This is a genomic window from Ensifer aridi, from assembly GCF_002078505.1.
Lineage (GTDB): Bacteria > Pseudomonadota > Alphaproteobacteria > Rhizobiales > Rhizobiaceae > Sinorhizobium > Sinorhizobium aridi.
Genome location: NZ_LUAV01000022.1, coordinates 161,051 through 217,544 on the forward strand (window position 1 = coordinate 161,051; position 56,494 = coordinate 217,544).

General features: G+C 60.1%; 52 protein-coding genes and 4 pseudogenes (1 of these 56 only partly in view). 14 read left to right on the plus strand and 42 right to left on the minus strand.

From position 1 onward, the window contains the following. From AYK65_RS19785 to AYK65_RS32500, 6 genes and pseudogenes are all read right to left on the minus strand, one after another. The coding region (locus tag AYK65_RS19785) for an aquaporin (RefSeq protein ID WP_172402032.1) at positions 1-184 on the minus strand (184 nt) is incomplete at its 3' end. Between the two features lie 894 nt (positions 185-1,078). Then, positions 1,079-1,199, minus strand: a pseudogene (locus tag AYK65_RS33905) (LabA-like NYN domain-containing protein); the annotation flags it as partial. Positions 1,200-1,597: 398 nt separating this feature from the next. Continuing rightward, entirely contained in the window at positions 1,598-1,984 is a 387-nt protein-coding gene (locus tag AYK65_RS19795) for a hypothetical protein (protein WP_081159851.1), read from the minus strand. 323 nt (positions 1,985-2,307) lie between these two features. Continuing rightward, the gene (locus AYK65_RS19800; protein ID WP_081159854.1) at positions 2,308-2,745 is read right to left on the minus strand and encodes a type II toxin-antitoxin system VapC family toxin; all 438 of its coding nucleotides are present in this window, start codon (positions 2,743-2,745) and stop codon (positions 2,308-2,310) included. After that, positions 2,745-2,990 carry a type II toxin-antitoxin system VapB family antitoxin gene (locus AYK65_RS19805; protein ID WP_081159856.1) on the minus strand — a complete coding sequence of 82 codons (246 nt, stop codon included), beginning with the start codon at positions 2,988-2,990 and terminating at the stop codon, positions 2,745-2,747. The genes AYK65_RS19800 and AYK65_RS19805 overlap by 1 nt, the downstream gene beginning before the upstream one ends. A gap of 474 nt (positions 2,991-3,464) precedes the next feature. Beyond that, positions 3,465-3,602 carry a hypothetical protein gene (locus AYK65_RS32500; RefSeq protein WP_172402033.1) on the minus strand — a complete coding sequence of 46 codons (138 nt, stop codon included), beginning with the start codon at positions 3,600-3,602 and terminating at the stop codon, positions 3,465-3,467. A gap of 584 nt (positions 3,603-4,186) precedes the next feature. Between AYK65_RS32500 and AYK65_RS19810 the strand changes: the two genes are divergently transcribed. The 5 genes from AYK65_RS19810 (at position 4,187) to AYK65_RS19830 (ending at position 12,440) form a co-directional block, all read left to right on the plus strand. After that, the gene (locus AYK65_RS19810; protein ID WP_210190415.1) at positions 4,187-7,279 is read left to right on the plus strand and encodes an AAA domain-containing protein; all 3,093 of its coding nucleotides are present in this window, start codon (positions 4,187-4,189) and stop codon (positions 7,277-7,279) included. Between the two features lie 656 nt (positions 7,280-7,935). Continuing rightward, positions 7,936-9,888, plus strand: a complete 1,953-nt coding sequence (locus tag AYK65_RS19815; RefSeq protein ID WP_139793257.1) for a multicopper oxidase family protein — start codon at positions 7,936-7,938, stop codon at positions 9,886-9,888. Positions 9,889-9,916: 28 nt separating this feature from the next. Beyond that, positions 9,917-10,309 carry a hypothetical protein gene (locus AYK65_RS19820; RefSeq protein ID WP_081159862.1) on the plus strand — a complete coding sequence of 131 codons (393 nt, stop codon included), beginning with the start codon at positions 9,917-9,919 and terminating at the stop codon, positions 10,307-10,309. A 63-nt stretch (positions 10,310-10,372) separates the two neighbouring features. Continuing rightward, positions 10,373-11,983: a tyrosinase family protein gene (locus tag AYK65_RS19825; RefSeq protein WP_081159864.1), complete on the plus strand. Its 1,611-nt coding sequence runs from the start codon at positions 10,373-10,375 to the stop codon at positions 11,981-11,983. Between the two features lie 124 nt (positions 11,984-12,107). Beyond that, a complete protein-coding gene (locus AYK65_RS19830) occupies positions 12,108-12,440 on the plus strand; it encodes a hypothetical protein (protein ID WP_028002626.1) in 333 nt (110 codons plus the stop codon). Between the two features lie 336 nt (positions 12,441-12,776). Here the strand turns inward: AYK65_RS19830 and AYK65_RS19835 are convergent, their stop codons facing one another. From AYK65_RS19835 to AYK65_RS32505, 5 genes are all read right to left on the minus strand, one after another. Next, positions 12,777-13,019, minus strand: coding sequence for a helix-turn-helix domain-containing protein (locus AYK65_RS19835; RefSeq protein ID WP_081159867.1), 243 nt, complete (start codon positions 13,017-13,019; stop codon positions 12,777-12,779). Between the two features lie 1,366 nt (positions 13,020-14,385). Then, positions 14,386-17,601 carry a hypothetical protein gene (locus AYK65_RS19840; RefSeq protein WP_081159869.1) on the minus strand — a complete coding sequence of 1,072 codons (3,216 nt, stop codon included), beginning with the start codon at positions 17,599-17,601 and terminating at the stop codon, positions 14,386-14,388. Positions 17,602-17,624: 23 nt separating this feature from the next. Then, complete coding sequence (locus tag AYK65_RS19845; RefSeq protein WP_081159872.1) at positions 17,625-19,520, minus strand: flagellar biosynthesis protein FlhA; 1,896 nt, start codon at positions 19,518-19,520, stop codon at positions 17,625-17,627. After that, entirely contained in the window at positions 19,517-20,518 is a 1,002-nt protein-coding gene (locus AYK65_RS19850; RefSeq protein WP_139793258.1) for a hypothetical protein, read from the minus strand. Before AYK65_RS19850 ends, AYK65_RS19845 begins: the two co-directional genes overlap by 4 nt. Before the next feature lie 117 nt (positions 20,519-20,635). Next, positions 20,636-20,803 (minus strand): hypothetical protein, encoded by a 168-nt coding sequence (locus tag AYK65_RS32505; protein WP_172402034.1) that lies wholly within the window; start codon positions 20,801-20,803, stop codon positions 20,636-20,638. Between the two features lie 311 nt (positions 20,804-21,114). Here AYK65_RS32505 and AYK65_RS19855 point away from each other — a divergent pair, with 311 nt between their 5' ends. Then, complete coding sequence (locus AYK65_RS19855) at positions 21,115-21,657, plus strand: hypothetical protein (RefSeq protein WP_139793259.1); 543 nt, start codon at positions 21,115-21,117, stop codon at positions 21,655-21,657. Then, positions 21,657-22,076: a hypothetical protein gene (locus AYK65_RS19860; protein WP_081159877.1), complete on the plus strand. Its 420-nt coding sequence runs from the start codon at positions 21,657-21,659 to the stop codon at positions 22,074-22,076. Before AYK65_RS19855 ends, AYK65_RS19860 begins: the two co-directional genes overlap by 1 nt. Positions 22,077-22,186: 110 nt before the next feature. On the opposite strand, the gene AYK65_RS19865 is transcribed toward AYK65_RS19860, so the two are convergent. The 14 genes from AYK65_RS19865 to AYK65_RS32510 form a co-directional block, all read right to left on the minus strand. Beyond that, on the minus strand, positions 22,187-22,972 hold the full coding sequence (locus tag AYK65_RS19865; RefSeq protein WP_081159879.1) for an EscU/YscU/HrcU family type III secretion system export apparatus switch protein: 786 nt from the start codon (positions 22,970-22,972) through the stop codon (positions 22,187-22,189). Then, on the minus strand, positions 22,959-23,768 hold the full coding sequence (locus tag AYK65_RS19870; protein WP_081159882.1) for an EscT/YscT/HrcT family type III secretion system export apparatus protein: 810 nt from the start codon (positions 23,766-23,768) through the stop codon (positions 22,959-22,961). The genes AYK65_RS19865 and AYK65_RS19870 overlap by 14 nt, the downstream gene beginning before the upstream one ends. Positions 23,769-23,773: 5 nt before the next feature. After that, positions 23,774-24,043, minus strand: a complete 270-nt coding sequence (locus tag AYK65_RS19875) for a flagellar biosynthetic protein FliQ (protein ID WP_081160205.1) — start codon at positions 24,041-24,043, stop codon at positions 23,774-23,776. Between the two features lie 2 nt (positions 24,044-24,045). Next, positions 24,046-24,699, minus strand: a complete 654-nt coding sequence (sctR, locus tag AYK65_RS19880; protein ID WP_081159884.1) for a type III secretion system export apparatus subunit SctR — start codon at positions 24,697-24,699, stop codon at positions 24,046-24,048. Then, the gene (gene sctQ / locus AYK65_RS19885; RefSeq protein ID WP_139793260.1) at positions 24,699-25,715 is read right to left on the minus strand and encodes a type III secretion system cytoplasmic ring protein SctQ; all 1,017 of its coding nucleotides are present in this window, start codon (positions 25,713-25,715) and stop codon (positions 24,699-24,701) included. Before sctQ ends, sctR begins: the two co-directional genes overlap by 1 nt. Further along, positions 25,712-27,028, minus strand: a complete 1,317-nt coding sequence (locus AYK65_RS19890; RefSeq protein WP_081159887.1) for a FliI/YscN family ATPase — start codon at positions 27,026-27,028, stop codon at positions 25,712-25,714. The genes sctQ and AYK65_RS19890 overlap by 4 nt, the downstream gene beginning before the upstream one ends. Continuing rightward, positions 27,021-27,581 (minus strand): type III secretion system stator protein SctL, encoded by a 561-nt coding sequence (sctL, locus tag AYK65_RS19895; RefSeq protein ID WP_081159890.1) that lies wholly within the window; start codon positions 27,579-27,581, stop codon positions 27,021-27,023. Before sctL ends, AYK65_RS19890 begins: the two co-directional genes overlap by 8 nt. Then, the gene (locus tag AYK65_RS19900) at positions 27,568-28,206 is read right to left on the minus strand and encodes a hypothetical protein (RefSeq protein WP_081159893.1); all 639 of its coding nucleotides are present in this window, start codon (positions 28,204-28,206) and stop codon (positions 27,568-27,570) included. Before AYK65_RS19900 ends, sctL begins: the two co-directional genes overlap by 14 nt. After that, positions 28,203-29,000: a type III secretion system inner membrane ring lipoprotein SctJ gene (gene sctJ / locus AYK65_RS19905; RefSeq protein WP_081159895.1), complete on the minus strand. Its 798-nt coding sequence runs from the start codon at positions 28,998-29,000 to the stop codon at positions 28,203-28,205. The genes AYK65_RS19900 and sctJ overlap by 4 nt, the downstream gene beginning before the upstream one ends. A gap of 11 nt (positions 29,001-29,011) precedes the next feature. Then, positions 29,012-29,491 carry a hypothetical protein gene (locus tag AYK65_RS19910; RefSeq protein WP_081159896.1) on the minus strand — a complete coding sequence of 160 codons (480 nt, stop codon included), beginning with the start codon at positions 29,489-29,491 and terminating at the stop codon, positions 29,012-29,014. 53 nt (positions 29,492-29,544) lie between these two features. Further along, positions 29,545-29,793, minus strand: a complete 249-nt coding sequence (locus tag AYK65_RS19915) for a hypothetical protein (RefSeq protein WP_081159899.1) — start codon at positions 29,791-29,793, stop codon at positions 29,545-29,547. A gap of 150 nt (positions 29,794-29,943) precedes the next feature. Next, a complete protein-coding gene (locus AYK65_RS19920; protein WP_081159901.1) occupies positions 29,944-30,741 on the minus strand; it encodes a GH12 family glycosyl hydrolase domain-containing protein in 798 nt (265 codons plus the stop codon). Between the two features lie 551 nt (positions 30,742-31,292). Next, on the minus strand, positions 31,293-32,669 hold the full coding sequence (locus tag AYK65_RS19925; protein WP_081159903.1) for a radical SAM/SPASM domain-containing protein: 1,377 nt from the start codon (positions 32,667-32,669) through the stop codon (positions 31,293-31,295). A gap of 1,009 nt (positions 32,670-33,678) precedes the next feature. Continuing rightward, complete coding sequence (locus AYK65_RS32510) at positions 33,679-33,834, minus strand: hypothetical protein (RefSeq protein WP_172402035.1); 156 nt, start codon at positions 33,832-33,834, stop codon at positions 33,679-33,681. Between the two features lie 417 nt (positions 33,835-34,251). Here AYK65_RS32510 and AYK65_RS19930 point away from each other — a divergent pair. Together AYK65_RS19930 and AYK65_RS31930 are read left to right on the plus strand one after the other, a co-directional pair. Continuing rightward, positions 34,252-34,448, plus strand: a pseudogene (locus tag AYK65_RS19930) (transposase); the annotation flags it as partial. Positions 34,449-35,670: 1,222 nt separating this feature from the next. Beyond that, positions 35,671-35,862: a hypothetical protein gene (locus AYK65_RS31930; protein ID WP_139793261.1), complete on the plus strand. Its 192-nt coding sequence runs from the start codon at positions 35,671-35,673 to the stop codon at positions 35,860-35,862. Between the two features lie 116 nt (positions 35,863-35,978). Here AYK65_RS31930 and AYK65_RS19945 read toward each other — a convergent pair whose 3' ends face one another. The 4 genes from AYK65_RS19945 to AYK65_RS19960 all read right to left on the minus strand — a co-directional run bounded on the left by AYK65_RS19945 (position 35,979) and on the right by AYK65_RS19960 (position 41,451). Then, complete coding sequence (locus tag AYK65_RS19945; protein WP_081159908.1) at positions 35,979-37,226, minus strand: aminotransferase class III-fold pyridoxal phosphate-dependent enzyme; 1,248 nt, start codon at positions 37,224-37,226, stop codon at positions 35,979-35,981. Positions 37,227-37,239: 13 nt separating this feature from the next. Beyond that, complete coding sequence (locus tag AYK65_RS19950) at positions 37,240-38,724, minus strand: GMC oxidoreductase (protein WP_081159911.1); 1,485 nt, start codon at positions 38,722-38,724, stop codon at positions 37,240-37,242. After that, complete coding sequence (locus AYK65_RS19955) at positions 38,721-40,160, minus strand: condensation domain-containing protein (protein WP_210190416.1); 1,440 nt, start codon at positions 40,158-40,160, stop codon at positions 38,721-38,723. Before AYK65_RS19955 ends, AYK65_RS19950 begins: the two co-directional genes overlap by 4 nt. Positions 40,161-40,287: 127 nt before the next feature. Beyond that, positions 40,288-41,451 (minus strand): sulfotransferase family protein, encoded by a 1,164-nt coding sequence (locus AYK65_RS19960; protein WP_244560033.1) that lies wholly within the window; start codon positions 41,449-41,451, stop codon positions 40,288-40,290. Between the two features lie 737 nt (positions 41,452-42,188). On the opposite strand from AYK65_RS19960, the gene AYK65_RS33910 reads away from it, so the two are divergent. Then, positions 42,189-43,064: an aldose epimerase family protein gene (locus AYK65_RS33910; RefSeq protein WP_081159918.1), complete on the plus strand. Its 876-nt coding sequence runs from the start codon at positions 42,189-42,191 to the stop codon at positions 43,062-43,064. A gap of 112 nt (positions 43,065-43,176) precedes the next feature. Here AYK65_RS33910 and AYK65_RS33120 read toward each other — a convergent pair. Together AYK65_RS33120 and AYK65_RS19980 are read right to left on the minus strand one after the other, a co-directional pair. Then, positions 43,177-43,269: pseudogene (locus AYK65_RS33120) on the minus strand (U32 family peptidase); the annotation flags it as partial. A 49-nt stretch (positions 43,270-43,318) separates the two neighbouring features. Further along, entirely contained in the window at positions 43,319-43,849 is a 531-nt protein-coding gene (locus AYK65_RS19980) for a hypothetical protein (protein WP_139793262.1), read from the minus strand. 158 nt (positions 43,850-44,007) lie between these two features. Here AYK65_RS19980 and AYK65_RS19985 point away from each other — a divergent pair, with 158 nt between their 5' ends. The 3 genes from AYK65_RS19985 to AYK65_RS19995 all read left to right on the plus strand — a co-directional run bounded on the left by AYK65_RS19985 (position 44,008) and on the right by AYK65_RS19995 (position 45,651). Beyond that, entirely contained in the window at positions 44,008-44,601 is a 594-nt protein-coding gene (locus AYK65_RS19985; protein ID WP_081159925.1) for a hypothetical protein, read from the plus strand. 67 nt (positions 44,602-44,668) lie between these two features. After that, positions 44,669-44,959 (plus strand): hypothetical protein, encoded by a 291-nt coding sequence (locus tag AYK65_RS19990; protein WP_081159927.1) that lies wholly within the window; start codon positions 44,669-44,671, stop codon positions 44,957-44,959. Positions 44,960-45,228: 269 nt separating this feature from the next. After that, a complete protein-coding gene (locus AYK65_RS19995) occupies positions 45,229-45,651 on the plus strand; it encodes a DUF3102 domain-containing protein (RefSeq protein WP_081159930.1) in 423 nt (140 codons plus the stop codon). A gap of 3 nt (positions 45,652-45,654) precedes the next feature. Here the strand turns inward: AYK65_RS19995 and AYK65_RS20000 are convergent, their stop codons facing one another. Next, the gene (locus AYK65_RS20000) at positions 45,655-46,083 is read right to left on the minus strand and encodes a hypothetical protein (RefSeq protein ID WP_081159932.1); all 429 of its coding nucleotides are present in this window, start codon (positions 46,081-46,083) and stop codon (positions 45,655-45,657) included. A gap of 159 nt (positions 46,084-46,242) precedes the next feature. Here AYK65_RS20000 and AYK65_RS20005 point away from each other — a divergent pair, with 159 nt between their 5' ends. Beyond that, positions 46,243-46,998: a hypothetical protein gene (locus AYK65_RS20005; RefSeq protein ID WP_081159935.1), complete on the plus strand. Its 756-nt coding sequence runs from the start codon at positions 46,243-46,245 to the stop codon at positions 46,996-46,998. A gap of 323 nt (positions 46,999-47,321) precedes the next feature. Here the strand turns inward: AYK65_RS20005 and AYK65_RS31940 are convergent, their stop codons facing one another. The 10 genes and pseudogenes from AYK65_RS31940 to hybE form a co-directional block, all read right to left on the minus strand. Then, positions 47,322-47,672 (minus strand): hypothetical protein, encoded by a 351-nt coding sequence (locus tag AYK65_RS31940; RefSeq protein WP_139793263.1) that lies wholly within the window; start codon positions 47,670-47,672, stop codon positions 47,322-47,324. Next, positions 47,665-49,353, minus strand: a complete 1,689-nt coding sequence (locus tag AYK65_RS20010; protein ID WP_081159937.1) for an enoyl-CoA hydratase-related protein — start codon at positions 49,351-49,353, stop codon at positions 47,665-47,667. Before AYK65_RS20010 ends, AYK65_RS31940 begins: the two co-directional genes overlap by 8 nt. Before the next feature lie 9 nt (positions 49,354-49,362). Then, on the minus strand, positions 49,363-50,418 hold the full coding sequence (hypE, locus tag AYK65_RS20015) for a hydrogenase expression/formation protein HypE (RefSeq protein ID WP_081159940.1): 1,056 nt from the start codon (positions 50,416-50,418) through the stop codon (positions 49,363-49,365). Continuing rightward, a complete protein-coding gene (hypD, locus tag AYK65_RS20020) occupies positions 50,415-51,572 on the minus strand; it encodes a hydrogenase formation protein HypD (RefSeq protein ID WP_081159942.1) in 1,158 nt (385 codons plus the stop codon). The genes hypE and hypD overlap by 4 nt, the downstream gene beginning before the upstream one ends. Beyond that, positions 51,569-51,796: a HypC/HybG/HupF family hydrogenase formation chaperone gene (locus tag AYK65_RS20025; RefSeq protein ID WP_081159945.1), complete on the minus strand. Its 228-nt coding sequence runs from the start codon at positions 51,794-51,796 to the stop codon at positions 51,569-51,571. The genes hypD and AYK65_RS20025 overlap by 4 nt, the downstream gene beginning before the upstream one ends. Further along, complete coding sequence (gene hypF / locus AYK65_RS20030) at positions 51,787-54,060, minus strand: carbamoyltransferase HypF (RefSeq protein ID WP_081159947.1); 2,274 nt, start codon at positions 54,058-54,060, stop codon at positions 51,787-51,789. The genes AYK65_RS20025 and hypF overlap by 10 nt, the downstream gene beginning before the upstream one ends. A 3-nt stretch (positions 54,061-54,063) precedes the next feature. Then, positions 54,064-54,980, minus strand: a pseudogene (hypB, locus tag AYK65_RS20035) (hydrogenase nickel incorporation protein HypB). Further along, positions 54,980-55,321, minus strand: a complete 342-nt coding sequence (hypA, locus tag AYK65_RS20045; RefSeq protein WP_081159955.1) for a hydrogenase maturation nickel metallochaperone HypA — start codon at positions 55,319-55,321, stop codon at positions 54,980-54,982. Before hypA ends, hypB begins: the two are co-directional and overlap by 1 nt. Continuing rightward, a complete protein-coding gene (locus AYK65_RS20050; RefSeq protein WP_081159957.1) occupies positions 55,314-56,426 on the minus strand; it encodes a nickel-dependent hydrogenase large subunit in 1,113 nt (370 codons plus the stop codon). The genes hypA and AYK65_RS20050 overlap by 8 nt, the downstream gene beginning before the upstream one ends. A 4-nt stretch (positions 56,427-56,430) precedes the next feature. Continuing rightward, positions 56,431-56,494, minus strand: the 3' portion of a protein-coding gene (gene hybE / locus AYK65_RS20055) for a [NiFe]-hydrogenase assembly chaperone HybE (RefSeq protein WP_172402036.1). Its footprint extends 443 nt past the window's final position; only the last 64 of its 507 coding nucleotides appear in the window; the start codon falls outside the window, past its right edge — the gene reads right to left on this strand; it ends in the stop codon at positions 56,431-56,433.

Consider the following 56,494-nt stretch of genomic DNA (forward strand, 5'->3'; position numbering starts at 1 on the left):
TGACGGCCGGGTTGAGATGCGCCCCGGAGATTGGGCCGACCGTATAGGCCATCGCCACAACCGACAAGCCGAAGGCGAGAGCGATGCCTAGGGGGCCCACCTCCGAATGCATAAAGACAATCGTGCCGCAGCCGAGGAAAACGAGTGCGAAGGTTCCGACGAATTCGCAAGCGTATTTGCTCATGTTCCGCTCCGTTGACTGAATTTGCCTGACGGATTTCCTGTTGTAATCCGCAGCATTGGAGACTCCGCTGGTCGGCCGAACTTCGGCGTCACGACGCGGTGCCCCAGCTTCGTAGAAAGCACGCGCCCTCTAAAGGAGCTCGCGAAAGACATTCGCCCTCTATCTTTCAGTTGAAGACAACTTTCTCTATCGCCGTTCGGAAGATTGCCAAAACGGTTTGTTTGAATGGCAACGATCCGCGATGTGGATGGGATGTGTTTCAAGTCGGGCATGGTTGAATGACGCAGCGAAACGGCGCCTGACAGAGGACGCGGCTGGGCGGAAGATCTCGGAATGGCCCTGGAAAGGTACTGGCGGTGCCTCAGCCAACTGAGCCTCGGTCTTTTTGTTTGGGGACTTGGTCTGTAATGGCGAACACCGGTGCGGCTTCTACCATCTAAAGCGGGTCGCGATTTTTAGGATTTCAGATTCCCGAATCGGGTTTTTCGTGGTGTCCCTCGCTTTGACGCGAGGGACACCACCGGCAAGTCACATCCGCTAGTCGTGTCATTGTATTGTCGAGAAAGGTCACAGCCACCGGGCTGCGGCCCGGCACTTCCGAGTGTCGCCGCGTTCCTTCAACGTGTTGACGACCTCCGCCGAGAGACCATCGAACCCATGGCGCATCACGACCGGCCGGCAAGCCGGGTACACTTTCGTCCCCGCGGCAATCTGGATCACGACGCGTCGGTAGCATAGTCCATAATTGAGCCTTATGCCGCCATCCATAAATCATGAGGTCTCGGTTCGCATCCCTTCAAGGCGGACTGGCGGCGGTCGCATCGATCGTTGATCGATCGTCTCGGGGGGTGAAAGCGGTCACTCGACCTTTACGCAAGACATGGCCTACCCTCCATAGGCGCGTTTCTGGAAGGCCGGCACCAACCAATAATCGATGTCGAAACCAAGCCGTTGGGGTCGCATAGAAATTCGCTCCATCGATGAAGAGTCCGATCTTTTCGCGCGGGTCGAACATAGTCTCCCTTCGTGCCAAACCCGCGCTTATGCGGAGGCGTGGGATCCTGCTTCAGAACACTTGCGACCGCCGTGGCACTGGCCTTTCTGCGATTGCAGGAGCAGCCACACCTCAAACCAATGGGCGTCCGGAAAGCTGCTCTTCAACCGCGGCCGGGTCCTTGCATGCCAGCCGGAGAACGTCGAGGACGTAGAGCAGCAACTCCCGTTACGGGTGTCAATTCATGCGTATCAATCGATCATTCGAAATCTCGCAACTGCCGGTAGAAATTAACCTTGCATCGAAGGCGGCAAATAGACCGGGTGTGTACGGCTCCTTTCGATTCTTCATCCAGCAGCGCGCAACCACGCGCCCGCCCGGCCTGAGCGTGTAGGCCGATCTTATGCACGGATAACGGCTCACTTCCGGGCAGCCCATAGCCGCGTCATTTCATCGTAGGCCTGTCTCCCACCCGAAACAGCCCTAGTCTCGTTGTACACGTTGCAATGGGGCCACCCGCGGTCTGCCTCCCGCACGCGTCGCTGTCCGGCCAGTACAGCTTCGATCCGTTGCTGCATTGGCAGTTGGTCGATGCGTCGTCCGTCCACTGCAACGCGTATGGGTTTTCCGTCGCAAATATCTGCGTCGAACCCAGAATTTTGCGTGAGACGAGGGCCAAGATGATCGATTTCAAAGATCGTCGCGACGCCGATGGGTAGACCGAAGTCTGTCGTTTGGTGGTAGCTCACCATCGGCCAGCACTTTTTGCGCTCGATAAAGCTCGCCATACGCATCCCGCCGGTCATCTTGGCATCCTGTCGACCACTTTTCTTCGGCCCACGCGGACGATCGAACCGGGGCTTGTCGTGGTGCGGCCGCTTGGCACCCCGCTGATATCGTGAGTGTCAGAAGGGCGACAGTTCTCTTTGACATAATCACCCCGACTCGTTCATTGCCGCAGGCCACAGAACGTGCGGAAGGTATCGCAGGTTTCATGCGTTATCCGCTCTCACCACTTTCGGTAGTGAGCCGGGATGTCAATTCGGCAGCATGAGGGTTTTCGTTAGGGGCAGGAGGAAGGGCTTGGGAAAGGGGAGTCGTCCCCCGTCCCAACCAACGTGGGCACGACCTAAGCTGCTTCTATATCAGTCTGTGAGAAGTCATTACCATTGAAGAGTAGGGGGAGGCGGTACTCCTTGGCGCAGGCATAGGAGAAGCAATCACCAAAATTCAGCCGTGCCGGATGGGCGACAAAGCGGCCATAGTTGCGAGCCGCTTCAATAGCCTTGCGATGCAAGGAGCCGTTCATGGACATTTCGCGGGCGCCGATCGTTTCCATGAACTTTCCTACGTCCTCTTGAACCAGATCGATCAACTCGGGCGGGGTAGGGGTCTGATCGCCAAACTGTGAGATCGAGATTATCCGGGCTAAGCTGATCACGGCCTCGAACATTGAGAGCGGCGAATAAAATTTAGGCTTTTCTGACATTTCGATTTTGGCGAGGAGGTAACCAGCATCTTCTTCGCCAGCCAGGATGGCAACGATTGCTGACGCGTCCAAGAACATCAAACTTCCCACATCTCGTCTGTAAACTTCTTCATGTCGAAATCTGGCGTGCTGGGTCCCATCTTGGCTCGCACACTGTCCTGAATCTTTTTGACGCGCTCTTTTAGTGGTACAGCTTGTTCCGCTCGCGCTAGTTCGTTTTGCAGGGCGCGCCGGACCGCCTCGGTCTTCGTAGGAGTCTTAGTGACCTGCTGGACCTTCTTTGCCAGCGCATCAACATCGTCGTCGCGAATGTAGAGAGGCATGACTTTTCCTCGCGTATATGCAGCGCAGAATATTCTAATATAGTATTAGGAATATACATCAAGTGCAAGGGTCAGGGCGCCTCCTACCCGAATCGGCCGAAGCTGATGAAACCTGGATCCCCGCCGCTTAGAGCGTCGCGCAGCGGTGTGCCTCACCCCGTTGAAAGTCGGCGACATCCTTTCGTTCTCGGGGCCCACATCGCGCTGGCCGCTCTGTGGCTTGCGGGGCCATATCTGCCAGACAAGGCGATTTTCGTCATCGCGAGCGCGGCGGTCCTTTCCTATGCCGTTACGGTCGCGATCGCGCTTCTTTTCCCCTCCGGCCGTAGATCACCCGGCAATGCCTGGCGATGATTTCCTTCGCGCGGATATGGAAGGCCGTTTCCCCCGACGACACGCAGTCTACGACGTTGTCCTCGGGGCGGTGAGCGAAGGGATGCGCTCGGACGTTGGGGCCGCCGCCGTTCCTGGCGATCAACCGCCTGCCGCAGCCGAAGCAGACGGATCCGCAATCTCGGTGATATGACGTGGCGATCCGTCGCTCACATCCTTGGCGAGAGTCATGCCCTCATCGCCGGGGAACAGGTCGACAATGGTGACCTTCGTTGCCATCAGCGCCGTGAATTATGTCGAGCGCGGGAGGTTAGCCCGGATCAATTGTTCCCGGAAGGGGAATTGTTCGATAGCAAGCTTGCTGTTGATTTCGTGGTCAAAGTTATGACATCGCACGCTGCCGGTTGAATTTCTGGGGGCACTGATTGAAGACTAAGCACCCGCCAAGGTCCTCATATTAATGCAGCAGGTTCAATTGATGTCGAAGCGACCGTACCTCTCCAAGTCTGTCGTAGAACTGGAGGCGATCTACGAAACCAGTGCCACAGATAAGGCGACGGTCGATCTTCTGGTTAAGGAGTTGGCCTTTCGGACAACGCAGAAGGCGGAGACCCTCAAGCAGCGCATCGCCAAAGATCGCGTGGTTCGAACGTCAGCCGAAACTCCGGTCGAGAGCTCACCTGTAGAACGTCAGCTTGCTGCGGCATCTCCGATGCGCGTAGAGGCGACGCCTACTGTCGGACCAGTACCTGCGTTCAAGCCGATGCAGACGCCGCCTGTAACGAACAAGGCCACTGATGTCCTCAGCACTTGGACCGCATTGGAGGTACTGTCCCCGAACGGATTCAAGAAGGAAATCGACCTTGTCGCTGGCGACAAGGAGGGCCCTCGCCAAGTTCGAGGCAAGCGATCTCCCGTGGGAGATCAGCCAGACGTCGCGGCCGAAGAAACGCCTGTATTTCGAACTCTATTTTGGCACGATCGCCATGGCACCCGCGATGGAGTCGTTGCTGAAGGTATATTCCGACATTAGGCCGGAGAAGCCCACGGTGAAGGGGTTCAGTCCGATCGCCAGCGTAATTCTCGACAAGGAGGGGAAGCCCCTTGAGGAAGACGATAGCGCGTCGATATCAAGCTTCGCCTGGGGAGTGCCCGTTGCGCTCCGGGGCGACCTCCGAAAACTGGCGGACTGGCCCAAACATGAGAAGTCACTCACCTCGGCGTTTCGCGAACGACTCGTCAGACGAAACCGAGACAATGAGATAGAACCCCTCACCAAGCGGCATATCCGCGATGTCTATAACTGGCTTTTGCAGGCTCTTGATCTCGACGGCTTGGAAACGAAGGCACCTTACTTCGCTCTCGAGCGCTTCGAGTGGATCGGCAACAAGAATCCGCCAGAACCAAATCTCCTAAATTCCTTCTACCTCGAGGACTTAGAGAGCGCTCGGTCTCTTATCGCGGCAAACAATGTGCCGAATGCCCTTGCCCATTACCTCGGCATCAAATCCCCTCTCACGCGCACGGACCTGTTCGAAGATACCGCAGGACTTCAGGACCTTCTGCAGCCAAAGCTGTCGCCATCTGGACGGTGGCCAGGGAAGGGACGGCATCCGTTGGCGATCCTTCAGCAGGCAGCCGTCAACGCTACCGGGCACGACCAGATGCCAACGGGCGTTCTGGGCGTCAATGGACCGCCGGGCACCGGGAAAACCACGCTCTTGCGTGACGTCGTCGCCGACAGGGTCGTGGAGCGCGCAAGTGTCATGGCGACATTTGATAAGCCGGCCGAGGCTTTCGAACCCTCACGTGTCAGCTTTTCGCGCAACGGTGCCACCATAATGCTTCACCGCCTGGACAACCGTCTCAAGGGTTTCGAGATGGTTGTTGCCTCTTCCAACAACAAGGCTGTCGAGAATGTCAGTGCTGAATTGCCTTCGATGGAGGCGGTGGCCGAGGACGCGCCTGATCTTCGGTATTTCCAAACAATTTCCGACAAAGTTCTAGGGATACCGACTTGGGGCCTTGTGGCAGCTGTCCTGGGGAATTCATCCAATCGCTTCCAGTTTTCGCAGGATTTCTGGAAGGACGAGGAGCTCGGCTTTTCCACCTACCTCAATCACACCAGCGGACAGCCGCAGATTGTCACGATCCCCCAGGAGAACGGGCCTCCGATCCGCCGTCTTCGGAAAATCGTCGAACGTGAGCGGCCCCCGCAAAACGCTAGGGAAGCCGCATCGCGTTGGGGCTTTGCCAGATCGAGCTTCCAAAAGGTCAAGGCGGCTTTCGAGGAACGCCGGAGCCGTATTCAGATGCTTCATATTCAGCTGAAGCGGCTCGTTCAGATCGGTGTGGAGTATCAGGCTGTCATCGAACAGCGGAAGACGTTGGAGGGTACCGCCAACGACCTCGAGGGACAGTTGGCTTCGGTTACGCAGGCCGTCCGAAAACATGAGCAAGCTCTGGCCAGCACAGGAGAGCAAATGTGCCGACATGGAGATGTGCGGCCAAGCTTGATTTCGCGTATCTTCAGAACCGCGCCGTACCGCGATTGGACAGCGAGGAGTGATGATCTGGCGACAACAGCCAGACGGCAGCAACAGCTCCTCTCGCCGCTCAAGAGCCAGCTCGATACCGTCGGTGCCGAGTTACACCGGATGAAAGAGACGGTTGGCAGGATCGCGTCGAAGGCCACCGAGCTGAATAACGAACGCATTGCGCTGCAGAAGACAACAAGGCAGGCGAGGGAGGCTCTGGGGGCGGAGGTCCCGGATTTCGAATTCTTCGGGCGGCCGCACGAGGAAGTCCAGCTACTGAACGTCTGGTTCGACAAGGATACCAATGTCCTCCGAGACCAGGTTTTTGAAGCCGCGATTCATCTGCACCGAGCCTTCATCGACTGCGCGGCTGACCGCCTCAGGCAGAACCTTGCGATCTTCATGGAAAGCTTTGGCACGCGGACCTTAGGAAGCCCCGAGAAGGATGCGATGATACCGGAGCTGTGGGCGTCCTTCTTCCTCGTGGTGCCACTCATCTCGACGACCTTCGCATCTGTCCATCGAATGTTCTCCCGTCTGAAGCCGGAGACGTTGGGTTGGCTCCTGGTTGATGAAGCTGGCCAGGCCGTCCCGCAGGCGGTCGTCGGAGCCATGATGAGAACGAAGCGTTCGATCGTAGTAGGTGACCCGTTGCAGATCGAACCCGTGGTTACGCTTCCCAGCAGTCTGACAGAAAAGGTTTGCGGGTTCTTCGGCATCGATCCGCTGCGTTTCAATGCGCCCGAAGCCTCGGTGCAGACGCTTGCGGACGCGGCGAGCATCTATTGTGCTCGATTCCCGATTGGTAGCGGTCATCGTAACGTTGGCGCACCGTTGCTGGTCCATCGCCGTTGCAACAGCCCGATGTTCGACATCTCGAACGAGATCGCCTATGCCAATCTCATGGTGCATGCGAAGCGTCCGACACCAGACAATGAAGTCCTCGGTCGATCCGCATGGGTGAATGTCGTGAGCCGGTCGTCGACTGACAAATGGTCGCCAGATGAAGGCGCGGTCCTCATCAAAATGCTCCAGCAGCTTCGAAGTGCCGGCTACGCCCCCGACCTGTACGTGGTGACGCCCTTCGTCATCGTTCAGGACAACCTGCGTAGCGGGATCGTAGAGAGCAGGGTTCTCGACGGGTGGGTCGATGATCCGTGGGACTGGGCGTCTAAGCGGGTTGGAACCGTTCACACCGTTCAAGGCAGGGAGGCCGGGATCGTGTTCTTTGTACTCGGCGCGCCGATGTCGTCACAGAGTGGCGCACGGGCATGGGCCGGCGGTCGGCCCAATCTTGTCAACGTTGCAGTAACACGCGCCAAGACTACCCTGTATGTGATCGGGAATAGAGGACTGTGGAGATCGGCAGGGCACTTTTCAACATTGGACCGGTTCCTACCGGATCGGCCGCTTTCTTGATTGCAGGTGGGCTGCGCTCGCCCAGAACGACCTTCGACGTGTCAACTCGGTCCAGAGCCTCGGCCAGGGCGTCTGGGAAACGCTATAGACTTCGGATTCACCCGAAGAACGGCGGGTCTAGTATTAGGCCGCCTTTTGGGTGGTGTAAGCCTGTCTACTCAAGACGGCCGTCGTGATCAATACCGTTCACTGCCATTGAGCCGATCAAATCGAAGTAGCCCATGGCCAGAAGTCCTCTGAGCTCCACCCTCGGCCCTATGCAGCCTCAGCCAATCTGACTGCTTCGCACGCTCGCGCCAAGTGGCCGATGCCGCTCGCCTTCAGCCTTGACAGGGAACATGAGAGCTAGGGGACTTTGCGTCCGAAAACATTGTAGACCGGATTCAGCGCAACCAGTAGTTTTACAGGGATGTGCGAGACACCGCTTTGCGCTATATAGTTTTCGAGGCTGAAAAGTAATGCACCTGTAACCGTCTCATGGTTGTGAGGGTAATTTTCTCCGTAGTGAGAAGATAGGTGGGGCAACTCCTTCTATAAACATGCAGAGACAAAGTGATATTCAGACTTCAAGCTAAGGGTCTGTTTGTATCACTGACGTCATGGACAGTGCGGCCCGTCTCGCTCTTGCACTATAGGCAGAGGCTTGGGAGGTTTGTTTGTTTGCATCTCACAAAATTGCGCTTTCCGGTGTGGCGGGCGTTCTTTCGGCCACCACCCATGTGCTATCGGCTGCCGCTCAAGAGACTAGGGCCGTGAGCAACCCACCGGCCTACATATTGGAGCCGGTCGCCAAAGGGCGGGCGAAGCTGGAAACCTTCGCGCAGGACCGGGCGACTTTTCTGGGCGAGGTGCTGCTCGACATGAACGTCACCTACCTCGACCGTCAGATCTACAATCCGGCCACGGCGCGCTATGACCGAGTGAGGCTCCGCGGCTATCAGGACGCCCGCCAAACGGACCCATCCGGCGCCGACACGCCGCTGGTGGGGCCGACAATCGATGTGCGCCCGGGCGAGACGGTGCGGATAATACTGAACAACATGCTCCCTCAGGATTCGACCTGCGGCATCGGCGGGGGCAGTGCCAACACCCCCCATTGCTTCAACGGTACGAACCTGCATTCTCACGGTCTCTGGGTGAATCCGTCGGGCAACGGCGACAATGTGCTGGTTTCGATCCGCCCTGGCGTCGCGTTCCAGTATGAATATAACATTCCCGCCGACCATCCGGCGGGCACCTTCTGGTATCACCCGCACCTGCACGGATCGACCGCCTTGCAGGTGTCGAGCGGCATGTCCGGAGCGCTGATCATCCGTGGCGATCGCATGCCGACCCCGACCGAAACGGGCGATATCGACCGCCTGCTGAAGCAGCCGGATGGCTCCGATATCGCCGAGCGGGTCCTGGTGCTACAGCAGATCCAATATGCCTGCACCGACAGCAACGGCAGCATCACCTATGATTGCCAGCCAGGCCAGGTTGGGGGCATCGAAAGCTACGACCAGTTCGGACCTGGCACTTGGCCGGCCTCGGGCCGCTTTACCAGCATCAACGGTCAGGTGCTGGGCCAGTTGCCGCCGGCGGTGGCTGGGTCGGTCGAGCGCTGGCGGATGATCCATGCCGGGGTTCGCGACACCATCAATTTCGAGATCCGGCGGAAGACCGGCACGGCCGCGTTGCGCACGCTTACCGCGGCGGACACCGATAGATGGATTGACCAGAATTGCGGCAAGGATACCATCCCGTATGGCGTGGTGGCCCAGGACGGCCTGACAATGGCGCAGGTGCAGATGCGGCAGCAGGCGGTGCTGCAGCCGGGCTACAGGGTTGATGCCTTAGTGGTGCTGCCTCAAGCGGGTGACTACTGCCTCGTCGACGCCGCCGCGCCGGCAGCGGCGAGCGTCAACCAGCTTGCTCCGAGCCGCCGCCTTCTCGGCATTGTCACCGCAGTGGAAGGCAATGCGGTCAATGGCGAAATTGGCACCTATCTGCAGGATTGGCTGATTTCGGCGGCTGAGCGCACGATGGCGCCGGATGTTTCCGGCAAGGTCATCGACGACCTCAAGAACGATATGCGGCTTTCAAGCTTTGTTCCGCATCCGGACATCGAACCAGGCGAGGTCACCGGCGAGCAGCAACTGGTGTTCAATATCGATGTAAAGCAGCCGGGTGGCACCTTCTTCGAGATTGACGGCAAGCCCTATGATCCCAACCGCATCGATCGGACGCTGCCGCTGAGCGGAGTGGATGAGTGGACGCTCAGGTCGGATTTCGTCAGTCATCCTTTCCATATCCATGTCAATCCGTTCCAGATCATCAAGATTGTCGATGCGGCCGGTAATGATGTCAGCGCGCTTGGTTCCGACGACGACGGCGACCCGCAATATCCGGGACTGAAGAATGTCTGGAAGGACACGCTGTGGATCAAGAATCCCAGCACCGACCCGTCGACGCGTTACACGATCACCGTGCGGACGCGCTACCAGCGCTACATCGGCGAGTTCGTTTTGCATTGCCACATTCTCGATCATGAGGACCAGGGAATGATGCAGAACGTCAGGATCACCCTGCCGGACGGCCATGGCGGCACCGTTTCCGGCCATCATTAGGTTAGCTGATCGCCATTTGGGAGGAGATATGAGCTTCGTCGGCACTTGGAGTTATCGGAGCCTGATCAACAATCCCGACCTGTCGGCCGATTTCAGTACCCTGGAATTTGGCCAGGGAACGCTGGTGCTGACCGAGGTGGCGCCGGGCAGGATTGGCGGAGCCATCGGCGGCCCCGGCTGGTCGTTGGAACTCACCGGCGCGGCCCGGATGGGCGACCCGGTCGAACTCAAATTTACCGGAAAGGGCGAGGTGGCCGGAGAGACCTGGATCTACAGTTATCGCGGCTACGTCGTGCCGAACTGGCCGAACGGCGTCGACCAGAGAGATGCCCTTGTCGGCAGCATCGTCCGCGACGTCCCGCATTCGCACGGGACTGCTGCGGCCGGCTACGTCGCCTCCTGGTATGCCGTGCGGCAGTGATGCTCCACCCCTTGCCGTAGCTGCAAGACATTCGGACTAACACCTCATCAGGGGATAATCTCGATGACACGCACGCGATTTCTGACGGTTTCACGCCGCTCTTTCGTCAAAGGCGCAACCGCTGCCGCCGGTACAGCCCTTTTCGCGCCGAGCATTCTGCGCGCGGCGACCAAGCACAGGCGCAAGAACATGACGAGCGCCGACGGGCAGAAGGACCTACAAAGTTACATGGACGCCGTCACGGCGATGATGAAGCTTCCGCCTTCGGACCCGCGGAACTGGTACCGCAATGGCTTCATCCACCTGATGGACTGCCCCCATGGCGACTGGTGGTTTACCAGCTGGCACCGCGGCTATCTCGGCTATTTCGAGGAGACTTGCCGCGAACTGAGCGGCAATCCGGATTTCGCCCTGCCATACTGGGACTGGACGGCCAATCCCGAGGTCCTGCCGCCGCTGTTCGGCACAATTCTCGATCCCGTCAACAGCTCCGCCTATATTCCCGACCACAACCGCTTCCAGGAGATCATGCAGGCGCCGATCAAGGCTTATTGGGACAGTCTCAGCCCTGCCCAATTGCAGCAGCAGACGTTGCGCGGCTATCCGGATTTTGATGCGCTGTGGAGCGACGCGATGGCGAGCTTCGCCAATCAGACGAACGCCCGCTTCCTGACGGCGCAGAATCCGAAACTCAATCCCGCCACCCAAACTGCAGTCGACATCGACACCATCAAGGCATCGCTGGCGCCAACAACATTCGCCAATGACGCGGGCGCTCCGGGTCTCGCTTTCAACAGTCCGGTATCGTCCAGCCACCAGGTGGCACCGGTCGGCTTCTCTATTCTCGAAGGCCAGCCGCATAACCGCGTGCATATGAGCGTCGGCGGCCAGAGCGCTCCCTACGGGCTGATGTCACAGAACCTGTCGCCGATCGACCCGATCTTCTTTCTGCATCATTGCAACATCGACCGGCTATGGGATGTCTGGACCCGCAAGCAGCAGGCGATGGGCCTGCCCGTGGGGCCAACCGCTGACCAACAGGGGCAGTACGATCCGGAACCCTATCTCTTTTATGTCAACGCTGACGGCAGCCCCGTGACCGACAAGACCAGGGCCGCTGATTATCTCGCAATCGGCGCCTTTGACTATGATTATGAGGCTGGCAGCGGCGAAGAGGTCATCCCGGTTGCAATCGCCGGCCGCTCGAGCCCCATTCCGGCGTTGGAAGCAGCCGTGCCTGCCTCCGCGGCCGTGGCCATAAACGAACCGGCGACCGCCAAGCTTACGGTTTCGCAGGAACTGGTGGATGTTGCCGCCAAGCCTTCGGAACAGTCGCGCCAATTCGCGAAGGTCAGCATCAAGCCGCCGATGGACGTTGGCGGACTGAATTTCCTCGTTTTCATCTTCCCCGAGGGAACGACGCCTGATCTCAACCCGGACGGACCAGATTTCGCCGGCAGCTTCGAGTTCTTCGGTGTTCGTCATCATCATACCGACACAGTCAGTTTCACCATACCAATCGACAAGGCGCTCGACAGGCTGATCGACGATGGTAGGCTCAAAGCGGGCGAACCGATCGACTTCGCCGTTGTGGTCGCGCAAGCGGGCAAACGTCTCGAAGGCAGCATGCCGGCTAAGGCACAGCTGACCGACATTCAGGTGGGGTCGTTCTGAGCCGCTCGAGGCAGCGGACCGACGGTTTTGGGTCATGCCCGTTGATCGCAGACACGCTCGCGGTGTTTTTGCGATGCTGGCAAAGGGATAACGGCAGCGCGCCTGCTGCGGGATTTAAGCGGAGATGGCCGATCAACAACGCAGAATTGTGATCAACCTGCCGCGAGCGCCGCGGCCGGACGAAACCGTGGGGCTCAATATCGTCACCGGCCCGCTACCGCTCGGCGCGGAAATCCGCTTTCGAACCGCCTCAGGCCACGTGATCGGTTCTGCCATTCCATTCGGCAGGACCGATCCTGACAAACAGCTGGTATTCCAGTTATCGCTTTCCGGCCGCTACATCGACGGCTCCCGGCTTGAAATCTTTGCGGATATGCTCGACGCCGGGAGTTCCCTACCGCGGGCGCCAACCGAACAGGAACTGGTCTCGGTGAAGGCGTGGATTGTGCAACAGTGAGGTTGTTCTTGTTACCATTTTGCGTCGAATGCCGATGGCCTGCGCCGGGCGAGGCGCGCCGTTATGCGGGAGTGCCCGAAGCCGAGATGGACGAGGCTCTGGAAACAGCGAAAGGCACGCTCATCACGCGCGTGCGGCAAGCCGGGGCTGCGGCTGCCCTATGATCCGGGGCACCCGGGGCTCGACCTGGGCAGCCTGTTCAATCGGAGGCAAGTCGGGAGCATAGCTAAAGCAAGAATCCGGTGGTTTGTTGGCCACTTAATCAGGTTCTTCCATGTGGTGGTGCAGTTGGTTGAGGGGTAGCATGCGGGCTCTAAGGTGTCCCTGGCCTTTCCGCTAGTCCAGCAGGAACATGGAGGTTGGCATTTGAAGTGCAGCGGCAATGCGCCTAAGCCTGCCCGGATCGACATCAGCCCCTTGTTCGATCCTTGTAATTTCGGCGCCAGTCAGACCGCAGGTTAATGCGAGGTCCTCGACGCTATATCCGACCGCTTCGCGGAATCGCCGGACAGTGTCACCTATATCAACGTGACCCACGCGCGTGTCGGAAGCGTCTCTGTGGTGTATTGAATTCGTCATGAGGTGACTCCTTCGGTCATTGCGCACAAGGAGCGCGTGCTCCTCGCGTGAAGGGAGCGTGCAGCCTTGGAAAAGCAGGCCAACGCTATTGTTGCAGTGCAATATAAGTTCAAAAGATGGCGATGCAAGGTCGCCCGGGCTCTGGCGCCGCTTCCTCTGTGGCTTCTAAGACCTATGACCCACCATAACGGCGAACAATGATCCGGAGAGACTTCATGTGAGTCTTCCCAACTCGAATTCGTTCCGCGGAGGCGAGGCTGTGGACGGCGCACCGTGCAGCTAACCATTTGCCGGTCCTTGGCGGCCCGCCGCCGCTATGCCCCGTCGACGCCGGTGGACCGTTTCAAGCAAACCCATCGATCTCAACGGATAGACATTTGGACAGTGTTGTAATCCGCAGCTTGGAGACTCCGCCGGTCGGCCGAACTTCGGCGCCACGACGCGGTGCCCCAGCTTCTTGAAAGCACGCGCCCGCTAAAAGCGCTCGCGCAAGACATGCGCCCTCTATCTTTCAGTTGAAGACAACTTTCTTTATCGCCGTTCGGAAGATTGCCAAAACGCTTTTTTTGAATGGCAACGATCCGTGCTGTGGATGGGATGTGTTTCAAGTCGGGTATCGTTGAATGACGTAGCGAAACGGCGCCTGACAGAGGACACGGCTGGGCGGAAGATCTCGGAATGGCCCGGGAAAGGAAATGGCGGTGCCTCAGCCAACTGAGCCTCGGTCTTTTTGTTTGGGACTGGGTCTGTAATGGCGCGAACACCGGTGCGGCTTCTATGCCACCTAAAGCGGGCCGCGATCGGACGCTCGACACGCGTTGGCCCTCGACGAGGAGCGAGAACAATACTCACCTCGGCTGACCACCGGTTCATGGCCATGTGCAGGAGTTCTCTGATCTGCCGGCCCGCATACTGGCTGCACGCTCCAAGCCCAAGGCCGGGCGGCTCGCCTGTAGATCTCCTCAAGAGGCGCGCCTTCCGTGCCGAAATCGCGACCGGCAGCCGAGTGCACTGCCAAACTCACTTTTCTCCTCAATTCGGGCGAGTCGAGAACGTCGCTTGCGACATCGCCAATCGCGTAGTGCGCGGTCCTCAGCGCTTTGTGGAGGGAAGCGTCGTAGCGTGCTTGCTGACCGTGGATCCTGCAATTTCAAGCCGTCGCCGCGCTTGCGAGGTGGCGCGCCGGCGGCGCTTTCAATCGAGAAAGCAGAGGCGAAAATTTGTGCCCCGAGGGAACATGAGGTCGCCCATCTCCGATAATTCCGGCGACGCGATTTTCTTGCCAGACTGCATCTGCTGGCGCGAACAATCCGGGCCGGTCTCAACGAGCCGAACTCGTTCGCGGCGTTCTCCAGAAGCTTTTCTGTTAGGCGGGCGTGCGCCCTATCTGGCGTGCGATGACGGACTCCCAATCGATGGGCGTCGCCTCGTGCTTCTCTACATCCCCGATTTTGATCGGCCCGATCTCAACACCGCGGGCGAATTTGATCGGATCGTCCAGGAGCCGTCGCAGGTTTGATTCCATCTCTTTCGTCTGTTTTTTGAAGGCGTTGTTGTCCTTGATGCCCTGATAGATTGAATAACCCATCCAGGCAGCGGTGGAGACCAGATTGGCCATGCCAAAGGCCAGCGTCCAACCGCGCGCAAGGGCAAGGGTGCCGCCGGATCCCAGACCGATCGTTCCACCAGTCTTCACCTGATTGATCAGGTTGCCGATTTGAATTCCCATGTTGGTGATGGCTTCCCCGGCAATGACGCTGTCGGCAGCAAGGCCTACCGAAATCAGGCTGATATTGACTGGATCGCCCCTCTTGACGTCGGCGATCAGCCAAAGTGCCTCAAGCGGTAGCCAGGCGGAAAAAATAAGGGCATTGGCGACGTTAACGCCGGCCTTGAGCAGTCCCGCGGAGTCTCGCCGCGCGGCCTTCGCCCAGTCGCTCAATTTGCTGCTGGAGACCTTCGCCGACTCTTTGAGCCCATCGCCGACCGCCTGCAGGATGTTCACGCCCGTCGAGGCGGCATAGAGGATGAGGGCAGAGAGACCGACATTGTCCCCCGGCTTCAAGTTGAATCCGGCATAAACCGTGCGGGCGCCATACATGAGGGCGTTGACCGAGCGGACGATAGTTTCCCTGTACTCTGTCAGTGACGTGCCGCTTGGGGCTTCCGTCACCCGTTCGTCCACCACCTTCTTGAGCAATGCGTCCGTTATTGTCTGGGTCTGGCCACCGGGGCGGCTGAGCGACCAAACATAATAGATGATGCTCATCACATTGCCTTTGAAGAGCCCCGCTGCGTCGACGTTGTCACCGAAGAGGGAACGGCCCATGGAGGTGATGGTATCGCCGAAGAGATCTTCGAGATCGGTGTTGGCGCTGGAAAACGCCGTGGGATCTCCGATAACGAGATCGGGGGCACGTTCCTTGGCGAGGTCGGTTATCTTGCCCGCCATCTGCTCCACGATCTTCATCCCGTAACGCCCAAGCACCGAGATACTCCAGCCGTGTTCCTTGGTTCCGAACAGCTTTTCGGCAATCTGTGAGGAGTTGAGGCTCGGGCGGTCGCCGCGGACCAGGGAATGCGTTCCGCCGCCGCTGGCTATGCCGCGCCCGGCCAAGCCGGTGGCAATGGTGATCAACGCGCTGATTTCCTGCGGCGTGTAGGTATTGATGCCGCTACTGCGATGGAACTTCCCGTTCGCGTCGCGGTAAACGAGATCCTGACCAAGTGTCTTCGGCTGCACCCGCGAGACCAGCGCGCCCGCGTCCAGAAGCGCTGTCACCGCCTGCGCCACCGCCTCGCGATATTCGCCGGCGCCTATCCCGGAGCCTTGCGGCGCATTCATCTGGAGTGTCAGCCGGCCCAAATGGCCGGGCAGCTCCTGTGCCGAAATCTCGCCTTTGGTGAATTTCTCCCACAGGCCTTCCACAATGTTCAGCACGTCGCTGGAGAAGGTCTGGCGCGCGAACGCCTTTTCGTTTCCCCCGCCGAACAGGTTGTCCGCCATGATCGAGGTGGCGTCGGAAAACAGGCTTGTCACCCCACCCGGCTCAAGTACCGGACCGAAGACGATTGCTTGAGGATCGGTTTGCTTGATGAAGTCGCTGAGAATATCGCCGGCGTTGTTGAGAGCAGTCACGTCGTGGTTCTTACGGACGACAGCATCCCAGGAGGCCAGCTTGAAATCGGTCGCCGGCCGCGAGGCATCGCCGCGCTGACCGGAGGTGACGCCAGTCTCGCCCATATGGTCACCGGCGAGCTTCGTGCTCATGACCATCAGCGCGGAGAGTTCCACCGCACTCATGTTCTTGTTGCGCGCCGCGGTCGAGGCAAGCGACGCGCCGTTGAACAGCATCTTCGCGCCGTCACGGAGCGCATTGGCCTTCTCGCCGGAAATGCCGTTGCGTTGCAGGTAGCGGTCGATGGCTCCATCGAGGCCCCGCACATCGCCGCCGTCGAGTTCCACGAAATCACCCCAGAGCTCGCGGAAGAGGGCGGTGAGTTCGGCTCTATATGTCTCCTTGCCCGCCCCGGAATAGTTGCTGGCGATAAGGTCGATGGTCTCGCCTGCGACGGACTCGAGGCTTGGAATGGGCTTGTCACCCCGCGTCAGATGCTTTTCCGTAAGCAGGCGTCGCATGGAGGCGATGTCATGAATGCCCGACTGGAACAGCGTATCCAGCTTCGAGACCTCTGGAATGGCCCGTCCACCGACGGTCCGCTCGTTACCATTGGCGAAATCGCCCATCTGCTTCATCAGATCGGAGTCGAACAATCCCTCGCCGAAGACTTCGCTGGCGATGAGGTTATCCTGTATCTGCGGCGTGACCGATCCAAGTCCCTTCGCGGTGAGACCATCCAGGGCATCGGCGAATTCGGGCAGGCGCGGCAATACCTCCTTGTTGTAGAACTCTTTGTAGGCGGCCTCGATCTTATCCGAATTGGCGGTCACCGTGGCTTCCGGCAGCACCGACATATAGAAGGCGAGGGCGTTGTTGTACTCCTGCAGGATGGTCTGGATGTCCTTGCCCGACCTCAGGCCATCGTTGAGTATGCCGCCATTGACGATTTCGCTCTCAAAACTCCTGGTCAGCGTTAGGCGCAGGTCCTTCACTTCCTCATCACGCTTGATGGTGTTGTCGATGATCTTGGCCGCATCCGTCTCCGTGTCAGGAGCCACCCGGTTGCCGGTGGTGAGGATGTGCTTGAAGCCTTCGAACACCCTTTTTGTAAGCAGGGACTGCACTTCCGGGTCGGCCTCAAGAATGGCAATGGCGTTGTTCAGGTCTTTCCAGATCTCATCCTGATTGAGCGGCTTTTCGCCGAAACGCTTGGGCAGGTCGTCGTAGTGATCGTAATCCTCGCGTGCTTCAAGCAGATCGAGCAGCGTAATCAACTTCTGCTCTGCGGTGTACTTGTCGGGGTTCAGTGCAACGTCGATACTTTGAAAGTCGCGCTTGTCATCCTTGTAACCCTCGAAAATGCCCTTGTAGATCTCTTTCCGCAGGCTGGAATTGTTTAGCCGGTCCATCTCATTCCGGATCGGCGATGAAGTGTTCTGGTTGTTGACGGCTTCGACCATTTTCCGTTCCCTCTTTATTATTGTCAGGCTCCAACCGCGGCGATCACGTCGCAGGTGATTTCCTCACTGATGTCGTCAGGGGAGAGCACCGGCATACGGCAACCGTGGCGGATCAGCAGCGCCTGCGACAAAAGCCGGACGTCGCTCTCCACGATAGCAACGGGGTCGCGATCCTCGGCATTCGCTGCGGAAAGCTTTTGCTTGGCGTCCTCTACCAACCGGCGCAGGTTCTCGCAGGCCTCGGCCTCCGCTTCTCCCGAGCTTTCTTTGAAGGCGCGCACGCTGCGCTCCCATTCCGGGCCGAGCGTGATGACGGGGAGTAACCCTCTTTGGTCCAGGAGGCCGAATGCGATCTGACGGCCGAGCGCCTGTCGCGCGCGCTCCGCCATATCCTCTGGCGCCTCCGTATGATGGGAGGTGAGCAGGGCCTCGAGAAGACCGCGTGGCTGAGACACGGTGACGCCGGAATCGAGCAGGCGGCGTATGACGGCGACGAGCAGCATGGGGGGTACCTGCGCTCGCACATCGCTTGCGAGCTTGCCCAGCCTCGGCTCGAGGCTCATAAGCCATTGCGTCGCGTCGTCGACGCTGAAGATCGATCCGATGTGGCGGCGGACGATACGCGCAATATCGTTGGCAATCTGCTCCGCCGGTCGGCTCGGCGGACACTCTACGAGGCCTGCCGGCACGTTCTCGACCTGGATGTGCATGAGGTCATCGCCCATGCGGGGATCGGCATTGAATGTCGGTACCGTAATGGCCACGCCCACGGCCCTGGCCAAGACGCCGATGCGGCCGTCGAGCTGCGTCCCCAAGCCTTCGGCCGCCAAGCGCGCCATGGTCGCCGCCGAGACCGTTGCGATAATGGGGTCGCCGTACTTTGTCCTGTCGAGGGAAACGGGCGCATGTTCTTCCGATCCCCGAGCCGCGCTGCCGGACGTCCCTGCCTGCCTCCGGCGCCACATTGTGAACGCGATGAATGCGAGCATGCCGGAGATCGGCCAGAGAACCGCATCCGGGAAGCCGGGTACGAAACTCATCAGCGCGGTCATGGCGGCTCCGACACCCAGTGCACGGGGCTCTCGCGCCAACTGACGACTGATGTCAGTTCCGAGGCTGCTGCTGCTATCGTCGTTGACCCGCGTGACGACCGTGCCGGCTGCGACGGCCATCAACATCGACGGGATCTGCGACACCAAGCCGTCGCCGACCGAAAGCAGCGAATAGAGGTGGGCGGATTCCGAGAAGCTCAAGCCCCGCTGGAAAATGCCGATGGCGAGACCGCCGAGCAGGTTGACAGCAACGATCGCGAGGCCGGCGATGGCGTCGCCCTTGACGAAGCGCATGGCACCATCCATGGCACCGAAGAACTGGCTCTCGCGCTCGAGCCTGGCACGGCGTGTCTGCGCCGCTTCGGCCGAGATATGGCCGTTGCGCAGGTCGCTGTCGATGGCGAGCTGCTTGCCGGGCATGGCATCGAGGGTGAAGCGGGCTCCGACCTCGGCGATGCGCTCGGCACCCTTGGTGACGACGATGAACTGCACGAGCGCCACAATCAGGAACACCACGAGGCCGACGAGAACGTTGCCCGCGACCACGAAGGAGCCGAAGGCGTGGATGATTTCGCCGGCATCGCCTTCTGCCAGCACCAGCCGGGTCGTCGAAATGGTCAGCGATAGCCGGAAGACCGTGCCGATCAGAATCACGGCGGGGAATGTGGAGATGTCGAGAATGTTGCGTAGGTAGATCGTCGTGACAAGGACGATGAAGGCGAAGGCAAGATTGAAGGCAATCATCGCGTCGACGAGTACTGTCGGTAGCGGCACCACCATCATGGCGACTACCAGCGCGAAGAAGGCGGCGAATAATATATCCGTTCTGCGCCAGAGGCCGGAAAGGACCGACGATCCGGCCGTCATTGCCCGGTTTCCAGCGAATCGACATTGGCGAGGTTCAGTTTCAGGCGCGGCTCCGGCTGCTCGAAATCGACGGTATCCCTCTCGCCCCCATGAGCGACTACGATTTGTCCCGGCCGTATTTCCTCGATCCGCCATTCCCCCGAGATCGCGTCGCCTTCCCGGTAACGACGCCCATCTCGCCCGACAATGAACTTGACCGGCGAATAGCCTGCCGCCGCGACGAAGCCCTCGAGTCCGGAGGCAAGTCTGGTCCGATCGACCAAGGGAACGGGGCTGCGCCCGCCAATAGAGGACAGGATTGATGCAAGCCGTCTTTGACTTGCGAGATCGAGGGGCGAAGCATTTTCTCCGACCAGAATTTTCGTCCCGTCCGGCGTGACCTTTGCCAGCACGGTAAGCCCTGCGAGCCGGGTTGCCTCGCTAAGCTCGGCGGCGATGGAGGCGGCCGTTGGGCGCGGCTCCGCCGAGGCTCGGCGGGCGGGCCATTCCGAAGGGGCGGGAGCGCCTTCGAAACTGAGGCTGGCGACGAGAAGCAGGCCCGCTAGTGCCAAAAGTCCGGCGGCGGCAATACGCCGGCGCGAAGAACGCGCAACGAATGTCGAGTTCTGGGGGAGGCCCTCGATGACGCACTGGACATCCGCAATGTGAATGACCGCGCCATTTGCGAGGATCGCGCGTTCGCCCTGGCTCAGGTCGCGTGTGCCGACTTTGATGCCAGCGCCGATTGCCTCGACGGCGGCGCCTGCCTGGCAGCCATCACCCCACAGCTCAAGACGGAACGCCGGCTCAGCGTTCAGGCCCACGACGACGAGGTCGCATTCCGCACCGCCGCCGACCAAGTGTGTGCCCTTGCCGGGCACAAGTACGGAGGTGCGGCCACCACGCGTAACCCGCAACGAAGGCTCGCCGGCGGTTGCCCGAGCACCGGCTCGCTGTGTCGGCGAACCCTTTCCAGTCGACGAGGCGGCGATTGAAGGCAAAGCAGGTCCCGCACGCATGGATCACTCCAATCGTTTCTGCTGCTGGCGCACTCCTCAACTTGGCACGGCGTTGTGAAATGAAGAGCACAATGTGGAAGAGGGCGGCGAAGCCGAAATCGGCTTCGCCCCGGTATATCAAGCCGGACCGATCTTCTTGGTGGCGTTGGCGACGCCATTGATTTTGGTGATTTCGGTCGCGACCTGCAGGCTCTGTGCCGTTGCTTCGTTCTGCGCAGCCTTGAAACTGGAAATTGCAGAACTGATTCCCCCTTCCAGGGTAGATGTAGGACCGGTACTAGCCATTTCTTGTCTCCTTGTTGAACGATACTCAGATTACCGTAATCAAAGTGACAATCAATTTTTATTTTTGAATATCGTGCGATTGCGGGTAACAGATCAATCTTTAATTTATGGCCTAAATGAGTTGTATTTGTTTCATGGATATCGGTTTTCACGCAAAGTGAACGGAGTTTAACATGTTGACAATCTCAATGTACGACTCTCAGCGTTAGTTCTACGTTCCATACGCGAGAAAGTTCTATCTGATCCAGCCAGACAGTGCTATGAGCTTCCAAACGAATTACCAAGGCGGAGGCACCATCGTGAGAGGCTGCATGTACCTTGTCGCTACAGCCGTTTGGCTCGCACTCGCATCAATTGCGACCGCCGATGTGCGCAACGTGCGCCTCAAGGTCATTTCCCAGCCGGTGTCTCAGGTCGTCGAAACCCTGGCGTTCATGACCGGCATCCCGGTGACGCCCGTCGGGACCTTGAACGGGACGGTCGAAAACTGGACCGTGGACGGCAGCGGGGTGGAGGCGTTCCGGGCGCTTGGCGAAGCAGCGAACCTGTTCGTCGCCTTCGACGGAAGCCGGATGGTCATTTCTCCCAAGAGCGAGATCAACACTGTCGTCCTGGAGCAACGGACGCGAAGCTGGGATGTGGCGCGCAACGCGGTGCGGGCGCTGTTTCCGATCTATCCCGAAACGGCGATCCAATACGATCCGACAAGCGATGTCCTGATTGTCCGCGGTCCCCCGATCTTCGTCTCCGCCGTCGAGGGCGTGCTTAACCGGTCCATGGAAAAAACGGTCCAGGTGTTCAAAGGGGGCGTGCCGGAAGTCGTGACGGTACGACGCACCTCGGCGCCCAACTGATGCCGAGGGCCATGCCGGCGGCCGATGCGGCCGCCATCGGCCAGCTCGTTCGACTGAGGAGTGCCCGGGAGGCCAGGCTTGCGCGACGGCTGAAGGAACTCGAGGAGCGGCTGGAACGGATCGAACGGGAGAAGACTTCCGCGGAAAGATTGCTGCATGACATCAGCCGGCGGGAGGACGAGGCTTCGCCGATCCGGAAAATGTCGCCCGGCAAGCTCGTCACGGGACGAGCTTTGCTTCTTGCCTCGGAGAAGGTTGAACTGATCGGTCGAGAGCGCTCCTTGGCGCAGGCGCGCGTCGAGGCGCTCAATGCGGAATGCGGCGGCCTCTCCCGGATGCTCAAGGAATGCAGGACCGAGCTTGCGCTTGCGCGGCGCAAGGCGGCCCGGATGGATGCACTGGCGTCTCTGGATAGCTAAAGTTCAGGCTGTGCGAAGAACCGCGGCGCGCATAAAGGATCGCGCTTTAGATTCCTGTTTTTATGCATGTCGTTTTCCCAAAACCGCTGCACACTTTTGGGCGACATGCATTAGCTTTGCTTGCGCGGCGGTGAATTTCGTATCTCCACGCCAATCTGTCGGCGTGCCGATTTCACATGGGGGTCGCCCTGGGTCTCCTTGTGTTCGCGCCGGGCTTCGGTCTTGGTCATCCGGTGCTGCCGTCGGAAGAGTGCGCGTGAGATGTGCAGGTCGAAGAACGCAGCGACGATCATGATCGCGGACGAGATGACGGCGATCGTCCCGACAAGTTGAACCGCAACGCTCAGGGCGCAGGCTTCGCCGCATAGCGGCGACCAAAAAATGCCGTTCAGGAAATAGAGAAGGGCGCCGGCGCCGGCGACGGAAAGAAGAGCCAGTTTCGCGAGTCCCTTGAGGAACTCCGTGAGGCTGTCGAGGGAAACGACCTTTTTCAGACCTTCCATCGGATTGAGACGGCCGAAATCGAAGCCCATGTGTTTCATCGATACGGGAAAGCCCTGCGCATCGATGATCGATGCCGCAAGGACGACTGCCAATCCGAGGAGGAGCGGAGGCCAGACGATGCCGAGGAGCGCTGCGCCCATCTTAGTCAGCACCGACGCAAGCCCCGGGACCTCAGCGGGCTTGCCGACCATCTGCAGCACGGCGTCGAAGAGGTGAACGAAATCGCCGATGATGCTGCCGAGGCCCCAAGCGAGATAGGTCGCGATCGCCAGCACCGAAAGCGCCACCGGCAACTCGCGCGATCGAGGGACCTGACCCTCCCGCCGGAGCCTGTCGAGCTTTACCCGGCTCGGGGGGAGGGACTTCTCCTCGGTATCGTCATTTTTCGCCATGGCCGACTTCCAGGAAGGCCTTGATCTCGGCGAAGGACTCCGTCCATAGCGTGCCGAAATAGCTGGTGACGAAAGACGAGTAGACGACGAGCACGACGAGGACGGCAAGGTTCTTGAATGTGGCGCCGCTGTCGTTCAACGGGAACTGCTTCGCCGAGCGGCCGACGAAGGCCAGCGACAGCTCGACCACGCACATGACGATGACGAAAGGAGCGGCAAGCACCGCGCCGACGCGAAACAGCCGGGCGAAACTTTCGAGGATAACCATCAGCCAATCATCGGTCGCCACCGGACTCAGGGCAAAAAGCGGCCAAAGCCCGAAGGAATTGTAGAAGATCGCCACGAGGTCGATTACACCGCCCGCCGCGACGAATACCGCAAGCGCGACCGACATCAGCAGCGAACCGAGCGGTGTCGTCTCGAGCGCGTTCACCTGATCGAAGAGATTGGCGGCATTCGCGCCGCGATAGACGTCGGTCATGTCTCCCGCCGACTGCGCCGCCCAGAAGGGGATGCCAAGGCCCATGCCAAGCAGACCGCCGAAGACCATCTCCTTCAACGACAGGGCCGCGAGGTCGAGATAGGAGGTCTTGCCCACGACGAGCACCGAGTAGGCATAGAAGACCGATGGGGCGGAAAGCCCGATGGCGAGGCCGAAGCGCAGGATGCCGACGATGCTGAAGAGCGAAAACAAGGGAAAAATGACCGTGATACCGAGGGCACGAGCGGCGCCGAGCAGGGCAGCGGCCGGCACCGCCGTGTGCTCGTTGATGAGGGACGCAGCCTCGAGTGCCATCGGCGTTACCGTACCATGGTCGGGAAATCGTTGAGGATGTGGATCGAATGCTCGATCAGCGGCGTCGCCAGCGCCCGTCCGAAAACGAGCAGCAGGAAAGAGATCGAGAAGATCTTGACGATCTGTGCGATCGTCTGTTCCTGGATCTGTGTCGCCGCCTGGAAGATCGCGATCACCAGGCCAAGAACGGCGGCGAAGGCGAGGATCGGTCCCGCCAGCGCGAAAGTGGCGACGATGGACGTACTGATCTCGGTGGCGATCTGTTCCTCAACCATGATCATCCCGCATAGGAAAGCACAAGCCCTTCGAGAAGCCGCCGCCAGCCATCGACGGCGACGAAGAGCAGCAGCTTGAGCGGCGTCGACACGACAGTCGGCGACATCATTTGCATGCCGAGCGCAACGAGGATCGCGGAAACCGCGAAGTCGATCATCAGAAAGGGCAGATAGATCAGGAAGCCGATCTGGAAGGCCCGGGTCAATTCGGACACCAGGAAACTCGGCGTGAGAATTGTGATGTCGTCCGGGTTGGCGGGTGTTCCCTGTGCGCCTGACCAGACCTGCTGCGACGATTGGATGAAGAAACCGCGAACCTCCTCGTCGGAGAATTTCAGCATGAAAGCTTTCAGCGGCGCCGAGAGCTCGGCAATGCCCGCCGCCATTCCGCCGATCGTCCCGAAATCCTGGCCGCTCCCCGCGAGTATCCGCCACGACTCCTGAAGCACAGGGTTCATCACGAACGCGGAAAGCACGATCGCAACGGCGAAGACGAGGAGGTTCGGCGGCGTCTGCTGGATGCCGATGGCATTGCGCACGATCAGCAGCACGACGGAAATCTTGGTGAATGAGGTCGCCACGACCGCGATGACGGGCAAGGCCGAGATCGCCGCCATGGCGGCGAGACTTTGGGCAAGGGGAAAACTGCTTTCCATCAGTCGTGAAGCGCCGTGATGCGGACGGCGGCAAAGCCGTCCAGCGCGACGATCTCGCCGCGACCGATGATGCGGCCTTGCGCGACGATATCAACCGCCTCCGGCAATGTGCGGTCGAGCGTGAAGACGTGCCCCTCGCCGAGCGCTTCGAGCTCGCCGAGCGGCAACTCGACGCGCCCGGCTTCGAAGACGAGCTTGATCGGGATATCGGAGATAGCCGAAGGCGACGGTGGCCCTTGCAGATCTTGGTCCACGTCTTCGTTCGTCATCAGATGCCTCATCGGGTTGCTGGAGCGGGTCAGCAAAGGTTCGTCGAGCGTGAAGCCGCGTTCGGTGCGGGTGCAGCGGGCGAGATAACGCTCCCCCGTGACCGCGACGGCAGTTTCTGACATTGCCGGATCGATGACGATCGCGTCGCCTGGCGCGAGATTCCTGATTTCGCCGGCCGTAAGAACGGCAAAGCCGCGCCTGAATGCAACGCTCGTCGTGAGGCCGCGAAGGCTGCGCCGGGGCAAGCGGGCCGCCCAGCGCATAAGTCCGGCAAGCGTCTGCGCATCGAATTTGCCGCAGATCGCGCAAGCGAGGCCGTCCCAGCTCACATCGAAGGCGAAATTCAGTGCCGCGCGATCGGTGATCGGCTCGTCGAGTTCGGTGAGCGCGATCTGTCCGCCGGCCCCACTCTCGATGGCGCCGAGCGCATCGGCAATCAGGCACTCGAGCAGGTTGGCCTTCGTTGCTGCCGACAGCAGGTCCCATCGGGTCAGCGGCTCGAACCGCTCCACGAACAGTTTCAATGTCCCCTCGGACACCCACAGTTCCGCGGTGCGACCGGCGATCCCGAGGCGGATCGCCACCGGGTCGCCGACCCTGCCGATGGCGATCTCCGGCGCTAAAGGGCGAACCGCCACGGTGCCGTCTCCCAGTGGGATTCGCCACGGCTTTCGGGCACCGATGCGGGTGGCATCTGCGCGCATGTTGGTTACGGCTTCGATTGTACGGATTGTCGCGACGGTCATCGGGCGAGCTCGCGAAGCGCTGCGACCGTTTCATCGAAGGAACTGCAGCCTTTGGCGCCGTACAGAAAGCTGTTGATCCTGTCGCGCTTGCGCACGGCCTCGTCGGCGGCCGGATCCTGCCCCTGCCGATATTCGCCGACGCGGATAAGGAACTCGACCTCCTTGTAGAGGGCGAGCAATGACCGCAGATGGTTTGCCGCCTTGTTGTGACTCTCATCGACGACGGCATTCATCGTGCGGCTCCGGCTCGCGAGCACGTCGATGGCGGGGAAATGCCCGCTCTGGGCGATACGATCGGACAGCACGATATGTCCGTCGAGAAGTGCGCGGGTCTCCTCGGCGATCGGGTCGTCCTGTTCCGCCCCCTCGACCAGCACCGTGTAGAACGCCGTCATCGTTCCGCTTGCGCTGTTGCCGGCCCGTTCGAAAACCTGGGGCAGCGCGGCAAAGACGGAAGGGGGAAAGCCGCGGCGCACCGGCGGTTCGCCGGCGGCAAGACCCACCTCGCGCAGCGCCCGTGCCATGCGCGTGACGCTGTCGACGATGAGGAGCACACGCTTGCCTTGATCGCGGAAATGCTCGGCGACGGTGGTTGCCGTCAGCACGGCCTTGTAACGCTCGAGCGCGGGCCGGTCGGATGTGGCGACGACGAGCACCGTGTTCGACGGCTTGCCCGCCGGCATGACGCGGTCGACGAATTCCCCGACCTCGCGTCCGCGCTCGCCGACGAGCGCACAGACGACGAGATCAGCCTCGCTGTTTTTGATGATGTCGCCGATCAAGGTTGACTTGCCGACCCCGGGGGAGCCGAAGATGCCGATCCGCTGACCTTCCCCGCAGGTCAGCAGGCCATCGATCGCGGGAATGCCGACCGGGAAACGACGGTCGATCGGGCGCCGCGACAGCATGTCGGCCGGCGCCGCGTGAAGCGGCTGCGAAAAGCGCGCCGTCTCACCCGTCTGGACCTCCGCCTTGCGAAGGATGTTTCCGTGGGCGTCGATGATGGCGCCGATCAGGAAATCGCCCGCCGCAATGCAAGGCTCGCGGCCGGACGGAACGACTTCCGTGCGCACTGATATGCCGCGGGTACCCCCATGCAGCGAAAGAAGAGCGGTTTCGCCGTCGACGCCGACGACATCGGCGAACCCCAGCCGTCCCTGACTCGGTTCGCGCAGTTCGCAAAGCTCGCCGATCCGCACTGCCGGAAGATGCGCGCGCACCATGAGCCCCGAAACGCCGATGACACGGCCGCTAGGCCGACGCGTCTCCGCCCGAGCCATGTCTCTTTCGAGCCGCAGCAGCGCTTCAACCACGGTCGGCCGCCTCCATGAGCGCGGCGATCTGTTCCCGAACGCCGATATGCGTCCGGCTCGTAGCAGTCTCCATCACAATTTCGCCGGCCGAAAGGAACTGGTCAGCGACCACATCGATGCGCTGATCGAGCCCTTCGATCGCCTTGCGGACCACCGCCGCCTCGCCGGCGGCAACGCGCAACGTCACCCGCTGGGTCTCGGCCGTTTCCGCAATCGCCTGGGTGACAAGGCGACGAACCCGCTCGTCTGCATCGAGACTACCAACTATTCTGGCGACGGCCCTGAGCACGACCGGTGTGACCAGGCTTTCGAAATCATAGAGCGCCTTTTCCGCCTTGGCGGCTGCGGCGGCAAATCCCTCCGTCGCCCTGCGCAGCCCTTCGGCATAGCCTGCGCGGTAGCCGTCCTCCCGTGCCGCCTCGCGTACCTCCGAGGCCTTTGCGGTTTCAATGGCCGCGTCCTCCCGTGCGGCCGCGGCCAAGGCCGCAGCTTCGCTTACCACACCGAACTCCCGAGCCGGGATGACGCGGCTGCGGCGCCTAAGCTCTGCCATCGGCGCCGTCCCTTTCTGCTATCGTCGCGGCGGCCGCGGCAGCCCCGATGGCGCAGGTGGCCGGCCGAATGAGCGTCACGGACCCGGCATCGAGATCCCCCCAGTCGGGCTGCCAGGCATCGGCCAGGCGCTCACTCTTGAACCATAGAGCGAGAATTCGACCGCCATCGGCAAGGACGAGCCGGCGGCTTTCGTCCTGGGACGGGTCGAGCGGAGCCGCTGAGGCGGGGGAAAGCGCGGCATGGGCAAACGCGAAACGAACTGCCTCACTGCCGAAGACGCCAGAAAGTGCTTCGACGATCTCGCGGGCAAACGCCGTTCCAAATGCGTTCAAATGGTAGGTCAGGCCTGCGCGCAATGCCGCCTCCTTCCTCGCATCCGAAGGCAGGAGGAGAAATCGTCGCAGGCTGTCGCTGCAGGAGGCGGGATCGCCGACCGCCTGCGCAATCCACTCGAAGAGCCGCGTCTGCATGCGGGGCAGAGCCGCCATTCGCCGGCAGAGCGTCGCATCAAGCCCGTCCGCTCCGCGGGCCATGTCCTCCGCCTTTGCGGCAACGAGAACGGACCGGCGAATGTGCGCATCCTCGAGCGCCTTTGCTCCGTCCTGCCGGATCGCCGATCTCATCGGCTTTCCTTCCGACGCGGGGCGATCAGAAGCAGGCTCGCTGCGGCCGCGAGAATAACGGCCGCTACGATTGAGAGGCTGCGATAGCTAAGCAGTGGTCCGAGGCTGACGAACTTGTCGGTGGCAGCAGGCTCGGTGGTTGCGGACGTCACCGCCGGGCCCGCTGTCGACGCTGTCAGACCGACTTCCGACCATGGGCTGGTGATGACGGAAACGTCTTCATAGGCCAGTCCCCGAATGCTGTTCAGCATTATGGAGCGGCTTTTCAGCTCGATATCCGCCAGGTCTGCGCCCGGTCGATACTGCAGCAGTGTAGAAGCGCGGGCCTTCTCCCTGATCAGGCCGCGGCCATTGTCTTCCGGCAGAACCACGTGGACGCGGGCCGCTGCGACGCCATCGAGCGCCGACAAGGTATCGGCAAGCTGCTGTTCGACCGCGTAGGCCATGCGTGCCTTCTGCTCGAAGGGGGTCACCAGAAAGCCGTCACCCGGAAAGAGATCGGCGACGGTGCTGCGCGGTTGGCGCGGCAGACCTGCCTCCGCAAGGAGTTCGATCGCCTTGGTGCGATCGCGGCTGTCTACGGAAATGGAAAAGGTCGAATCCTCGCCCGCCAGGACCTCCGCGTGGATTCCGGCCCGCTCCAGCACAACCTGCGCGTCGCGGGCGTCGCGCTGGTCCAGCGCCGTCAGCACGTCTTCGCTGCAGGAGGAAAGCAGAACGCAAAGAAGGATGGCGGCCGAGAGTTTGCCGGCGCGCGACCAAGACGTCGCGTGACTATGCGGGAAGACAGCCATGATGGGGCGCCTTACTGCCCTTGGGTCAGTCGCTTGGAAGACGACATGACGGATTGGGTGAGCGACGACAGGAGCGTCATGCCTGTGGCGAATTGCTGCGATGCCTGAAGTCGATCTATCGACTGGGTCAGGGTATGAACCCCCGTCGCCGCCTGCTCAACCTGTTCGGAAGCCTTGGCGAATCGCACCGCTGATGGTTGGGGGCCATGATCGCTCTCCAGCTTGAACAAAGAGACAAGTCGATCAAGAAGGGCTGGCGCTTTCTCGCTCGCGGGAGGCAGGGAGATGGGCAGGTTCTCCAAGCCCGCCTGCGGCGATATCTTCCTCAAACCGGTAAAGGTCAGCTTCTGGACATCAGAAACGGGCGCGAGAGAAGTATGTTCGCCGCTGATCCGCTGCGCAACCACGTCGGCTGTTCGAAGCGTTGCCCCCGTCGGTAAGGTCTGGACGGCCGCCAAAAACCCGCGCTCGGAGAAACCTTCCTGGCTCATCGACAAATCCTCCAGTCGCTACTGGGCCGAATGCGTCGGCCGTTGAGGAACCTTCAGCCCTCGTCGCCTTCGTCGATGGCTTCCTTGGTAAAGTTGAATAGCGAATTGTTCAGCATCAGTGTGTTGGACACCATGCTGGGCAGGAAGGCCTCTATCGCCGCCGACAACACCTGCTCGTCGCTGTTAGGATCGACCTTCTTTGCGGGGTTTGTCCCTCGCTCGCCCGCTCCTCTCGCGGCACTGCCTCCGTCGACGACATGTGAGAATACACTTGGATGACTACCCACGGCATCAATCGCCATTTCTTCTCCCTCTCGCCTGATTGGCCTCTTCACCAACACGTCCCGTTATACAGAGAGTGTCGTGTGCGCTTCCTTTCCCGGGTCGGGCCTAGCCAACTCGACTTTGGACGACCTTCCCGAATAATGAGGAACTGGCTCTGCGGCCGTGTGTCACGTCGAGCTCACGGAGCAGTTGTTGAAGTTGAAGTTCTTCCCTCCTGGGGACGAGGTAATCTCGACGCCGTATTGAACGCTGCCGACGTTTATGTCGCCAAGGTGGCCCTTCGACTTGAGCCAATTAAGGATACTCTTGATGTCCACCGTCCCGTTATTGGTCTTGGAAGTGAGCAGCAGTGAGATGACCTTGTGACCATTATAGCCTTCGAAGACGTTCCAAGTCCCTCCGCCTACATTGATATTGCTGTGGATCGGAGTCGCCGCCCCGGAAGGGCCATACTGATGTGAGATGGGCTTAACGTTGCCGCTGCCGTCTGGATTTCCGGTGTAGTTTGTCCAGAGCATTATCTCATTCTGCTGTGAGCTGTCCCAGATGTCGTAGGCGGTGTTCCACGCGCCGCCAGCAGGAACATCCTGATTGAAGCTCGACGTCAGAGTATTGATTGAACTGAGTGGTTTCCCGACATTGAAAGCCTGGTGGGGGTAGCTCTTGATGCCATCAGTATTAGGGTGGTTCGACCACACGCTCCACTGGTTGTCTGCATGAACCGAAATCGTCTGAGGCCCAGCGGCGTTACCCCCATATATGTCGTTGTTCCAAGAATAGCCACCGTGTGAAAAGTCTCCGTATGGAGCGCTCGAGCTCCAAATCGGAGCGCTAGTCGATAGAAGCGCGGCAGTCGGTGACTTGGCTTCATTCACACCTTGCCTGAATAGTTGATTATCCTGTGTGTCGACATACCCCGGCGGGTAGGCCAACGATCCGGTACCATCTATCCGATTGGAATACATAAGGCTCTCTTTCTGTTACGAGAACAAAGATCTGGCGCCTACGCGACGACACTGACATTGATACTCTCTTTAATCGACACGAGGGAAATTGAGTTTTTGCATGTCACTATTCAACTGACGGATAACGGGGGGATCGTGTGACGTGCGGCGTGGGGCATCGCTGGCGGAAGGCGGCTTTTGAGAGGACGTTCCTGAGTCTCGATTTTCAGAGCGCAGACCCTGCATGACCGCACTGAGCGTCGAGCCATCTTTTCCAGCGCCTATCCGATTCAGCACGGGACCAGTGGGTGCCTGGTCTGCTGGGCGCATTCGCCCGCCGGTCGGCTCTTGTCATAATCCGTCTCCCATGGAACGAGGAAGCGCCGATCTGGAACACGGTGCCGCCGCAGCCTGAACGGCTTCGACGCTTCAGAGCGGAGCTCCTTGGGCTGCGCCGGCGAGACCTAACCCGTCAGAACCAGCATGCCGATCGTCAGTTTTGCACAATTGTGCGCGCTCCAGCATCGAACCTTTCCCCTGCAACTGACGAAACCCTGACCTGCGCTAGTTAGCTAGTTCAAGAACGGACCGCCGCAAGACGGATCTTTGCCGAAGTAGCTGCCCGTCACGTTGAAAGAATCGACAAAACAGGACGTCCGGCAAAGGTGCAGCTTGCTGCAGATGGCGCAGTCGGAATCAACAACTTCTGGATCTGTCGCTCGCTCACAAAGTCGTGCGAACGCATCGCTGTTCCAAATTTCTTTAAGCCCAGAATCGAACACATTGCCCAAAGTAAAAGCCTTAACCCCGTGCATCTTGTCACACACGGATACGTCGCCGCTCGGAAATATCGACATTCCGGAGATCATGCCGCCACAGGGATACCAGTCCGTCTCTGTCCACAATTTGTTGGCATCCTCGGGCGGTTCAATATTACAGAGGTGTGAATACTGTTCACGCTTTTGTTCGATCCGATCTCGGACACGTGACAGTTCTTCAGGAGTAACGTTGGGAGCACAATTGGCGGCGGAGTTGATGGCTCCGCTCTCCATATAGGAAATGCCGATACCTCCAACTCCCAAGTCAACCAGGAAGTCTATCGTCTCCTCCACCGCATGCTGAGTCATCGGCGTCAGCACGCTCTTGATAAGCACTCGGATTCCGGCCGCGCGTAAAAAACGAATCGCATCGACTACCTTGGGAAAATGTCCGCTGGTCCTGGTCACCTGATCATGCAGTTCAGGAGAGCAGACGTCCAAACTGATCGTCACTTCTTCCATGCCTGCATCTTTCAACCGAAGGGCAATGTCAGGATCAGTCCCGATTACCGTTCCGTTGCTGGTGAAGACCGGGATCATACCCCGTGTGAGGGTGCGCTCTAGCAACTCAAGCCAGCCATCAAAGATGGTTGGTTCGCCTCCAGTGAACCCTGCAAACACCACGCCCCAGTCCGCCGCCTCATCCAGCAATTCAAGGCACTTGCTCAAGCTCCAGCGCCGGTCGCTCCTCTGGCGATTATCTTGATAGCAATAGGAGCACCTGAAGTTGCAACTGAACGTAAGAGTGATGCTGATCCCCGCAGGAACGGGCCATTTGCCAAAAGTTGCGAGGTCAAGCGCGGAGGGATCAGCCCGGTAGAGGAATTCTTGCGGACTAAATCGCTCTCTTGGGACTGGCGTCGTGTCGAAATTAAGAAAATGCCGATACTTGCTCAACAACTGATCAATTTGTGAGTGAGCATCAACATCCTTAAGGCCGAAGGTTTGGCCATAGATAAAGGCGATTTGGGGAGGAAGGAGACCTTTGTCGCACAGCGACAGAAAGAACGCGTGAGAAGGGTCAAGCATTTGGATCTGGGAAGGGTGGTGACCATGAGCCAAGGCGTACCCCGCCATCGGCTTTAGGCAAACCGTTTCCTTGAGCTGGGGGAACAACTTGGTATCGTCCATCGTCGCTTATCCAGATTTCCGATCAAGGTACGTCTACTCGAGGACAAGAAGGGCAGCTGGCCACGACCGCAGCCAGCTCCATCGCTCTGAGGAGGGGCCTGGGCCACTCCAAAAGCCGCTCGCGAGGCGATAGCGGCACTCCTCAAACCCTCCACCTTGCCCCGCTCTGCACCCCAAAAGATGCCGGCGCTGACAAAGTGCCGATCCGGATTTGAGCTCCGTCAGCCAATGACGTCGATGGACGATCAATGTTCAGTGCAGTTGACGGAGATAGCCTTGGTATTCCAGCAGCCCGGCCAGTCCGGCCGGCGGACGGCGATTTCGGCTGCCCCTTGCACGGGTAGCGCCCGTGTCTCTGTTCGAAGAGCCTCTGCACGAAGCTGCGCAGCCAAGATCTTTAGGGTATCTGGTGTATGCAAATATCCCAAGGTTTGGTGGTCGGCCATTAGTCAATCTCCTTCGTTGAAATGCGCCAAAAGGCTTGCAAGTCACGAGAAGCAAGCGTCGTGCCGTGTCGGCCGCAAGTGCGGCTCCACGCCGTGAATCTCCGGATTTTCCTGGGCTTTTTTCAAGCGAGTACACCGGCATCCTTGTATGTCTCAAGTTCGGATGGTTCGACCGGGGTAGAATTTGTCGGATAGGCGACAGCTTTGTCTTATCGACATTTCGCGGACGCAGGTGAGCAGGCCCGGCGAGCCATGCCGGCAGATCATGGCCTGGAGAAGGTCCACTACGAAACAAAGGTCACGCTGACGCCGCAAGTCCCTCGGAAGCCGCTGTATCATTCTTGCCGCGCTTGACGTGGAGCTCCACCCACGCGGGCGGCATCAGCTTGACTACCCGAGCCGGCCAACTAGTAGTGGGAAGTCGACCATGCCTCCATCCAGACCAAGGCCGACGACAGTGATCTTCTCAAAAGCCATGAAGCGGTTTGAGCACGCCATCGCGCAGCACCAGCAGGAAGAGGCCGCATTCGACGTGCTGATCGGCTCTCGATCTTGCCTGAGTGTCACTGTGCCTCCTGATCCCGGCGAGCCGAGATAAGCATAGAACTTGAAGCATCAGCGGGGGCGCTGTGATAAAGCCCGGCCTTGAGGACGCGCTTCGCTTCCTCATCTTGGATGAGGTGAGGGTTTCCATCATAGCCTATCAGGTAGATGCGCATCTCATCTCCTCAAAGCAAACCCCCGATCAGGGCAATTCGCGCTCCATGCGAAAGCCGGATGCCGCTATTCGCCTCATGGCAGCCATTGGTGATGCTCTTCGCCGATGGTGCCTCACTTTGCTCTCATTCACCGAACCATGATGGGGGATGGATAAGGCAGGCATCGCATTTCTAGCACTGATACTCGTGCTCATCTCTCTCGTCGTAAGCATTCTCGCGATAGACAACGGAGCGAAAAAGGCTCCTCACGACAAGGCGGCGATTCCGGCCGCAATCCCGAGCAACCCAGGAATTTAGGCAATATTCAGCGAGGCCGGGGAGTGGTGAGCTTCTCCCCTAACCACCGGTGAAGGTGACCTTGCCTCGCTGAAATAATCCATTTTGAAGTAAGCTCTGGCCCATTGAGCGGGCCAGGGAATGAAGCGCAACCGTTTCACGGACGAACAGATCATCGGCATTCTGAAGGAGCACGAGGCGGGCACGCCGGTCTCGAAGCTTGCCGCAAGCACGGCGTCAGCGATGCCAGCATCTACAAGTGGAAGGCCAAATTCGGCGGCATGGACGTGTCCGAAGCCAAGCGGCTGAAGACGCTGGAGGACGAGAACACCAAGCTGATTTGCGTGATCTGACGCGAAAGGCTGAGCGCGGAGAGTTTTCGCTCGGGCCGATGTTGATGGCGCTGCTGCGGGCGAATGCCTCGACCGGATGAAAGGCATCGTGATTGGCGCTTCATATCGGGCTCAGTGATCGCGATCGAATGCGGGCGTGCCCCGGCGGTGCAGTGGATACAGTACGATTTCTGCCGTAGCGGCAGGCGGCTCCTGCGGTGTGCCCCGGGAAATGGTGCTCGAGAGATCGTTCGACGAGGCAATCGATCAACGTGACCAGGTCTTGTTCCGTCAGGCCCGGAAAAAGCGGGGACGCCTCGACCATCATGGTCTTGACGATGGCTTCAGCCGGATAGTTCGAAGTGAGCAACACCGCCAACCTGGCGGATAGGTGACTCATGGCGTGGCCCACACTGCCAGGGACATCATGTGTCTGTCGCATTGTGAATTCCTTGCAGTCCTACTCGACGCGAGACGGGTACGCCGCGAGTCATTGGCAAAGCGTGTAGGCAATCGTGGGCATTTTATGCATCGGCCTGAGCGTCCTCGCTTTGCGTAATGCGCGTTGAAATGCACCGGGTGCAATTCGCGCGTTGATCGACATCAACTGTCGGTTCTGCCGTGCGGCAATAGGGTTTCGGAGCGGAGCAGATGCCGTGCTCCCGGTCTGGGTAGCTGATGGTTGAGTGGGGGGCAAGGTTTAGTGACGGATGCGGAGGGCAACACGACTTGTGAGGCGCTCGATATTGTTCCGGGAACTCATAGGTTTCGTTAGTTTCTCGCACTCCAAAGTTCCCGGATCTTCATCCACCAGGGCAACAGCTGGCTGAAGTCTAACGTCAGATTTCCTCTCCTCTGGTTGGCGACCTTCACGACGAACCTCGCGGAGTGCCCATCCACTATGTTCAGGTGTGGCCGATTGCGCAGACGCGTTCAGTAAGTCGTCTTCAGTAGATACGACAAGCATGTCCGCGAGATATTGAATCGAGCAGAAAATGACGGGATGCCGGTCTTTCTGCGTGACATTGCCGTCCGTATCGGCAAGCGTTGAGGCACGTGTCAACGCTTCGGTACGAAGGCTAGGTGCCATCTGCATCCACGAGTCTAAAGTGAGAACGATCGCATGCGCCTCAGATGCGAGCTCATACTCGCGAAAAAGGCCGCGCCTAACATGCGAGGAGAAGCCGCTCTGCGCACTTCTGCTTCCTGCGTTTGCTTCTGTGGTCAAATGACTGTCGTTGGACGCATGTCCTACCGCATGAGCCTCGTGACGACCCAGGTTCTTGGCTGGACGCGCGAGGACGTGCCCTCGCACCGGCAGCGTTGGCAGGCGCTGCTGCAGGCGCTTTCGGCGCCGCCGTCCGCGACGGAGTCCTCCTACCTGAAATCGACGTCCGGTGGAGCGATCTACAAGCAGTGATCGCGGCCGGGGGCGCCGCGGCGAGAAGTCCGAGATCGAGACGAATGATGAATTCCGGGCCGCTGTCAATCCACCACTCAGCAACGGTACGCCAAACGCCGGGTTTTCTGCCTGTATCACGCCCAATGATGCTTGTTGGAGAGGCATGCTTTCTCGGTGGCGCGGAACGCCTGCGCGAAGTATTCGACGATGGATGCGTCAGTGATCTGCGCAGCCATGTCCTCGTCCTTGCGGTAGTCAGCCAGTACTCTCTCCAGTGCCGGCAGCAAAGCGCTGAAAAAAATGCCGTCCATGGACGCATTGCTCATGTATTTTCCTGGGTATCCCGTATAGATACCGTGCTGTAGACACCTCTGAGCGAACGCTCTTCCGTGCCTTTGCGAGGGCAGAACGATATCAAACATAGTATCGCTTCCGAGAATTCGCGCAGGTATTCCGCTGCGCTCGAAGGAGGTTTGGAACTGTGTCTTGAGCGCCGAGCCAATCTCGGCAAGGCGAGCGACGATTTCTGCTTCGTCAAAAATATCCTGCGTCAGGTTGCCGGCCACGAAGGCCCGGTTCTCGCGTAGGTAGGTATTTCCGAGATAAGCCCTGTCGGCTCCCGCCATGGCATCGGCGGTGCCGGCAACAACGGAAAGTCCGACGCCTTGTGCTATCCCTTTGGCCAATGTGATGAGATCGGCTTCCACACCGTGCTTTCGGCAGTAGCCGCCCTTGGCGTAACGAAGTCCGCACAGCACCTCGTCAACCATCAGCAACACGCCGTGCAGTCTTGCCATTCTGGAGATTTCCTGAAGAAGTTCCGGAGAGAAGGCCGTGGGCTCGGGCGTAAAGAAAATGCCTGCCACCTCCCCCTCGTTCTCGGAAAGCTGCTGCTCCAGAATATCAAGGTCATATTGGAAGTCCTGGACGTGTCGATTGTTGGCTGGCGGGTTGTCCGACCAGGGACTTTGTTGAAAGATATCGTGCCACCCGTGAAAGCCAGCCGTCAGGATAACCGGCCGGCCGGTTCGGTGCCGGGCGATCCGAACCGCCGCCTCGGTCGCGCAAGATCCCGTCCTCAAGAAGAATACTCTAGGATTGCTTGGGAGCATTTCCATGATTTTCGCGGCAAGTATCCGGCGTTGTTCACTCACCGGCGATGGCAGAATGTCAGGCTCGTGCTTCATGGCCTGTGCAAGCCTGCTCTTGAACAACGTGTTATTGCTGCCCAGGGGCGAAGCCCCGCTGCAGGATGTCATATCCAGATAGATCTTGCCGTTGATATCCTCCGCCGTCGCACCGTTGGCGGAACGGAATATTATGGAGGACCGGGTTTCACGCTCCCATTCAGCCAAATGTCCGATAGCGCCGGCATCGAGCATCTAAATTATCCTTCTACTCGAGTGACAGGGCCATTCGCCGCGCGTTGGCCATGATTGTGTGTGTCGGATTGCTGTTGCCCGGAAAATTCATAACCGAGCCGTCCATGACATAGATGTTGGCGGACCCATGAATCCTGCCGCAGTTGTCGACGACCGACTTCCTGGGGTCAGGTCCGGCAGGCATGGTGCCATGCAGATGGGAACTGCCTTTTGCATGGGATAATGGTTCGCGCTCGATGCGGGATGTGCCAAGACGGCGCAGTATGTCTTCCGCGCGGTCGGCGAGAAAGCCTAATCGCGCATGGTCATTGTCCGAGTTTGTATAATGGAAACGGATGTAGGGGATGCCGTGCCGATCAACGGCCTCGGTAAGTACAACGCGATTGTGCGACCAAGGCTCTTCCCCAGCTATGTAGTGCAGCCTCACGCGACCGGCGTTCTCATTTGGCGAGAGGAAGTTCGCCTCATAAATGAGGCCGCCAAATCCACATGGCACGTCGCTATGCTCGTAGAACTCGTCCGTATATACGGTCGCATGCGGCCCCCAGTGCGGAACCAATACACCGGAGCCGCAATCATCGGACTCCATGTAGCCTGTGGAGTAGCCGCTGATCTTGAATGAGAGGCCCCGCCCAACAAGATCAGATCCATTTCCTATCCCCTTCGGTGCATGCCCGCTCTTCGAGCGAAGCATCAATGCCGCTGATTGAATCGCGCTTGCGCAAACGATGACCCTCTCGACTGGAATCCGGATCAGTTCCGATGAGAGCGGCAGATAGCATTCCAGTGCGTCAGCCCGACCGTCGCTGCGAGTATCGATCCGGTTGACGAAACAGCCGTATAGTACTGAAATCTTTCCCGATAGGGCGGAGTCATCCAAAACGTTTCTTGTAAGCACGGATGCTTTCGCATCCGTTGGACACATCAGCTCATCGCAAGATGAACACTGGTTGCATCCGTTGCTCGTTCCTGGTGGCCGAATTGCCAGTGGGATATTTTTTGGCTTTATGCCGAGTTCCTGCATCGCATTGGATAACTTCACTCCACGCAGGCTGGCTGGATAGGATGGGAACCCACTAGTGCCACTGATCTCCAGCAAATGCTCGATCTCAGAGTAGTGGGGCTCGAGATCCTGGATGGTAATAGGCCAATCAACCTCCATGTCAGTCGTAAGATATTGAGAAGCCGACAGATCTGCTTGTCTGTATCTGAACGTGATTCCATCATAGAACTGCATTCCGCCGCCGACGCAGCATGCTGTCCAAGGGTTACCGTCTGCGGAACCACTGGAGGTGAGTGCCCGGCTGTAGGCCAATTGATGAGGCCCGTGGAAGGCGCCGGGGGAAACCAAGCCTCCATATTCGAGGACGGCCACGTGGCAGCCCCTCTCCGCAAGCGTTCGCGCGACAATCGATCCAGATGGCCCGGAGCCCACTATAACTGCATCGAAAGCTGTGTAGTCACGAGAGGCCGCTGCAATATGTCTAATGTCCGTCATGCGCAATATTCTCCGGCGGGCTCTACGATGGTGGGCCAGCAACCCGTATTCGCGACGCAGGCCAGGACGTGCCTTGCGCGGGCGACGTAGTCGGGGACCGCGACGGCTGCCAGACCCGTGGCGGGGTGGCGGTAGTTGACGACGAGGCCGTCATAAGTCCGCACGACCCAGAGGCATACCTCGTCCGGATCGGTGCTCCGGCTGCGGAGGGCGATGACTTGCCAAGCTTTCCAGCTGCGGGCGCCGGGGGTACGACGAAGGTCCATGTACGAGACCATGAAGGGGTCGCGGAGCGGTTGCCCGAGGAGATCGGCCACTCGGGGGATGGGTACCCGAGCCAGCTCCTTCGCCTGATCCACACTGGAGACCGCCCGACATACGGCCTCAGGAAAGGAATCGGCTTTGCTGAACGGGAAGGCCACCGGGCCCATACCCACGTACCAGCCAATGGAAGAACGCCACGGGCCGGTCCGTTTGTGGAAGGGGACCATCGTTCGAAATTCTCCCGAACCGGAGATTTCGTAGCCGACCTTCGCGAGACAGGCGAGCAGTCCGGATAAGATATTGCCTCCGGGCTCACGGCAGTGTTGCGCGAACGCTTGCGCAGCGGATGCGTCGAGAAGCTGGACGTATCGACTTGGCTGAGCAGCCGCGTTGCCGCTCACGTCACCAACCGGCACAGGAAACTCCGGCAGCCGGCCGTCCGCTTCGGCAAGGAAATGCCGCCAGCTGACGATGGACTCATGGTCGACGGTCAGCGCATCGGCTTCGGTCCGTTCGGCTTCGGCGAAATCGACGTAACTGGCAGTGGGGGCAAGGAGAGGTGGCGCAGGCTTGCCGCCGCGTGCCGCGAGTGCTGCAGCGTACAGGGTCTGGATCTCATGTGCGGTTGCGAGAATGGAGTAACCGTCCATCAGCACGTGATCGGCGGCCAGACAGACGGTTGTGGCCTCTGGGCGGTCGATGGTGACGCACATATATGCGGGCCAGCCGAGGGGACTGATTTCGCCGTTAAACAATTCCTCGAGATATCGAGCCAGCTGCCGGCCGTCGGTGAAATCCCCCGCCGCACTGGGGTGAATACTCACGGCTCCGGGCGGCAGCGTCCTCCGCTGCAGATGGCCGCCCGATTTGGTGCCAGGTGAGAAAGTGAGATGGCTGCGCAAGATTTCATGGCGGTCCGTCCACTGGCGCAAGGCCGTGGTGAACGCATGCGCATTCAGTTGGGCGGGCAGACCGAACACGGAGCCCAGCCAGGATGGCAGCAGGGAACCCCCGGCTGCCATCTCGAGTGCGTGCGTGATGTGTGCTTCCTGGACGTGGGAAGCTCTCCGTGGATCGGCTACCCAGGTCGCTTCGCGCATACGCGGGGCGCATCGCCACACGGTGAGACGCCCCGGAAACAGACTGAGTGCTGGCAGGTCAGTGAATTTCATAATACGGCGCGCGCCTTAACCGCGAGGAACGAAAACAGTGATCTTGGAGGAGGGAGCCGTTTGGTCAGCGAGAGGAGGTTAGAGTTGTGGGGCAGGTAGCGTCGGGGCATTTCGTGCGCCTCCTGTGTCACTGAGCGTTCCCGGGGCCCGGCACCGATCGGCAGTAGCCCAGGTGCGCCAGTTCCTTCCCCGCGATCCGTTCGAACTCCTCGATCTCTGCGGCCGTGAGATCCTGCAGGTACCGTCCATTGCGCCCGGAAAATAGCGGTTTGGCAGCGGCTCCCGCTGCGGGATGACCCCAAGGCTTGTCAAAGAGCGCGTGTTTCTGCTCCGCATGGTGCATGAGCGCCTCGTCCCATGGTAGGTCGAGGAAGTCCACCATCCGCTCGATGGTCTCGCGAGGGCAGGTGACCAGATCCTCATACCGCACTTCCAGATAGTGGCCATAAGGCTCAGCCTGACGGGGTCGGGTAACGACCTCCATCCAGCCGTGCGCAGCCTCCGTAACAGTCCGGTAGCCCCACTCGGGGACGGTCTTTAGGTGGGAGGCAGCCACGTCACGGCCGTCGCGGATGATGTGGATGAAATCGGCTTTTGGCCAGATCGCCGCATACGTACCGATATCTTGGATCTTTCGCTGAAGCTTGAGGCCCCACCGTGCGGCTCCCGTCTGTTCACGTCGAAATTCGCCAATGGAGTCGATGAGCAGGCAACGGTCCTCCAGGGCGGATAAATCGGTGCCGCGCTTGGCCTTGAGGCTGCGCACCAGCCTCCGCACGTCGTCACGGCCGAGTCCGAAACGCTCGCACTGCACGACGAAATGCGCGCCGTCATACCACTCAGGATCGATGGTATCCTTCGTCGCGCCGACGAGCCGTGCGTCGCGGACGTCTATCATGTCGCACACAGTCAGGATATGCGGACCGAGGTTGACGGGTTCGGTGAAATCGATCTCCGGGCCGACAACGAGGTCGGGATGAGAGTCGAGCAGCACGCTGAGCAGTGTCGTGCCGGACCGGTTCTCGCCGCCGAGTAGAATAGGGTTAGACGGCAGGGTGAGAAGAGGGGAAACGGACGTGGATTGGGTGGCATGATCGGATATGACTTCTCCTGCTGGTAGTGACGTACAGGCAAGCATGTACTGCCAACCAACAAGTTGTTCCGAATGTGCCTGACGATTCACATTACTATCGCCATCGCCATCCCAGTGATTTTCTGCACCTTGAAATGTCCGTTGATCAGCACCGCGTTGCGACAGGCGAAGGAGTCTTTGGGCATCAGGTACGTTCATGCGAACGTCTCCTCAATGTTCGAAACGACCACCAAATGTTAACACCCAGAACGCTCTTAACAAAACAGATATTTTTAATAGAGTTATCGGTTCGGGTGCGTTTCTCAGGAGAGACCCAGGCGTCGCATCCTGCAACGCTCGGCTTTCGTCTATCCCGCGATCACTGGGGCGTTTGAATTCGGGCTGATCGGCAATACCGTGGGTAACCAGTCTCGGGTGCGGTGCAGCCGCCGGAAATGGCCTCAACCGCGCGCCGCCGGCGGATCTCGACGTTGTGTCCCTGTTGAAGCTTCGGCTTTGATTCCGTGCTGGCCGCCAGTGGTCAGCTCGGACTGGCGCTCCAAGGCGAACTCCCGTCCGATCTCAAGGTAATCTACTGCCGACGCGGTTCGACGATTACGGTCCACGAGATCGCCATGCCCGCCGTGCAGCGAAACAGCGGCATAGGCACCAACTGGCTTCTTCCCGGATCGCTGACCTTCGCAACTACTTCAATGCGTCGGCATACGAGGTCGACTGCAAGCGGTAGGCTCTAGCAGGTAGAGGCCGAGAACGCTATGGTCGCTGACCGATAAAGCCCCAGCATGATATATATCGTTTCCCGGCTAAGTGGCCAAGGTTCGGGGCCTGGACCGCAGCTGCGGGATGAGTTGAGCGCGGCATGGTTATACTTCCTCAATCGGTATCGAAGATAAGATCGGGCTGACGAAAAACCTTTCACCTCCAGGGAGTATCGCATGCAAAATGCTGTCACGATTCATTGTGGCGCCGCGCGAGCAGTCATCAGCCTTCAGGGAGCTCAGCTTCTTAGCTGGCGGGTTGGCGCTAACGATCTTTTGTGGCCAGGCAACCCCTCATCCTGGAATCAGAGTTGTCCCTTGATGTTTCCTTCATGCGGTTGGAGCGCCTCTTCGACCGTCGAAATAAACGGCGAATGTTATCCAATGCCTGTTCACGGCTTTATCGGAATGCTCGATTTTGAGGTTGTTTCTAGCTCGGAGAGCGAGGTAACGCTTCGGTCGTCTGATACGAAATTTACGAGTACGATGTTCCCATACGAGTTTCTTTTCGAAGTTAAATTCAAGATATCTGATTGTATGTTGAGCATAGATATCTGCGTAAAAAATACATCCGCAATGTCGATACTGCCGTATTCTATTGGCCTGCATCCAGGATTTAGATGGCCGCGGAACTCATCTGACAAAAGTGGCTGGAGATTGCAGTTTGAGAAGGAGGAGTCGCCGCTTGTTCCATGCATATCTTCGCAAGGATTGATTAAAGCTGATCAGAGGAAAGTTCCATTACGTGGGCGCCTCCTATATTTGCATGACGGTCTTTTTCAAGACGAAGCCCTTTGTTTTTTGAATGCCAGAAGTCGGAGGCTGTCGCTCATCGGGGAAGGTGCAACAGTCCACGTGGACGCACCAGATGCACGGCACTGGATTATATGGTCTCTTCCAGATCAACAATTCCTCGCGTTAGAACCCTGTACGGGTCATGGCGACTTAGAGGGGACGCTCACTGCATTTGAAGACCGGGGATATAATATCAATCTTGCACCTGCAGAATCTCAGCTATTCCGAGTACGGTTTGAGTTCTCGGAAAAAGACTGATTGTCTAGGCGAAACTTGAAAAATGGCCCCTTAAATCCCCCCGACATGATCTCCCTACGATCCCTAACCGTTTGCCTCGAGGGACACCAGCTTGACAGCCTCGCCGGCGGGAGAGGAGGGCCTGACGCGTGAAGAATACCGTCTGCACGCCGTTGAGCGCGAGGAAGGGCTGGCGGTCGAACGTCTGCACCGGCAGGCGGTCCGGCACGTCGTCGCGCAAGGACAAGAGATGAAATGGCAGATAGCCAGCGCCTTCATCTATAGGATTCGACAGACCCATCCGAGAAAATGGCTTTCGTCACGGTAATGGTCGCCTTTGCCATCCCGGTACCAATCGGACCGTAGAGCCGATCATAAGGTTCGCCGGGGAGAAACTGGTTGTCTTCCCAGTAGTAGAATGTCTCGCTTTGCACGGTCTTTCCCGGCGGGATTTTGATGTCGAGCTTCGAGCTTCCATCGATGACCTTTTCGCCGAATGCATCTGCGATAACCAAAGTGTGCTCGATGGCCACTACTGGCTTTTTGGCATCGTTTTTGAAGGTCGGAAGAGCTTCGATGCGCGGACTGAAAACGTGGTTTTGCAGGTCCTTTGCCTGCGTTCTTAGCACCACCGTAGTCATCGTAATGGGTGAGGTCGATTGCGGCCTGGGCACGCTTTGCGCTGCAGTCCCTGAAGGCTCGATCTTGATAGCGTCAAAGCACGTTAGGCGCTTCGACGAATCCGTCTCCGCGCTGCACGCCCGAAACTCGCTTGCGAGATCGGCCGCGGCCGCGCTTGCCGTCAACGCGAGCACCGCCCCCCAAAATAAAAGCTCTCATTCTCTGCCCTCACACCCTGTGATGGCATACGTGCAAAGATTGCCCGCCGGAGTCAAGTTGTGCTGTGTATTGACACAGTCACTGCCAGCAACTCACTTTGCGTCAACCTGGACTGGAGGGGGCGATGGTTTCTAGCGCACTGAGGGTTGTTCTGATCTTGCTGACGACTGCGGTGAGAGCCTTCGCGGCGCAGTCACAATCATGCGGTTCCGAATTTTGGCCTGGCACGCTGCCGGAGCATGAAGTCGACTCGGTCGAGGTCGCTGATATCCAGCAGTTTCTCGACACCGCTCCGGCGGTCGATGGCATCGAGTTCGCCGCTGCCCTCAAAGGAGATGAGCTCTGGCTCGACGTAGTCCGATACCCAGGCGATCTCACCATCGCAGCCTCAATCCGAACGCTGTTCGTGATCGGCCGAGTCGTGAAACCTCAGTACAAAAAGCTTGTCTTGGCGGACAATGGCACTGGTCTCTTCGAAGTGTCCTACGCCCATCTTCATACGATCGGCTGCCAATTTGTCTGGGGGGTCGAAGGGAAAGGGCAGAACCCAATCGTACTGATCCGGGATCTGGTCGACAAGCTACGCTCATATCCAGATGGCGACCGAGTGGCGCCGCCCTACAACGGCTCTCTAATGGGCGACACCAATGCAATGCTAACGACGATGAATCAGATCGTTTACCCGCGGTGGGTGATGAAGACCGTCGAGATCAAGTAGGGCCGGGCTTGCCAATTTCCCGCGCCGGATGCGGGTCTCTACACGGGGATCAGCCGGAACGGCGGCCTTGCAGCAATCGCCTGAAAGAGCTTGGCTTGGCGGAGCAGAAGCTCGGCGGGGCAGGAATTTCAGAAGCCGGCAAACGCTTGCGATCAACAAAGCTGTCCCGGTATTCGATTGGCGGGCCACGAAGGCCTATGCCGCCCTTTCTGACGCCGATCGTGAAAAGCTGCACCATTATGTCGACCGGTTCAACGAAAGCGGGCTCGCCCCTTTCACTGACGCTGAACTGCATGAGTTCGAGCTTCTGATCTTCCCGTTCGCGAAGGAGGAGCAGGGGGATGCCGATCAGCTTTGACACTCGTCTGAAGCAGCAAGCCAAGATCCAGCAGGTCTAACCGACGGAAAGGCCGTCCCCCGCCAACGACAATTCGCGAGATGCCCGGGTCTGCGCGATCCGCGCCGAGTTCTCGATCGAGGTCATTCCCGCCAACGAAATGCCGGTGCCCGGGCACACGCGCGCTGCAGTCACGCTCGGCCGCATCCTTGCCAAAGCACGGCGACGCCATCTTCGCCTCGTCCTGGCCACGCTGAGCGAGACGAAAGGTAATCAGGGGCTGCGACCTCGTGCGGGCCTGTAGCAAGTGGATCGAGGAGGATGCTTCCTCGTGGTTTGATGCCTGGGACAAGATCCCGCTGGGCTTTATCCTCTGGCACGTCCAAGAGCTCGCCGGCAAAAGCCACATGCGCCATGCCCTCGCCGGCGCCATGTACCTGATGCTCGTCCACTACAGCCGCGGCAAGAAAGCCGATAGGGATGTTGGTTATGATTTCATCCGGCGTGTTCAGAACGCAGAGGGTGAACTGACAAAGCGGGAGTTGCAGCGCGAGGAAGCGATCGGTCGGGAGTTCATCGCCGTGAAGGAGGGGCTGCCATACGGAGAGTGGTTCTCGTGGGTAAATGAGAGGTCAGGTTTCAGCTACGGTCAGGTTCGCCGCTACATGCGCCTAGCCAGAGAAGCCGAGAAGACGTCGCGAGAATATGCGTAGCGCTTAGGCGCGCTGCGCATGACACCTTGGGTCCCCATCCGCCCATCGCATCACATCAGCCAGCGTACGACTCTGCACGAGTGTATTCCCTGACACGACAGAAACGCGACTTCCGCCCCCCGTTTTCTCTATTTTGGCTCTCCAGTAATAATTCCGGGGATAGATGCTCACCATCGATAGGGCGATTTCTCCGTAGCCCAGTTCGTTGTAAAGCTCGGCGTCGACAGTGAAGGCGGCAGAACCAGCGGTCGATTGGCATCGACGAGCCGTATCGGCCAGTCGACGATAGACGGCTTGGTAATTCTCGTTGTAGCTTTTCTGGGAGCGGACCGCGCTAGTGCTCTTCTCCAAGTCTTCGGAGGACGTCGAGCAGCTTGACACCGCGCCGCCGATCAGCAGGGCGCCGACAATCATCTTTGCCATTTGCGTCATGAAATCCTCCACGCCTAATGAGCGTACAGTGATCTATCCCACACGCAGAGGTCAAGCGTCGATTGACTAGCGATAATCACCCCTTATCGCTAAATCCGTGGACTTGCCACGCATGCACCGCTATTGGCAGTGTGTTGACGATTCAACGCGGAGGTCGCAATGCACATCACCTATTCTAGCGTGAGAGATCCGCGCTGGGTTTCGGAAGCCAAAAAGCAGATTCACTGCCTAGTGCGCTTTGACCACATACCCGATGAAGAGGTACCGTTCGTAGCCGATCCGAACGACGTCGAGCCGCATGGACGAGAGATCTTTGCGAAGTGTGCTGCCGGTGAATTTGGTCCTGTGGCGGAGTGTATACCCGCTGTGAATGACCCGTTGCCTGATCCGGACGACATTCAAAAACCTGATGCTTGGCCAGATGTGGAAAAATTTCTTCAGGATGCAAATGCGGAGAACGCGAACGGGACGGATCGCGGGTGCGTCCTCGTATGGACGTCGATGATTGATGAGCTTCTGCGGAGGATCATTGAGGCATTTCTGGTACCAGACACCAAACGTTCTAGTGAATTCTTTGGGCACAATGGTCCCGCTGGGTCCTTCTCGGCAAGGTCAAAGATCGCATATTTTCTTGGACTGATCGCGGAAGATGAACTGCGGATAATCGATAAACTGCGCGATATCAGAAATGACTTCGCGCATCAGTATGGAGTGTCATTAGCGGACTCCTCTTATGCCGGAAGATGCGCCTACGTCTACAAGACCATGTGTGGCGAGGGGGTTCGTTTTCCTCCAAGGTTGCAGTTTACGAGCGCCTGCGGAAGCTTGGTGACAATCTTGGTGCGTCGGTATGATCATGCGAGAAGAACCCGCCGCGAACCTCTAATAGATGATCTGCCGTTACACCAGCGGTAGCAAATCACAGGAATCCGTCTCCTGCATGATCCTTGAAGCGGTCTGCTCGGCGTATGTCTCCACTGTCCGCGGATCTCGATGGCGCGTCACTTCCAGATGCGGGAAATGCTCGCCCGTTCTCGGCCGCCGACGTGACGAAGCCGGCGCGGAGGGAGTGGCCGGATAGCCGCTCGACATCTAAGCCTGCCGCATTCGCATAGCGCTTAACGATCAAGGCGACTGATTGCGAAGTGAGAGCATCGGCCGTCAGATGGTCGCCACGATTGATCCGGCGGAAGATCGGCCCCGATGTCCCGCCGCCTAGAGCCACTCCCTGAGCCTTGTCAGCGGGCCTGAGTGCCTTTCCATTCAGCACGGCCACCGACTGGGTTTTCGCCTGACTTGGGGAGAAACACGTCCACGCCCTTGTTGGAGGTCCTCGACCGTGAGCGCGGTGAGCTCTGAGCGGAAGGCGCCAGCGAAGCCGAGTAGCAGCAGAGACCTGTCACGCTTGCCCTGGAGCGTCTCTGGGTCGATACGGGCGGGATCAGGGCGTGGATAACGTCCACGGTGGCTGGCGCCTTCTGGCGGGCCGCTGTGCCGCCGGTCCGGCGAATGCCCTTCAGGATCGCTGCCAAGCCGGCATGTCGCACCTGGTCGTCAACAACGAGAACGGTAGCGTGCGAATTAGTCATCGCATGGCCTCCTGCGCTCCGCCTTGTTGCCGCCGGCGCGATGGATAGCGATGGTGACCGGGGTGCGGGACTTGGGCGTCTTCCGGATGAAATTGTAGCGCGCCACGTGATAGCTCGGATCGAAGCCGTAGAAATTGCGCCGCATCCGCCGCAATTCCTCCTCCCGATAGGAGGCAAGCGGCTTTGCAGCTTCGTCGCGGGCGCGCCGGGCCGGCTTTTCTGCAACACGCCCGGCAAGCCCGGGGGAGGCTGCGAGTTCGGCGGCGGCGCGGCGCAGTTCCTGGTCGGCGACGTCGACATTCCCCCGTAGTCGCCGAGTTGCGAGCCCGAGTTCGAACGCTTCGTCGATCCCCATCGGCAGCCTTGCCCGCGTGACGCGGCGGCCGCGATCTTCGCCGACGCGGGCCGGCAGGAGGTACGTCCAGTATTCCGAGCCGTAGAGATTGCCCATGTCCTTGTAGTGCGGGTTGAGGATGGCGCCCTCCCGCATCCAGACCTCATCGGCAGCGAGTGACAGGAAGACGCCACCGGCCCCCGCATTGCCGAGCACCCCCGCGATCACCAGTCGGTCGTCGCTTTCAATGATCTCACGCACGAGGTCGTTCATCGCATTGATGTTGCGCCAGGATTCATCGGCTGGGCTGTCGGTGCTCTCGATGATGCCGAGATGGATGCCGTTCGACCAGCAATCCGCGTCACCCCTCAGCACGAGAACCGGGAGCGCCCGCGCCTTCGCGGCCACAATCGCCTGCCGCAGGAGATCGCAATCCTCGGACGACATTGCGCCGTTGTGGAAGCGGAAGTCGAGGAAGCCGACACTGCCCTCCTCGTGATAGCGGCAAGGTTCGGGACCGCTGATGGCGGGTAGCGCCGCCGCATCCGCGCCAAGAAGGTAAAGCGCCGGCAGCTTCAGGCTGCGCGGTTGCGGCCGACGGAGTTGGCCGATCCAAAGGGCACCTTCTCGGAAGGCGACGGCCACCTCCTGCCGCGATCGCGCGACTAGTGCGCCGGGGGGGCCCGACACTCCCGCCGCCAGTTCTGCATCGAACACGAGGAAGGGTTGCCCGCTGATTGTCAGTGATGCTCCGGGATCGCCGTCCGATGCATGAATAATGCGGAGCGCTTCTTCCGGCGACTGCCGCGCGGGATCTAGAGCCCGATTCGACTTTCGGCAGGCGGGGCGCTCGCGGCCTCTGCCCCAGTTCGCTGGCATGACCGGCCCCTGCCTGCGCTCGATCCGCTCAATCGCCTTGAACACGCAAGCAGTTGCAGCCTCGGTCACCTCGTGCCGATAGATGCTCGATTTTCGGGTAGCCCGCATCGGGAACTCTGCCCAGGCCCAGACCGGACCGGCATCCAGTTCCTCCCGCGCTTCAATCAGCGTCACGCCCCAGGTCGTTTCGCCATCGAGGATCGCCCAGTCAAGCGAGTTCGGTCCACGGTCGCCACGGATGCCGGGATGGACGATCAGGCAGAGCGTCTGGCGCCAGACGTCGGCAGGGATCGGCCGCTTGAGAAAGGGTGCGATCATGAGGTCGGGGCCGAACAGCGCAACCGCTTCGCGGGTAACGTCGTCATGGATGTCGAGTTCGACGGACACGTCGTGTCCCGCCTGCCTCAGGTCGACATGCAGGCGCTGGGAGAGCGAATTGAAGCTGTGGCAGAGAAGCAGAATGCGCATCGGCCTGCCTCAGCAGATCCGGGGTAGTTGCTCGCCCGATAACCAGTCGACGATGCGGCCGCCACCGAACGACGTCGCCATCTGCACGAAGCAATTTTCGTCCGCGACAGCATGGCCGATGAGCATCGCCTCGGCTCCCAGCGGGTGGGCCTGCATCGCCGCGAGCACGACGTCGGCGCCATCGGGCGCAACCACCGCGACCAGCTTGCCTTCGTTGGCGACGTTGAGTGGATCGAGCCCGAGGAACTCGCAGGCTGCGGCAACCTCCGGCTTCAGCGGGATCGCTTCCTCATCGATATGGAAGCCGATCTTTGATTGGTTGGCGATCTCGTTGAGTGTCGCGGCTATGCCGCCGCGCGTCGGGTCGCGCATTACCCGGATGTGCTTGCCGCCAACCGCGACCATCGCCGCTACCAGCCTATGCAGGGCCGCGCTGTCGGAGATGATCGCGGTATCAAATTCGAGGTTCTCGCGCTTCGACATGACAGCAACGCCGTGATCGCCGATTGAGCCGGATATGATCACCGCATCACCCGGTTGGGCCGCGTCCGCCCGCAGGTCGAGTCCGTCCGGCACCCTTCCAACGCCGGCAGTTGAGATGAAGACGCCGTCGGCCTTGCCGCGCTCCACTACCTTGGTGTCACCGGTGATGATCGGCACACCGGTCTCGCGCGAGGCGTCACCCATGCTTTGGGCGATGCATTCAAGATCGGCAAGCGGAAAGCCTTCCTCGATGATGAAACACGCCGAAAGATAAAGCGGCACCGCACCCGCCATGGCGATGTCGTTGATCGTGCCATGCACCGCGAGCGTGCCGATATTGCCACCCGGGAAGAACAGCGGCGAAACGACGTACCCATCCGTGGTCATAACCATGCGCCCGGAAGGCACCGCAAAGGTTGACTGGTCGTTCCCGGCCCGCAGCCAATCATTGTCGAGGGCCTTGTGGAAAATGTCCTCGATCAGTTGCCCCATGGCGCGTCCGCCTGCGCCGTGCGAGAGATCGACCCGGCCGTTGGCGATGTCGAGCTTCCACGTGTAAGCCTTCACTCCCATCTTGTTCATGCGACGGCTCTCGCCGCGGCCGCCTGTCTTGCCTTCTCCCGGAGGCGGCCATAGGTCCAGTGGGCGGCGCAGGCGCCCTCCGACGACACCATACAGGATCCCATCGGTGTGTCCGGGGTGCAGACCGTACCAAAGAGCTTGCAGTCGGCCGGATTCCTGGCACCGCGCAGGATGGCGCCGCATTCGCAAGCGGGATTGTCCTTGGCCGCCGGCGTTACCATGGAGAACCGTTTCTCGGCATCGTAGGTCGCATATTGCGGCCTGAGCCTGAGTGCGCCATAGGGCACTTCTCCGAGGCCTCGCCATTCGAAGCTCTCGCGCAGCTCGAAGAAGTTGGCCACCTCGGCCTGGGCCTTCTCGTTGCCGAACACGGTGACGGCGCGGATATATTGGTTCTCGACCTCATGTCTGCCGTCATTGACCTGCCGGACGAGCATCAGGATCGCCTGGATGACGTCCAGCGGCTCGAAGCCAGCCACCACGACCGGCTTCTGAAACTCCTCGGCAAAGAACTCGTAAGGCTCGGTGCCGATCACGGTCGACACATGGGCAGGACCGATGAAGCCGTCGATCTTGATGGTGCCGAGCTTGCGGACGTCGGGGCTCTCGAGAATGTTCTGGATCGCCGCCGGCGTCAGCACGTGGTTGCAGAAGATCGAGAAATTGCCGAGTCCTTTGGCGATCGCCGCCTTGAGCGCAAGTGCAGTCGGCGGCGTTGTGGTTTCGAAACCTATGGCGAAGAACACCACTTCGCGATTGGGTTCAGCTTCCGCGATCCGTAGCGCATCGAGCGTTGAATAGACCATGCGGATATCGGCGCCGGCCGCTTTCGCCTTGAGCAGGTTCGATCCGTCGGAGCCCGGCACTCTCATCAGGTCGCCATAAGTGCAGAGCGTGACCTCCGGCCGCATGGCGAGCGCGATCGCCGCGTCGATCCTGCCGATCGGCAGCACGCAGACGGGACAGCCCGGTCCATGAATCATCCGCACATTCGGCGGCAACAGGTCCTCGAGGCCATAGCGGGAGATGGCATGCGTGTGGCCGCCGCAAAACTCCATAAAGTGATAGGAGCGCACCAGGTCGGCGGTCGCAACGATCTGCCGCGCGATATCCATGGCGAGTCTTCCGTCGCGGTATTCGTCGATATACTTCATGCCGCATCTCCGATGGTAGCTTCCCGGATCAGCGCGAGTGTCCTTTCCGCCTCTTCCGGATCGATTTTCGCCAGCGCGTAACCGACATGGAGAACGACATAGCCGCCGACTTTCACATCGTCGACGAGCGCGGTCGAGATGATCTTCGAGACGCCGCCGAGCGTGACCTTCGCCATGTCGTCGGGCAGAACCTCCTTGACCTGGACCGGAATCGCTAGGCACATGTCCGGTTCTCCTGCACCGATGCATGGTCGTTCATGATGAGCTGGCGCGCAAAGGCTGCCTGGCCGAGCGCGATGCCGCCGTCATTGGCCGGCGCCAGTCGCGGCAGATAGGGGTCGTGGCCGCGCTCACGGAGCGCTTGGATCAGCCCCGTCGCAAGGACATGGTTCACCATGCAGCCACCGCCAAGCGCGATCCGCCTCGCGCCGAGACTGCGGGCTCCATCTTTCGCCCAGTCCGCGAGGCCCGCGATCAGGGTGCCGTGGAAAAGGTCGGCTGCGGCGGGAGCACCAAGATCGTGTTGCGCGAGATGCAGGATCAGCGGGCGAAAATCGAGCCTGCCGTCGCGGATCGCGAAACCAGCCTCCAACTCAACAGGATTGCGGACCAGCGCCTCGAACTCCATCGCCGCCTGTCCCTCGTAACTCTGGACGAGGCGGAGGCCGGCTATCGCCGCCGCGGCATCGAAAAGCCGTCCGAGGCTGGAAGTCCAGAGCGGCCGCATGCCACGCTCGAACATCGCCGTGAGCTGCGCAACGCCGCTATGGCCCGGCCAGAGCCGTGGTGCGAGATCGATACATCCAGCGGCCTTCAGAGCCGCGACGCCCATGCGCCATGGCTCGCGCGCGGCACGGTCGCCGCCCTGCAGCGGCAGCGACGTGAGCGAACCCGTGCGGTTCCAGTGATGACCGTCGAGAGCCAGCATCTCGCCGCCCCAGCTGGTGCCGTCGGTGCCAAAGCCGTGCCCGTCGAGCGCAAGTCCGAGAACCAGCCCGGAAAGCTGATGCTCCGCTGCTACCGCCGCCACATGGGCGAGATGATGCTGGACCGGCACGACAGGCAAACTCAGGCCCTGCGCGATGCGCACCGAGTGGAAGTCTGGATGCAGGTCGCATGCTGCGAATTCCGGCTTCACATCGAGAATCGAACAGAGGTGACTGAGCGCCTCTCGTTGAAAGCGGATCGCCTGCGCGTTGTCCAGGCCGCCGACATGTTGGGATAGAAACGCCTCGCGGCCGCGCGTCACGCAGATCGTATTCTTGAGATCGGCGCCGGTCGCGATCACTGACGGGCCGTCAATGCCCAGATCGATCGGCTCAGGCACAAAACCGCGCGCGCGGCGGATGAAAGACGGCGCGCCACAGATCACCTGCATGACGGAGTCGTCCGCCCGGATGGCGACGTCGCGGTCATGCGTAACGATCAGATCGGCAATCGCGGCGAGGCGGCGTTCTGCATCCGCATTGTCTGCGACGAGCGGCTCTCCGCCGGGATTGGCGCTGGTCGCGACCAGCGCGGGAGGATGGTGCCGGCGCTCCGCCAGCGCATCGAACAGCAGGTGGTGCAGCGGGGCATAGGCCAGCATGACCCCTATCCGTGCGAGTCCCGGCGCGATCAGATTGGAGAGTTCGCAAGCGTGGGGCTCCACCAGGACGGTCGGGCTGGCGGCCGATCCCAGCAACACCTCTTCCGCCTCGGACAGCCTCGCAAGCTCTCGCGCCGCGTCGATATCGCGCACCATGACTGCGAATGGCTTGTGGTCACGCGTCTTGCGCAGCCGGACGAGATCGATCGCCGCATCATTTCGAGCGTCGCAATGCAGATGGAAACCGCCAATCCCCTTGAGCGCGACGATGCCGCCTTCTGCAATCTTCGCAGCGACCTCAGTTATCGGGTGGCTAAGCCCCGGCCCGCAGTCCGGGCACGCGACGGGCTCGGCATGGAAGCGCCGGTTTTCGGGGTCGGTGTAGTCAGCGGCGCAGGCCGCGCACATCGGAAACGAAGCCATCGAGGTCTGCCGCCGGTCATAGGGCAACGCGCGGGTGATGGTGAAGCGCGGGCCGCAATGGGTGCAATTGACGAAGGGGTAGCCGAAGAACCGGCTTGATGGGTCGGTCAGTTCCTTCAGGCACTCGGCGCAGGTCGCGGCGTCGGCGCCGATCCGGGTCGCGCTCCGGCCACTCAGGCTCTCGAGAATCTCGAAGCCTTCGCCGCCGGAGGGATCGAGTTCAAGCACCTCGATCGAGTCGATGCGGGCGAGGGGCGGGGCCTCGTTCCGGACCACGTCGGGGAAGCGATCCGCGTCCGGACCCTCGATCTCGATCAGCACGCCGGCGCTGTCGTTCAATACGAAGCCTGAAAATCCCATGTTCCGCGCCAACCTGTAGGCAAACGGCCGGAAGCCGACGCCCTGCACGGCGCCGCGCACGCGGAGCCTCAGTCGCCGGATGGGGCTTACGATCGATCGGGCAAGCGCGCCGGCCATGGCTCAGGCCTCCTTGGATCGTGCGGCCCGGTGGCCTGCGGAGGCTTCAAGCCAGGCATAGAAGGCCTCCATACCCTCACCTGTGCGGGCAGACACGGTCAGCGTCTGCAGCCTTGGATTGACCCGCAGCGCATTGGCGATGCAGAGCCCGACATTGAAATCGAGATGCGGCAGCAGGTCGGCCTTGTTGAGGATCATCAGGTCGGCGGCAGCGAACATGTCAGGGTATTTCAGCGGCTTGTCCTCGCCTTCGGTGACGGACAGGACCACCACCTTGTGCGCCTCGCCGAGATCGAAGGCGGCGGGACAGACGAGGTTGCCGACATTTTCGATGAAAAGGGCCGAGCCCGATTCGGGTGCGAGGTCCTCCGCCGCGTGGCCGACCATGTGTGCATCGAGGTGGCAGCCCTTCCCGGTATTGATCTGAATCGCGCGGGCGCCGGTCTCGCGGATGCGGGCGGCGTCGTTTGAGGTCTGCTGGTCACCCTCGATGACGCTGATGGCCAGACGGTCCTTGAGGTCGTAGATGGTGCGCACGAGCAGGCTTGTCTTGCCCGAGCCGGGGCTGGAGACGAAGTTCAGCGCGAGGATGCCATTGCGCTCGAAATGGCGCCGGTTCTCGGCGGCATAGGCGTCGTTCTTGGACAGGATGTCGCGCTCGACCTGGATGATCCGCTCCTGGCTCATGCCCGGGACATGGACGCCGGCGATACCGCGGCCATAGTGGACGCTGCCGTTCTCGGTGTGGTGATGGTCGTGATCGCCAAGGAGGTGGTGATCGTGGTCATGATCATGTTGGTGCTCTTGTCCATGCCCATCATCGTTGATTTGATGCGGTGGCCATGCGCATGGGCGTGGTCAGCGCTCTCGTGCTTGTGGCCCTCGATGGTCGACGTCCCGCAGCCGCATGCCGTACACATCAGATCACCTCCATGTCCCTGATCTTCAATTCGTCGCCCGCCGTCATCTGAACTCGATGCCGGCCGCAATCCGGACAGCCACCGAAGCGGTCGGCGAGTGCCACCGTCTTCGCGCAATCCAGGCACCAGCCCTCGCCGGGAACCCGTTTGATTTCGAGCGTGGCGGCTTGCGCAATCGTGCCATGACGCACCGCTTGGTAGCAGAACAGCAGCGCGTCGGGATCGGCGTGGCTCAGCACGCCGACATCGAGGCGGACCGACTTGACGCGAGTTGCGCCATGCTGCCGGGCCGTCTCGCAGACGATGTCGATCACGCTCTCCATCAATGACAGCTCATGCATGGGCGGCCTCGCGAATGCCGATTTCGAAGGCGACGCAGGGGTCGAAAAGCAAGGCAAGCAGGGAGACGGATCGCGCTGCGCTCTCACCAGTCCCGATCTGCGACGACAGCAGCCTCTCGACGAAAGGGCCCACCGGGTGAAAATTCCACTCGGTCGGCGCGAGGATGCGATAGGCGGCGAGCCGGCCGTCACTACCGACCTCGGCGTGGTGATAGAGCCGCCCGCGCGCGCATTCCACCGCGCCGTAGCCGCCCGCGCTCGGCGTCGATCCGCCGGCGGCAAACGATGACCAGTCTTGCTCGCCGGTTGCCGCGAGGCGCGCGAGTTGCGCCAGGCAATCCTGGATATCGCCGATGCGTGCAATGAGGCGCCGCGCCAGATGCGGCTCGCAGGACAAAGTGGCGCCACCGCGGCGGGCAAAGGCTCCCGTTTCCACGACGCGGCCGGGAAGGTGCGGCATGCGGGCGAAATCCGGTTCATCTGAGAGACGGGCGATGACCTCGGCGTCGTCATCCGCAGTCAGTGGTTCTGGGGTCCGCTGCGCGAAGTCAGCAGCATCGCCGAGGTCCTGCAGCATCGCAGCGAGGACCGAACCCGCCACCGGTTCATCGCCATCGCGGGGAGTCCCCAAGGCATGGGCGGCAGCGGAAAGCCGCGCCGCATCGGCCGCCAGGCTGTCTTTGGCGATTTGTCCGCTCCGCGCCTGCGATACAATCGCCTGCGAGGCGGCGAGCGCTTCACGCAACTGCCGGCCCACACCGAGCGCCATTTTCTCCGGGAGCGGCGTCGGCCAGTGCAAGATCAGAGGGCGGAGGGTCTCGAAGATTCGCTCGGCCAGCAGGCCGGCGCCGGCGGCCACACGCTCCTCATCGCCCATCGGCGTGTCCGTCGCATTGAGGACAGCAATCCTGCATGCAAGCGATTGCGCGAAACCGCAAAGCGAAAAGACCTGTCCCGCCAGTGCGGGCGCCTCCTCCGCCCGGCGGCCAACGAACATGCGGGCGAGCCCCTCCGGCCGGTTCGCCTTCACGGCGACCGAACAGGCGAGTCCACGCGACACCGTCACGTCGATCCGGATCGTGCCTGCACTGAGGAGATAGCTCATTCCGTCATCGCCTCCTCATGCTTGCGGAATCTGCCGCGCAACAGGTCGCGGCGATTGAGACGAGCCGC

Excerpts from the sequence above, each read along its gene's own strand:
- AYK65_RS19795 (WP_081159851.1), bottom strand. The coding sequence starts at position 1,984 with ATGACCGGCGGGATGCGTATGGCGAGCTTTATCGAGCGCAAAAAGTGC.
- AYK65_RS19800 (WP_081159854.1), bottom strand. The coding sequence starts at position 2,745 with ATGTTCTTGGACGCGTCAGCAATCGTTGCCATCCTGGCTGGCGAAGAA.
- AYK65_RS19805 (WP_081159856.1), bottom strand. The coding sequence starts at position 2,990 with ATGCCTCTCTACATTCGCGACGACGATGTTGATGCGCTGGCAAAGAAG.
- AYK65_RS32500 (WP_172402033.1), bottom strand. The coding sequence starts at position 3,602 with ATGGCAACGAAGGTCACCATTGTCGACCTGTTCCCCGGCGATGAGGGC.
- AYK65_RS19820 (WP_081159862.1), top strand. The coding sequence starts at position 9,917 with ATGAGCTTCGTCGGCACTTGGAGTTATCGGAGCCTGATCAACAATCCC.
- AYK65_RS19825 (WP_081159864.1), top strand. The coding sequence starts at position 10,373 with ATGACACGCACGCGATTTCTGACGGTTTCACGCCGCTCTTTCGTCAAA.
- AYK65_RS19830 (WP_028002626.1), top strand. The coding sequence starts at position 12,108 with ATGGCCGATCAACAACGCAGAATTGTGATCAACCTGCCGCGAGCGCCG.
- AYK65_RS19835 (WP_081159867.1), bottom strand. The coding sequence starts at position 13,019 with ATGACGAATTCAATACACCACAGAGACGCTTCCGACACGCGCGTGGGT.
- AYK65_RS19840 (WP_081159869.1), bottom strand. The coding sequence starts at position 17,601 with ATGGTCGAAGCCGTCAACAACCAGAACACTTCATCGCCGATCCGGAAT.
- AYK65_RS19845 (WP_081159872.1), bottom strand. The coding sequence starts at position 19,520 with ATGACGGCCGGATCGTCGGTCCTTTCCGGCCTCTGGCGCAGAACGGAT.
- AYK65_RS19850 (WP_139793258.1), bottom strand. The coding sequence starts at position 20,518 with ATGCGTGCGGGACCTGCTTTGCCTTCAATCGCCGCCTCGTCGACTGGA.
- AYK65_RS32505 (WP_172402034.1), bottom strand. The coding sequence starts at position 20,803 with ATGGCTAGTACCGGTCCTACATCTACCCTGGAAGGGGGAATCAGTTCT.
- AYK65_RS19855 (WP_139793259.1), top strand. The coding sequence starts at position 21,115 with ATGTACCTTGTCGCTACAGCCGTTTGGCTCGCACTCGCATCAATTGCG.
- AYK65_RS19860 (WP_081159877.1), top strand. The coding sequence starts at position 21,657 with ATGCCGAGGGCCATGCCGGCGGCCGATGCGGCCGCCATCGGCCAGCTC.
- AYK65_RS19865 (WP_081159879.1), bottom strand. The coding sequence starts at position 22,972 with ATGGCGAAAAATGACGATACCGAGGAGAAGTCCCTCCCCCCGAGCCGG.
- AYK65_RS19870 (WP_081159882.1), bottom strand. The coding sequence starts at position 23,768 with ATGGCACTCGAGGCTGCGTCCCTCATCAACGAGCACACGGCGGTGCCG.
- AYK65_RS19875 (WP_081160205.1), bottom strand. The coding sequence starts at position 24,043 with ATGGTTGAGGAACAGATCGCCACCGAGATCAGTACGTCCATCGTCGCC.
- sctR (WP_081159884.1), bottom strand. The coding sequence starts at position 24,699 with ATGGAAAGCAGTTTTCCCCTTGCCCAAAGTCTCGCCGCCATGGCGGCG.
- sctQ (WP_139793260.1), bottom strand. The coding sequence starts at position 25,715 with ATGACCGTCGCGACAATCCGTACAATCGAAGCCGTAACCAACATGCGC.
- sctL (WP_081159890.1), bottom strand. The coding sequence starts at position 27,581 with ATGGCAGAGCTTAGGCGCCGCAGCCGCGTCATCCCGGCTCGGGAGTTC.
- AYK65_RS19900 (WP_081159893.1), bottom strand. The coding sequence starts at position 28,206 with ATGAGATCGGCGATCCGGCAGGACGGAGCAAAGGCGCTCGAGGATGCG.
- sctJ (WP_081159895.1), bottom strand. The coding sequence starts at position 29,000 with ATGGCTGTCTTCCCGCATAGTCACGCGACGTCTTGGTCGCGCGCCGGC.
- AYK65_RS19910 (WP_081159896.1), bottom strand. The coding sequence starts at position 29,491 with ATGAGCCAGGAAGGTTTCTCCGAGCGCGGGTTTTTGGCGGCCGTCCAG.
- AYK65_RS19915 (WP_081159899.1), bottom strand. The coding sequence starts at position 29,793 with ATGGCGATTGATGCCGTGGGTAGTCATCCAAGTGTATTCTCACATGTC.
- AYK65_RS19920 (WP_081159901.1), bottom strand. The coding sequence starts at position 30,741 with ATGTATTCCAATCGGATAGATGGTACCGGATCGTTGGCCTACCCGCCG.
- AYK65_RS19925 (WP_081159903.1), bottom strand. The coding sequence starts at position 32,669 with ATGGACGATACCAAGTTGTTCCCCCAGCTCAAGGAAACGGTTTGCCTA.
- AYK65_RS32510 (WP_172402035.1), bottom strand. The coding sequence starts at position 33,834 with ATGCGCATCTACCTGATAGGCTATGATGGAAACCCTCACCTCATCCAA.
- AYK65_RS31930 (WP_139793261.1), top strand. The coding sequence starts at position 35,671 with ATGACTGTCGTTGGACGCATGTCCTACCGCATGAGCCTCGTGACGACC.
- AYK65_RS19945 (WP_081159908.1), bottom strand. The coding sequence starts at position 37,226 with ATGCTCGATGCCGGCGCTATCGGACATTTGGCTGAATGGGAGCGTGAA.
- AYK65_RS19950 (WP_081159911.1), bottom strand. The coding sequence starts at position 38,724 with ATGACGGACATTAGACATATTGCAGCGGCCTCTCGTGACTACACAGCT.
- AYK65_RS19955 (WP_210190416.1), bottom strand. The coding sequence starts at position 40,160 with ATGAAATTCACTGACCTGCCAGCACTCAGTCTGTTTCCGGGGCGTCTC.
- AYK65_RS19960 (WP_244560033.1), bottom strand. The coding sequence starts at position 41,451 with ATGAACGTACCTGATGCCCAAAGACTCCTTCGCCTGTCGCAACGCGGT.
- AYK65_RS33910 (WP_081159918.1), top strand. The coding sequence starts at position 42,189 with ATGCAAAATGCTGTCACGATTCATTGTGGCGCCGCGCGAGCAGTCATC.
- AYK65_RS19985 (WP_081159925.1), top strand. The coding sequence starts at position 44,008 with ATGGTTTCTAGCGCACTGAGGGTTGTTCTGATCTTGCTGACGACTGCG.
- AYK65_RS20000 (WP_081159932.1), bottom strand. The coding sequence starts at position 46,083 with ATGACGCAAATGGCAAAGATGATTGTCGGCGCCCTGCTGATCGGCGGC.
- AYK65_RS20005 (WP_081159935.1), top strand. The coding sequence starts at position 46,243 with ATGCACATCACCTATTCTAGCGTGAGAGATCCGCGCTGGGTTTCGGAA.
- AYK65_RS31940 (WP_139793263.1), bottom strand. The coding sequence starts at position 47,672 with ATGACTAATTCGCACGCTACCGTTCTCGTTGTTGACGACCAGGTGCGA.
- AYK65_RS20010 (WP_081159937.1), bottom strand. The coding sequence starts at position 49,353 with ATGCGCATTCTGCTTCTCTGCCACAGCTTCAATTCGCTCTCCCAGCGC.
- hypE (WP_081159940.1), bottom strand. The coding sequence starts at position 50,418 with ATGAACAAGATGGGAGTGAAGGCTTACACGTGGAAGCTCGACATCGCC.
- hypD (WP_081159942.1), bottom strand. The coding sequence starts at position 51,572 with ATGAAGTATATCGACGAATACCGCGACGGAAGACTCGCCATGGATATC.
- AYK65_RS20025 (WP_081159945.1), bottom strand. The coding sequence starts at position 51,796 with ATGTGCCTAGCGATTCCGGTCCAGGTCAAGGAGGTTCTGCCCGACGAC.
- hypF (WP_081159947.1), bottom strand. The coding sequence starts at position 54,060 with ATGGCCGGCGCGCTTGCCCGATCGATCGTAAGCCCCATCCGGCGACTG.
- hypA (WP_081159955.1), bottom strand. The coding sequence starts at position 55,321 with ATGCATGAGCTGTCATTGATGGAGAGCGTGATCGACATCGTCTGCGAG.
- AYK65_RS20050 (WP_081159957.1), bottom strand. The coding sequence starts at position 56,426 with ATGAGCTATCTCCTCAGTGCAGGCACGATCCGGATCGACGTGACGGTG.